Raw genomic sequence first — 50,546 nt, forward strand, 5'->3', positions numbered from 1 at the left:
CGCTGCTCACGTACATCACCGGCATCGGCTACGGCGACGACGAGGCGACGTTCCGCAAGCACTGGCCCGCGGACGTTCACTTCATCGGCAAGGACATCACGCGGTTCCACACGCACATCTGGCCCGCGATGCTGTGGGCCGCGGGCGAGGAGGCGCCGCGCAAGGTGTTCTCGCACGGGTTCGTATATCTCAAGCTCCCTGAGAAGGCCGGGGCCAAAGGCGAAGGCGCCGGTGAATTGGTCAAGATCGGGAAAACCACGCTCAAGGAACTCGGCCTCGAGTATTTGGCCGAACCGATGGAGATCATCAAGAAGTTCTCCGCGGAAGCGTTCCGCTACTTCTTTTTGCGTGAGTGCCCGTATCCAAGCGACGGCGAGTTCAGCCCGGAACGCTTCGTCGAGGTCTACAACTCCGAGCTGGCGAACAACCTCGGGAACATGCTGTCGCGCGAACTCACGATCACCTTCAAGAACTTCGAGGGGGTGTTCACCGGGACCGCGGGCGTGACGCCCAATCCCGTGGTGCCGGGACTCGACCTGATGCTGTTCGTGGGCGAGGTGCGGGAGCACGTGGAGGCGTGCCGGTACAACTTGGCGCTTCAGAAGATCGTTCAGGACTTCCTTACGCCGACGAACCAGTACCTCGAAGCCAACGCTCCCTGGAAGCTCGTGAAGACCGACAAGGACGCGGCCAAGAAGGTGCTGTTCAACGCGGTGCAGTCGCTTCGCATCGCCAGCATCCTGTTGAAGCCGTTCATCCCGAAGAGCGCGGAGGCGATCTACACGAGCTTCAACTTCCCGACGCCGTGGGCGGAGGTGAAATATGCCGATGCTGCCGAATTAAAGGCCCAGCCTGACGACCTGCGCATCACCGCCGAGTTGATCGACGGGAAGGTGAAGCCGCTGTTCCCACGTATCGGCTGAGTCGAGGCGCCGCACACCGCGATTGCTGTGCCAGATCCGCACAGCAATCGCGGTGTGCGGCCCGTGCCAAATCATCATCGGCATTACAGCCCGCACAGCCGATTCACGGCACACCTCCTCGATCTGCTGTGATGCGTTTCTCCCCTCACTTCCCGACAAGCTGCTCCGATATTCCTTACACGGGGCACGGACTCGCCCCGCCGCCGTCGCGCACGGTCGCGCGACGCCCACTTCCCTCGGAACTCACGGATGAACGCCCTCGCACTCAGTGCCCTGCTCACGGCGGGCTCGGTCGGCGCCGACCCGGCCTACCAACAACCGCCCGCACAGGGTTACCAGGCGCTCCCGATCTCGGGGTACGCGGACGCTGGCGCTCTGCCCGCGGCCGGTTACCCCGGAACGACAACGGCAGCCCCAACTACGGGTCCGGGGTACGCCGCCCCCGGCTACACCGCCCCGGCCGGTGCAGTCCCGGCACTGTGCGACGAATGCACCAAACCGGTGCGCCGGCTGTTCCAGAGCGACCACGAGTTCGACGACTTCGTCGGCCCGGTGTCGAACCCCATCCTGAACAAGGACCCGCGGTCCAACTCGCACGCGCGGCTGCTGTTCATCAACAATAACGTCCCAGGCGGCCACCCGCTCGACGGCAACATTCAGGCTTACGCGCTGCAAATGAACCTCGCCGTCACCGAGCGGCTCAGCATCATCGCCGACAAGGACGGGCTGGCGCACATCTCGCCGCGCAACGGCCCCTCGACGACCGGATTCCTGAACTTGGCGGCCGGGCTCAAGTACACCTTCTACCGCGACGTCGAGAACCAGACCTTGGCCGCGTTCGGGTTCCTGTACGAGATCCCCAGCGGCGAGGCGAAGGTGCAGCAAAACCAGGGGTCGGGCTCGTTCGCCCCGTTCGTCACCTACGGCAAAGAGTTCGGCAACAAGTGGCACTACCTGCAAACCACCGGGTACTACTTCCCGCTGAAGAGCTCGCAGGGCTCGAGCTACATCTGGAACAGCTTCCACGTGGACAAGCAACTGTTCGGCTGGTTCTACCCGCTGGCGGAGCTGAACTGGTTCTGGTACACGAGCGGCGGCAACCGTCTGCCCCCGGTGTTCGGCGAGGGCGACGGGCTGCTGAACCTGGGCACCCGCGGGCAGGCCGGGGCGCACCTCGTGACCGCCGCGCTCGGCGCCAAGGCGGTGCTCACCAACAAGTACACGGTCGGCTTCGCGCTCGAGTTCCCGCTGACGAGCCGCAACGACATCATCAACCAGCGGCTCACGGTCGAACTGATCGGCCGCTATTGATCGGAATGTTGTGATGTTAAAGGTGTGTATTCTGAGAGGGTGAATCCCGTCGTTTCACCTTAGCTCGGCACGGTTCTGGCCTTTGAGTGTGGTCCGCTCACTCCGTGAGCGGTCGCCCCGCGCGTCCGATTCGCTCGGCGGGCTTGCCGCTCCGTCGCTGCGCAACGCGAACCGGATGAGCGACGCAACCTGCACCCGCCGAGCCAGATCGTCGCCGTACTGCTGATGGAGTCGTTGCGCAACGCGAACCTGATGAGCAGCGCAACCGCTCACGGAGTGAGCGGAGCACACTCAAAGGCCAATGCACGGGGCGGCCACACCAACTAGTAACGGCTGGAATTGTAATGCGGCGGGCGGACGGCCCGCCGCATCGTTCGTTCAACCAATCGTTGTACCCAGCAGCTTCAGGAACGCCCGCAGCCACGCCGGGTGCGCGGGCCACGCGGGCGCGGTGACGAGGTTCCCGTCGGTGTGCGCACCGTCGATGGGCACCTCGGCGAGCGTTCCGCCGCACAGCCCGATGTCCGGCCCGACGGCCGGGTACGCGCTACAGGTGCGGCCCTTCAGCACGCCGGCCGCGGCGAGCAACTGCGGCCCGTGGCAGATCGCCGCCACCGGCTTACCCGCCGCGAAGAAGTGGCGCACCACGTCCAGAACGGCCCCGTTGAGGCGCAGGTATTCGGGGGCGCGCCCGCCGGGGATCACCAGCGCGTCGTACCGACCGGCATCAACGCCATCGAACGTCGCGTTCAGCTTAAAGTTGTGCCCCGGCTTCTCGGAGTAAGTCTGATCGCCCTCGAAGTCGTGGATCGCGGTGCGAACCGTATCGCCGTCCCTCTTGCCCGGGCACACCGCATGAACGGTGTGCCCGACCATCTGGAGCGCCTGAAACGGAACCATGACCTCGTAGTCTTCCACGAAGTCACCGACCAGCATCAGGATGCGTTTCGCGTTCATGACCGGCTCAGTGTGTTCGGGGGCGGGTGGGACGAGCCCACCCGCCCCCGGGGTGACGAAAGCGGCTGCAGCAAGTCACTTCTTGCGGCGGCGGTTCTTCTTGTCGCGGCGGTTGTCGGGCTGCGGGCCGGAAGCCCCCGGCGGCGGGCTCGGTCCCTCACCGGGGCGGTCGTTACGGATCTGCCGCTTCGCCTGTTCGTCGGCCTGGCGCTGCATCTCTTCCATCTTCGCCTGAAGGGCTTCCCGCAGCCGCGTCAGGAACCCCTTGTTCTTCGCCTTGGCGGCGGCCAGCGCCTCCTCGGTCGTCATCTTGCCCACCGCCGGACCGGTCGGGCTCAGCTTGCTACCCGCCGCCGCTGCCGCCGGTGCCGGGCTCGACGTGTCGATCACCGGCTTGGGAATCAACTGGCGCTCGATGATCGCCCACGCGGTGCTGACGATGAAGTACAGAGCCAGCCCGGCCGCCACCTTGTAGAAGAAGACGGCCATCATAATCATCATCAGCTTCATCATCATCCGCTGCTGCTCGGCCTGCGGATCGGTCGCCGGCGGCATCATCTTGGACTGCTGATACAGCATCAACCCGACCGCCAGCAGCGGCAGCAGGTTGAAATACGGCCCCAGGTAGATGAAGCTGCCGATGTCGTCCGGGGTGCTGACGTAAGGGATCTGCTCCGTCCACCACTTGAGCATGTCCGGGGCGGCCAAGTTGTCGATCCACAGGAACGAGTCGAGCCGGAAGAAGATGCTCTCCTGGAGGCAGAAGTACAGCCCCATCATCACCGGCATCTGCGCGAACAGGAGCAGGCACCCGCCGGCCATCGCGAACGGGTTGGCCCCGTTCGCCATCATCAGCCGCGTCTTCTCGCGGTTGTAAGAGTTGAAGTCGTCCTTGTACTTCTCCTGGAGCTTCTCGAACTCCGGCTGGAGCCGCTTCTGCACCTCCATCATCTTCATGCTCATCGCGGTCTGCTTGCGGCTCGGGTACATCAGCACCAGCCGCACGCACACCGTGAGCATGACGATGGACAGCGCCCAACTCCCGGCCCAGCTCCCCAGTACGGAGTGGATAGCCGCGAGCAGGATGTGCATCAGGTTCGTCATCGCGATGACGAGGTCGGTCCAGAAGATGAAGCTCGCGAACCGCCCGATCGCCGTGTCCGACCGGAAATCGGTGATCGTGGACATCATCATCGTGTCCTTGTACTGATCCACCAACTCCTCGCGGACGGCCGGCACCTTCTGCCCGTCGATCTCCACTTTCGGCAGGAGTTTGAGCAGCCCGACCTTCGCCGGGCCGTTGTAAATGAAGTAGCGGTGGGTGGCCGACTGGCCCGGCTCGAGGTCGATCGTCTCGGAGGCGGCCCGCACCGTGATGTCGTCGAAGTTGGGCATCTGCGGGTCTTGTTTTTTGTCGAGCGGCAGCTCGGTGGTGGCCCGCACGTACGACCACGGGTGCGACTTCTTCGCCTCGTCCGCCGAGTAATCGATGGCGACGGCGGAGGCGAAGAACTGGTTGGCGACCGCCATGTAGTGGAACGTGTTGTCCTCGCGCCGGGCCTTCTCGCCGCCGCGCTTGCTCCCGATCGACGCCGCGTCCTCGTACTGGCGCCGGAGCGTGCCGTTGCGCTCGCGCCAGCCGACGATCGCCACGCGGTACGTGCTAGTGTACCACTCCCCCTCGATCGGCAGCCCGCGCGGGCCGGAGAGCTGGTACTTCAGTTGCCCCTTGCCCTTCGCCGCACCGGGCACCTTCAGCTTCTCGATCCCGACGTGCAGCCCGATGTGGTAGTCCGTGCGCGCGAGCGTGTACGTCTTGCGGATCTTCACGAAGTACGGCTCGCCCAGCTCCTTCTCGAACACAACTTCATGCGGCCCGTCGGCGGGCCGCTTTTCGGACACCACGGTCCAGTTGGTCTCGCCCAGCAACGGGTCCGGGTTGTTGTCGTCCGGGGTCGGGTAGTGGAACACCGTGAAACACGGCTCGGCCAGTGTCACCGGGTTCGCAACAGGGCCGGCGACCAAGTCCGGCGGCTGGTAGTCCTCGCGGAGGTGTTTCGCGCGGGGGTGGTAAATGCCCGGGATCAGGTGGAGTGGTAACAGCTCCGTCGTGGGGTTCCCGTCCTTATCGCGGACCTTGACCTCGCGACCGAGCCGGTCCGCCTGACCGAACTTCGGGAGCACCACCTGCTGCACGCCACCGCCGCGGGTGGTGAGCAGCACGCGGTTGTAGAATGTCCCGTCGCCGAGCGCGATCAGCGTCGGCCGGCTCGCCGCGTCGAAGACGCCCATAACGATCGCGTTGTGAATAACCCGCGGCTCGACGCCCGCGACCGTCAGCACCGGGGCCTTCGGGGGCTCGGGCGGCTTCGGCTTGGGCAACTCGATGCCGACCGCGAGGCCGCCGCCGGTCGCGGCGAGGAGCTTGCGCTTCTCTTCCTCCTCGGCCTGCCGCTTGGCCTGCTCATCGGCCTGTTTTTGCAGCTCCTCGGCCATTTTCTCGGCCGGATCCTTCTGCGGAACCGGCTTGGGCATCCAGTTCTCCTCGGCGTGGCGCCACAGGAAGAACAGGCCCGCCGCGAGGAACAGGAAGACGATGACGTTTAAGACGTTCTTGCGCATGAGTGCCAGATACCGGGGCGGGGGCCGATCAGGAGAATATCTTACGAAACGGAACAGCCCACGGACGGCTGCCGTCCGTGGGCTGCTGTGTGATTCGCCGGTGCGGGCTGGAACTTTCGCCCGCGGGCGGCGTCACTGCCACCCGCGCCAGGGCCGCTACCGCCCTTCCCCGAGCCGGTCGCCGAGGAAGTTGTCGAGGTCCGGGATGTCGTAGATCTTGTCGCGGGTCTTCTGCCAGTCGTACTCGACCCGGCGGAACCGGATCACGTCGCCGTCGAGCACCACGTAGCACGCCCGCCAGTTGCCGTCGCGCGGCTGGCCCACCGACCCGACGTTGCAGAGCGTCTTGCGGCCGTCGAGCTTGTGCGCGAACTCGACCTCTTCCGGGCTGAGGAACTGCATACTCTCGGTGAAAATGCCCGGAACGTGCGTGTGGCCCTGGAAGCAGTACCGATCGACGAGGGCGAAGATGCGTTCCATCTTCCGCTGGTTGTACACGTCTTCCGGGAACACGTACTCGTTGAGCGGGTTGCGCGCCGAGCCGTGAACGAAGAGGTACCCGTTTTCGCGGTGGCTGCGGGGCCGCTCCGACAGGAACTCCCAGCGCTTCTCCCGCAGCGGCCGGGGCTCGGCGGGCGACTCCAGTTGCCCGCGGGTCCAGAAGATGGCGCGCTCGGCCGACTGGTTGAACCCGTCGGGGTCGAACATCGCGCCCTGGTCGTGGTTGCCCAGCAGCACCAGCTTGCAGTCCATCACGAGGTCGATGCACTCACGCGGGTTCGGACCGTAGCCGACCACGTCGCCGAGGCAGTACACCTCGCGAATGCCCTGAGCCTTGATGTCCGCGAGCACGGCCTGGAGGGCTTCCATGTTGCCGTGGATGTCGCTGATGATCGCCTTCACGCCAGACTTCCGTAAGAACGGGCCGGGCTAGTGGCCCGTGTTAAGTGTAAACTATAGCTCACACATTCGCGCCGGTAAACAGCGGAACCCGCGGCGACTGCCCGTTCTGGGGCCGCGCGGCGGCGCCCACGGCCCCGGCCGTTACAGAGCGCTCAGCGATTCGAGGTCGCGGCGCAGGCTCGCGGCCTGTTCCGGCGTCAGCGGGACGTGCGGCAACCGGACCGAGCCGAGGTCGAGGCCGCGCAGGCGGAGCAGTTCCTTCGCGGCGGCCAGATACCCGTAGCGCATGAGCACCGCGACCAGTTCCACGCCCCGGTACTGCTCCGCCCGAGCGGTAGCGAAGTCGTTCGCGCGGGCGGCGGCCAGCAGCCGGTTGTAGAGCGGTGCCGCGAAGTTGTACCCGCTGCCGACCGCGCCCTGCGCGCCCAGCACCACCGCCGTGAGCAACTGCTCGTCCATCCCGAACAGCACGTCGAACCGCCCGCCGCCCGCGCGCAGCAGCCGCTGGAACGTCATCAGATCGGGGTTGGTGAACTTCACCCCGCGGAGCGTCGGCACCCGCTCCGCGGCCTGATCGAGGAAATCGACCATCGGGAGCGCGACCCCGGTGAGCACCGGGATGTCGTAGAAGTAGAACGGTGTGTTCGGCGCCGCCGCCGCCAGCTCCGCGCACCACTGAACCAGCACGTCCACCGACTTCGGTTTGAAGTAGCTGGGCGCGACCGCCGAGATGGCGTCGGCGCCGAGCGCGTCGGCCTGCGCCGCGAGCTGCTTCGCGTCCGCCAAGCTGTTCGCCCCGACGTGAACCACCAGCCGCGTCGGGCTCCCCTTTACGACCGCCGCCCAGCGATCCGCCAGCGCGAGCCGCTCGCCCTGTGTGAGCGAGGAGAACTCCCCGGTGGTGCCGCCGACGAACACCCCCGCGACGCCGTCCCGCGCCAGGCGCTCCGCCTGGGGCTCGACCGCGGACAGGTTGAGGGCGCCGCCCGCGTCGAACGGGGTGAGGACCGCGGGAACCAATCCGACGAACGGTGTGTGTGCGCGCATCGCGTTTCGTGCAGTCGTGAGGTTGGCGGCCCGCGCCGCGCCGGCCGCTCGGATTCGTACTCAACCCGCCCAGCCGTTGTTCTCGAACCAGTTAGCCATGTCTTTCGTCATGGCGCCGCTGTTGTCCATACGCGGCACCTTGTTCTGCCCGCCGTACTTGCCGCGGGCCTTCATCCATTCCGCAAACCCGCCCGGCTTCACCACCCGCACCTCGGGCATCAGCATCGCGAGGTCGCCGACGCGGTGCGGCCCGTAGTCCTCGTTGATGCGGTTCAGTTCGTCGTCGATCTCCTTGGCGAACCGGGCGAGGTCGGGCCGCCCCTCGGCAAACTCGACGAGGTACAGGTGGTGCCCCGCCTTTCCGGGCACCGACGGGAACACCGGCCCCACGTGGAAGTCCACCGCCACCACCCCGCACGCGCTCGCGGCCCGCGCGACGGCCGCCTCGACCTCCTCACTGATCAGGTGCTCGCCGAACGCCGAGAGGAAGTACTTCGTGCGTCCGGTGAAGCGGATGAGCGGCGGGTCGCGGCGCTCGAACGCCACGGTGTCGCCCACGAGGTACGACCACACGCCGGCGCACGAGGTCAGCACCACCGCGTACTGCACGCCGACCTCGACGTTCGCGAGCGTGTGCCGCGTCGGCCGGTCCTGCTCCAGTTCGCCGACGGGGACGAACTCGAAGAAGATGTCGTGATCGGGCACGACGCGGAGGTGCTGGTACTGCGGGTCCTCGGTCGCGACGAACCCCTCGGAGCACGGGTACACCTCGCAGAACTTCACGAAGTCGCTGCCGATCTCCTTCTTGAACAGCTCGCGGTACGGGTCGAACTTCGTACCGCCGTGAACGATCAAGCGCAAGTCGGGCCAGATCTCGGCGATGGTGCTCTTGCCGGTCACCTCTTTGAGGCGCGTGAACAGCACGTGCAGCCACGCCGGGATGCCGCTGAGGGCGGTGACGGGCTCACGCGCGCTCAGCTCCGCGAACCGGCGCACCTTCTCTTCCCAGTTGGTGATGAGCGTGAGGTCGCGGGGCGGGAACGTGTACGGGCGGAGCAGTTCCAGCAGTTCCCTGGAGGCGATGCCGCTGAGGTCGCCCGCAAGGCTGCCGTCGTCCTGCCGGCGGAGGTCCGTGCTGCCCCCCAGGAAGAAGAACTTCCCGGTGAACAGCTTCGCGCCCGGGTTCGCGTGCCGGAACAGCGCGGTGGTGGTGAACCCCGCCTTCTTGTTCGACGCGACCATCTCCCACGAGACGGGCACGTACTTCGTCGCCCCGCTCGTGGTGCCGGACGAGAGCGCGTAGTACGGGATCTTCCCCGGCCAAGTGAGGTTATCGATGCGCGGGAACGCGTTCTTCCAGTACGTGTCCCAAAACCACTCATAGGCGCGCACCGGCACGCGGGCTTGGTAGTCCGCGATCGAGCGGATGCGGGAGAAGTCGTGGTCGCGGCCGAACTGCGTGCGTTTCGCTTTGCGAACGAGCCGCATGAGGGTGTTGCGCTGCACCGCGGCCACGTCCATCCGGTTGAGCTGAGCGGTCCGGTGGTGGGCGTAACGCAATAGGACGGCGTCCGCGGCCCTGCGGACCAGTCGCGAGTCGGTGAGCGGGGCGAGGAACGCGGTGCTGGCCATGTGGGGCAACCCAATACAAAAGAGTGTTCACCGCAGGGGGCATGAGAGGGCGCAGAGAGAAAACCAAGAGAGATTGTTCTTCAAACTCTCAATGTCTTTCTCTCTGCGCCCTCTCGTGCCCTCTGCGGTGAACACTCTTTTTTGGTCTTCTGTGCGAGCTACTTTGCAGGCGACGCCCCGCGGTACCCGCGGCACACGTACACACCGCCCGGGGGCAGGTTGAACGGCACGAACCGGAACCGCACGTCCTCGAAGTACCGGCGGTACAGCTTGTAGTAGATCAGCGGCATCACGGTGAGCTGGCGGAACGTCCCGCCGGCGCTGATCGTCTTGGCCGACGTTTCCAGGATCGCGTCCCGGGCCGCGGCCGGGAACGACGGCAGCGGCAGCCCGGACAGCACGTGATCGACCTTGGGGATGCCGCGGGCGGCGAGGATCTCACCGAACTTCGTCGCGTCCCCGAGCACCACCTCGACGTTCGGCGACTCGCGGAACCGCGCCTGGAGCCGGCCGCACAGCACCGGGTCCAGCTCGATCACCACCAGCCGGGCCTTCGGGTGCGCGAGCCGGACCATCTCGGCGGTGATCGGCCCGGTCCCGGCGCCCAGCTCGACGATGGACCGGGCCTGCGCCCAGTCGATGCCGTCGATGAGCTTGCGGGCCATGAAGCGGGAGCTGGGCGCGAACGACGCGATCCGCTTACCTTGTGTGAGGAACGCCCGCATCATGAGCCACCAGTCCGGCCCCTTCGGCGCGGCGGCCGGCGGAGCCGGGTTCCCCTTCCCCGCCGCCACCAGGTCCGGCGGGGTGTGGGCCGTCGCGGCGGGCGGGAGCGGGACTGAGGTCGCCGGCTGCGGCTGCACGATGGATGGCGTCATTTGCTCGCTCGGGGGGCCTTCGCCAGGATGAGTTTGGTCCACGACGGGTGCGCGGTGGGTCGCGTCGAACTGAGAAAGTCTACGACCAGTCGGTTGATCAACCAGTGCTTCTCGATGTGCGGCGCGTGCCCGCACCGCTCGATCTTGCGGAAGTGGCCGTTGGGCAGTTCGCGGGCGGCGTCCTCGGCCGTCTGAGGGTCGCACACCTTATCGCCCGACGCGGTGACCAGCAGGGTCGGCGCCGTCACCAGCCTCATCTTGTCCCGCACGACGTGGTCGAGCGTCCCGCGCACGGACCGGATGAACCCCTTCTGCCACTTGCGGTTTGCGAACTTCGACCGGTAGTAGCGGAGCAGCCCGCCGTCGGCCCGCCGGGGCTTGTGGAACACGCTCTCCACCATCGCACGGGCGTTGCGGCCGACGACGCCCTCAATGATGGGCAGCTGCTCTTTGTCGCCCATGCCGGACGGGCACAGGAGCACCACCCGGTTCACGAGCTGGGGGTACTTGGCCGCGAACTCGACCGCGACCTTGCCGCCGAGGCTGCTGGCGACGAGGTGGTACGGCGGCGTCTGAACGAACTGCGTCAGGTACGTGTGGAGTTGTTCAACAAGGTATTCGACGGTGACCGGCTGTTTAGCGTTGATGCGTGCGTGAAGCGCGTCGCCCTCGTAGGCGAGGATGTTGGGGGTCAGCACTTCGAAGTACCGCGACCAGAACTTGCGGTTGCGGTACCACGATTCGGCTTGTTCGGCCAGGCCGTTGATGAGCACGAGCGGCTCGCGGCGCCCGTACTGCCGCGGCCGCAGTCGGTCGAACAGCCCCTTGAGCGGGGAACGCATAGCTCTTCACTCCGCGGCGTCGGCCCCGGGGCGGGCGCGCCGTATCGGCGCACGTGAGGAACAGAATAGTGTGGGCGGTGCGGGTGTGAAGAGAAAAAGTACAACCCGCATGAGTTTCCGGGTCCGGCCCCCGCCCGTCCGCTACCGCCGACCGAGATTGCCACGCCGCGCCCCGCTCGGTCGCAGCGGCACGCCCCAACCGGGACACGATCGGGCCGGGCTCTCGCCGGCGTGGGGCGCTGGTGCCGGCCGACGCACCGATTTCGGTATCAAGCGGCGACAAAACCCTTTGCACCGCCCGCTCCCGAGCCACTAATATGAGGGCACGGCACCTCACGCCCTCAACCAATCCTAACCGGCGGCACCGTGGGAGCGCTCCATGCCGAGTTTTAAGGTCCAGTGTCCGAGCTGCGAGGCCCCGGTTCTCATCAAGAATCCGAACCTCGTCGGCACCAAGGTCGAATGCCCGAAATGCAAGTACCGGTTCAAGGTCGAGGAGCCGGCCGCTGAGGCCGCCGCGGCCGGCGCCGATGTCGCCAAAGAGAAAGACAAGGACGCCGCCAAGGAAAAGGACAAGAAGGCCGAAAAGAAGGCCAAGTCCGGCGGGGGCGGGAAGAACAAGAAGCTGGTGCCGATCGTCGCCGGCGTGGTCGCGCTGGTGGTGCTCATCGGCGGGGCGGTCGCGTTCCTCGGCGGCGACGGCAAGAAGCCGAAAAAGGACCCGTTCGCGGTGGGTCCCGGCGCCGGCAGCACCGGTTCGACATCCCCCGACGAGGCGCAACCCGAGGACGGCAACAAGGAAAAAAAGAGCGACCCGGTCGCCCCGCCGGTCCCGTCCAGCACCAAGGTGGCCTCCAACCTGCTCCCCGGGCAGGCGGTGGCGGTGTACCGGATCAACGTGGATCAGTTGCGCGGCGGGCCGGTGTACGCGGCGCTGGTCGATCAGCCGATGATGGCGCTGTTCAAGGGCACGCTCGGGTTCACCCCCGACGACGTGGACACCTACATCCACTGCGTCGCCGGCGACGGCCGCGACCCGTTCGGCGTCGTCAAACTCAAGAGCCCGGCGAAGGCCCCGGACCGGCTCGCGAAGATGCCACTGAAGCCCGCGCCCAAGGCGGTCAAGGGCCGCGACCTGCACGAGTTCCGTTCGGCCCCGCTGCTGCACGCGATTTCGCACGCGGTGGCGATGCGGTCGCTGTTCGGCGACCTGTACTCCGCGCTCCCACCGGCCGCGGCGGCCCCACCGAAAGACAAGCCCCACGGCGTGTGCGTCCTCGACACCCAACACGTCCTCGTCGGCGACTACGGGTTGCTCGAGCGATTCCTCGGCGAACTCGACGCCGACGGCAACCCGCCGTTCAAGAGCGACCTGGACGTGCTGGTGGTCCCGGCCACCCCGCCCAACACCCCGCCGGCGGACGGCACACCCGCACCCGCGCCGGAACCGGCACCCGCGCAGCCGAAACCTCCGGCCAAGCAGCCGGCATCGGGCTCCCAAACGTCATCCACGATCAACGCATACCGCACCATCGACCCGGCGCTCAAGCGGGCTCTCGACGACATGGAAGCGGACCGGGCCGCCCGGCCGGTGCTGGTGTACGCCGAAAAATTCGACGCCCGCCAGTACGACCCGAAGCTTCTGAAGAAAGAGTACCAGATTCTCGCGACCACACTCGACCCGATCGCGTCGCGTCTCCGCTACATCGCGGCGAACGTGGTCACGTTCGGGTACCAGCAGTTCGCGGCGAACGTGCAGCTCACCCTCGCCGAGGTCTCCGACGCGCGTGACTTGGCCAAAGAGAAGGTCGCGCCGGGGCTGACGATGGTCTCCGAGCTGTTCAAGCTGTACCTGACCAGCCCGGTCGAGTTCCGCGACTACACGGTCGCCGGTGCCGGCTTCCCCGGCACCGGGCAACCGGGCACCGGCTTCCCCGGAACGTCCCCGGGTAGTGGGTTCCCGGGCTCCGGGTTCCCGGGTAGCGGGTTCCCCGGCGCCGGGCTGCCGGGCCGCTTCGGCCCCGGAGGTGGTGACGGGGAAGAAGGCCGCCAGCCCCCGGGCAGCATGGGTCCCGGGCGCGGCACTCCGGGCGCGGGTCCTGGAAGCATGGGTCCCGGGCGCATGACGCCGGGCGTGGGTCCCGGAAGTATCGGACCGGGGGGCGGTATGCCCGGCAGCATGGGGCCGGGCGGCATTATGCCCGGGGGGCCGATGCCGGGCGGCATGGGACCGGGCAGCATGGGTCCGGGAGGCGTCACGCCCGGCGCCGAGCCCCCGGCGCTGCCGCCGTCGCACTTCGACCTGTACCACCGCGACGACCAGTTGCTAATTACGGTCGACCTGTCCTGGAACGACACCACGTACCGCACGGTCGTCGCGCCGCGGGTGATCGGCATCGCAAACCAGATCAAAGGTAAGGTGGCAGTGTTCTCGGGCGAGGCGGGCCTCCACGCCCTCGCGACGGTCGCGCCGCGGGTGCTGAGCACGGCCAAAACGACCCCGCGCGGCACCTGGGACCGCGCGAAGTCCGATCCGGCCCGACTCGGGTTGGAGTACCCACCGGTCCAGCGCGTCAGCCTGTTCGCCGAGTTGCTCCCGCACCTCGGGCGCGGCGGTTTGGCGGGCCAGATCGACCGGAACGCTGCGTGGTACGCGCTGGAATACGACCCCGTGGACCCGAACAACCCGACGGTCCCGCCCCGCAAGCGGGTGGACAACGTGACCCCGGGCGGCGAGTGGGTGCCCGAGTTGCTGGTGCCCTCGTACCCGCAGTCCGCGTGGCGGGCGACCAGCCCGTATGCCCCGGACCACACGTTCGGCGCCACCAACTACGTCGCGATCGCCGGCACCGGCCTGAACGCGGCCCGGCTCAACCCGAACTCTTCGGACCCCGAGGTGAAGAAGAAGATGGGCATGACCGGCTATAACTGGGGCTCGCGCGCCGAGGACGTGACCGACGGGCTGGCGAACACGATCTACCTGATGCAGACCCCACCGGGGTTGCAGCAGCCGTGGATCGCGGGCGGCGGGGCGACGGTCCGCGGGTTCAACGAGGACGACCCAATGGCCGGGTTCCAGCACGCCAACGGCGGCAAGCCCGGAACGTACGCGCTCATGGGTGACGGGTCGGTGCGATTCGTGCCTGCGAACGTGAACAAGAAGGTTCTTCTGGCGCTCGGCACCCGCGCCGGCGGCGACATGGCGGATCTCGCGGACGTGAACACGGCCGCCCCGCTGTCCGAACTGCCGAAGCCGACCGGCCCGGTCGCCCCGAAACCCGCACCGCCGGCACCCGACAACAAGGCGACCACTCCCCCGCCGGTCAAAACCGAACCGAAGGGCTCTCCTGACGCGACGCCCGCGCCCCGCGAAAAGAAAGAAGGCGAAAAGTAACCCACCCCAGGCGACTGCCGGCCACAAGGCCAGAGGCGGTCGCAATTGGCTATCGTGAGGGCCGGTGCCGGCGGCGCGTCATATCGCCCGCCGGCACCGGCCCAACTCATTTCGCCTCGCGCCCGCGCGACACCGGATCGCGTCAGCGCCATCCTTTCGGCCACCGGGCCGCCCACGCCCGTAATAAGAACTGAAGCACCGACGACCTACCGAACGGACACGCTTAAGGCACCCAGCCGGGCAACGCTGCCGCCTGTTCCACCCAGGCCGTCATCTGCGCCTCATCGAGCGCGTCGCCTTCGTAGATGTCGATCCAGCGTGCGTCCTTGCTCTTCGGCGTACCGCCAGAGGGAAGAGGTTGCAGCGACAGCCCCCGAAAGAAGGTCACTTTGACGTACTTCGTCAGGCAGTGGACGCTCAGGAACCAGCCTCGCCCTTCGACGCCGTAAAACGGCGAGTTCCACTTCACGGCTTTGCACACTCCGGGCACCGCCCGGACGACGACCGCGTCAAGCCAACGGCCGATGTCACGCTTCCAACCCGGCATGGCGGCGATATATGCCTGTACCGGGGCGTCACCGTCTCCCTTCGCAATCTGCGGGTTGCCGCCCGAAAGGAGTTTCACCGGGCCAACAGCATCCGCACCCGATCGTGCCCTTTTCACCGGCGTGAGGTTCTGAGCGATTGCGGCGGCGACAAGCGCTTTAAACGCCTCCCCATCGACCTGTTCCCCCTCGTGAATATCGATCGCTCTTCGGGTGTTGCCTTCCAGGCTGGAATTGAAGAGCCGCGACGGGTCCGGGACGCCGGCCCCGCGAGCGAACGTGAGCTTCACGACCTTCGAGTACGCCTCGCCGGTGCAAATGATCCCGTGCCGCGACCAAACCGGATTATTCCACTTCCACTCTTCGGTCACCTGGGAATCGGCTTCCAGGATCAGCGCCCGCACACGAGCCAGCGCCTCCCCGCGCCATGCCCCCAAGTCGCGAATCCGCTGATCGATGAGCCGGGAAGCGGACGGCCCGCCGGCGCCGGCTGTCGCTACCGACTTGGCTTTCGCGCCGGTCGCGGCAGCCGGCTTATCAGCCCTGTTTACCCGAGGCGCGCGTTTGGCCTTGGACTTCGCCTTATCCTCAGACATCACTCGCCCCTTCCAGCGTGCTCCCAAACGGGTGGTCGATTCCAGCGGGAGTTGCAACGGCCAAACGATGGCTGACCGGATCGTGACGGACGTGCGACACGCCTCCCGACAAGAGCGTACCACCCCGCCCCTGGCGCCAACCCACTAATGCTCTCGAACTCTACCGCAGGGGGTATCAGAGCAGAAGCTCAGTCAGTGCGCATCGGGTTGGTACGGCGCGACGAGAAGCCAAGTAGATTTTGACAGGATCGACAGGATAAACAGGATGAAGACCGATCGTGTCGGTCCTGTCACAATCTCCTTCGTGAGCACGTGATCCCGAACGAGGGCGCGACCACCACGAACACCGTGTGATGGTCGCGGCGGCCGTGATCAGAAATCGATGCTGAGCGCGCGGCCGTCGGAAATGCTGGCGGTGAACGGGTACACGCTCATGTCAATGCTCGTGCGCACCGCGTGAACGGACCCGTCCGCGAACAGCATGTTGACGCCGTTAATGTGGGGCGACGAGAAGTCCTCGGCGACGCCCGCTTCCGCGCTCGGCGGGTGCTGCCGGCACGCGTGCCCCAGCACCTTCGCCGCCGCGATGTTGGACGGCACGCCGCCGTAGTTCGCGGTGTCGTTCGCGCTGCGCCACTGCGAGCCCGGGATCACCCCCACCCACGTCGCCATCGTGTTCTTCGCGTTCTTCTCGCCGACAGCAAGCGTGTTCGAGAGCCCGTCGGTCACGTCCGCGATCCGCGTCCTGCTGTTGCGGTAAAACATCCCCTTCCCGCTCACCCCGTCAACAACGAGGTGCGTGGTCAGAACGGCCGCGGACTCGCCCAAAAACGGCGTGTTCCCGTAGCACGCGACGTAGTTCGTGCGCCCCAGCGGGGTGGTCAAACCGGCCGCGGCGGTGAACTCCGCTGGCTGGATCGGCTCCTGCCGCGGGTCCGACGGGCACCGGAAAAAGGGCACGTTCACCTGGCGCACCGCGTCGTGGTTCCCCGCTGCCGTGATCGGTTGCGTGAAGTCGATACCCCGATGCAGGTTGTCCTGCTCCAAGTCGGGCAGCAGGTGCGCGGCCCACCCCCACCCCGGACCGGCATCGGAGTTGGCCGCCGTCGAAGTGTACCCCGGTGGGAAGGCGCCGTTGCGGTCGTGGCAGTTGTGGAGCGCCAGGCCGATCTGCTTCAGGTTGTTCTTGCACTTCAGCCGGGCCGCCGCCTCGCGCACCTTTTGGACGGCAGGAAGCAGGAGCCCGATCAGGATCGCAATGATCGCGATCACCACCAGCAACTCGATCAGGGTAAAGGCGCCCCGCACGCCCCAATTCAGTGAGGTCCCATTGCGTCGCCACCGAGAACATCGAGAGCAGAGCATACCGTCCTCCTTCGCCGCTGTAGCCTCAGCAAAACACGATATTAGCTTAACCTAATTTCACAATTCGTCGATAGGAATCACCCTGTTTGCCACGACGAATCCGATACAAGTTTGGAACCAGGGGGTGGGAGCGACGTGCTAAGCTGAGTGGCACGACCACCTGCGGAACCGGGCCGCCATGCAGACCGAGGCCGAAGCCTTCCTTCAGCGCATCCGGGCGTACCCGGACGACGACGCGCAGCGGCTCATCTTCGCCGACTGGCTCGACGAGGAGGGCGACCCACGCGGACGGTTCATTCGCGTGCAACTGGCCCTGGCACACCTTCCCGAGGGCGACCGAGCGCGCCCGGCACTACTGGCCGAGGAGCGTCAGCTACTCGCGGCCCACCGCGACACCTGGGAAGCCCCCCTGCGCGGGCTCACCAGCGGACCAGTGTTCCGCCGCGGGTTCGTGGACGAAGTGAAGGTCGAGGCGAAGCAGTTCCTCCAGCACGCGCACCGGATCTTCGACGCGGCGCCGGTGCGGCGCGTCCACCTGCTCGACGTGGGCGGGAACTTGCCGGCGGTCATGCAGTGCCCGTATTTGAGCCGGCTGTCGGCGCTAACGGTGTACGCGCAGCACGCGAGCGAGCCGCTGGCCCGCGCCGTCGCGCGGTCGCCGCACCTCGCCGGGCTGCGGGTCCTTCACCTCGGCCGGAACCGGCTGGCGGACGACGCGGCGGAGCACCTGGCGAGTTCCCCCAACCTGCCGGCGCTGGAAGACCTCGACCTGAGCGAAAACGAGATCGGCGAGACGGGCGCGCTCGCGCTGGCGGGGTCACCGCACCTCGGGAACCTCCAGCGGCTGGAGTTGCGCGAGAACCGGCTCGGCCCCGGCGGGGCGGAAGCGCTGGCGGGGTCCGAGCGCCTGACCTCGCTCCGGAAGCTGGGGCTGGGCGAGAACGAGATCGGCACCCCGCGGCTGCTCTCACTGGCGCGCCCGCACGCGCTGCTCACCGTGCCGGTTCTGGATCTCACGATGAACGAGCTGACGCACACGGGCCTCCAGGCGATTTTGGGGTGGCGGGCGGCCGACCACACGGCCATCCGGCTGGAGGAGTTGCACCTCGGGTCCAACACGCTCAACGACGCGGGCGCCGTGGTGCTCGCCCACAGCCCCCACCTCGCGGGCCTCACCGCCCTCACCCTGACGAGTTGCGGCATCGGGGACGAAGGGGTCCGGGCGCTGGCCAACAGCCCGCACCTCGAGCGGGTCGACCTGCTCGACCTGAGCAACAATCCGATCGGCGAAACCGGCTTTCGGGCGCTGCTCAACAGCCCATACTGGCGCGCCCTGCGGCGGCTCGTCTATTCACCTCTGAACCTCACCCACGAGATGCGAAAAGCCCTGGACCAGAAGTACAACCGCCCGCCCCGGCGGGTGTAAGGCGGGGCACCGACCGGCGCGTCACCAACGCCGGCCGCGTTCGTGCGTTAGGCGTCTGGCACGTCTCACTTCCCGGAGGTTCCGTATGACCGTCCGCACGCTCACCGTCTGCGCGCTGTTCGCGGCACTGGGCACCGCCCTCGCGCAGCCGCCCAAGGCGACCGAGCCCGCCGGCGCGCCGGTGCCGGCCCAAGTCAAGGCCGAAAAGGTCGATCTGAACAAGCTGCTCGCCGGCCGCGTCGCGCTCGGCCGGTACGAGGGGAAGTTCCGCGACGCCGTCGACGTGATCGCCACCGCTTACGAACTCCCGCTGGTGCTGACCCGCCAGGGCGACCAGGGGCACCTCACCAGCGACGAGACCGTTCGCGGGGAACTGGCGGTGAAACTTCCGCGGCTGACGAGCGTGAAGATCGAAACGATCCTCACGATGCTGTGCGAGCAAGCGGAGGCCAAGTTCCTGGTGTACCCGGACCACATCAAGATCGTACCGGACACGTTCGCCGCGTACGAGTCCGGCGTCCTCTCGACCACGCCCGACCCGACGAACGGCGAGGACGCACCGCTGCTCACCGTCACCGACCTGCTCCGCTCCAAGCCGCTCACCAAGCGCGGGCTGGTGAACGCGAGCTTCAAGAACAAGCCGCTGGCCGAGATCATCGACGAGATCGCCGAGGCGACCGGGGCGAACGTGACCCTCTCGCCGACCGTCCCGGCCGCGGTGCGCCAGGCCCCGGTCACGATCCGGTTCGCGAACGCGCCCGTCGATGCCGCGGTGCGCACCCTCTGCGAGATGACCGACACCGGCGCGATCGAGGACGCGAACGTGCTGCTGGTCACCACCCGCGAGCGCGCGGCCGCTCGCGCGAAGGAAGAGGCCCAGAAGCTGAAGGACCGGAACCCGCAGGCGCCGGCCGCGCTCTTCAACGGCATTCCGGCCCCGCTGACCGCTCAGCCCGACCCGAACGGCGAGCTCGCCAAACTGAAGGAGCGCAACGAGCAACTGGCGAAGCAGCTCGACGCGCTGACCAAGCGGCTCGACGAACTCAAACCGAACAAGCCGTAGAACCGGCCGGCGACTGTCACCGCACCGCGGTTCGGCCGCTCGTCTGAGCGACCGAACCACGGTTTCGGTCTAGCAATCACCAATCAGCAAGACTCTCGGGTCCCTCTCGCCCTTTCGCCTCTTCTTTTCTAATATTGGGTACAGTTCCACTTGCCGTCCGGGGACCGCCGCGCCATGCCGAGCGTGATCGACTGGAACCCGACCGTCGATCCGTCAGGGCTGGTGCAGCGCACACGAGACGCTCTCGCGTCCGGCGGCGCCGTCGTCCTGCCGGGCGACGGCGGCTACGTCGTCCTTTGGCGGCCGGGTACCGCACCGGAACGTTCCTCCCCGGCGCTGCTCGTGTTCGGCCCCGAGGAAGCGGCGGCCCTCGGCGTCACGATCCCGAAGACGGCCCGGCGGCTCATGGCCCGCGCGTGGCCCGCGGCGCTGACGGTCGAGGTGCCTGCGAGCACCGACGTGCCCGGCGCCGCCAACGGCTTCGTGCGGTTCCGGTTCCCCGAACACCCGCTGTTCGACCTCGTCGTTCCGACGCTGGCCGACCTGGGGCCGGTGCTGATCGCGGACACGGGAGCCGAATCGGCGGCCGACGCCGTCACACGCGCGGGCACCGAGGTCACGCTGGCGATCGACGCGGGCCTGCGCGGCGGCCCGAAGCCAACGGTCGTCCGTTGTTCCGACACAGAATACACTGTTACTGAGCCCGGCGCGTTCCCCAAGGAGGAAATCGACCGGCTCGCGGCGCGGATCGTTCTGTTCGTGTGTACCGGCAACACGTGCCGCAGCCCGCTGGCGGAGGGCCTCGCGAAGAAGCTCCTCGCCGACCGGCTCCGGTGCGCCACCGACGAACTCCCGGCCCGCGGTTTCTGGGTGCTGTCGGCCGGCGTCGCGGCCTACGGCGGCGGCCCGGCGTCGGAGGAGTCGCTCGCGGTCGCGGCCGAGTTCGGTGCGGACCTGGGCCGGCACGCGAGCCGCCCACTGAACCCGCAACTGCTGGCCGCCGCCGACGACGTTATCGCGATGACGCACGGCCACCTGCACGCCCTCGCGACGCGATACCCGGGCGCCGGCCCGGGCGCCCGGCTGCTGTGCGGCGACGAAGACTTGGACGATCCGATCGGGGCGAGTCTGGACGTGTACCGGGAGTGTGCCCGGGTCGTCGTCCGGCACCTGGAGCGGATCCTTCCCGAATGGGTAGCGTCATGAAGGTTGCCGTGGGCAACGACCACCGCGGGCTGTGCGTGCGGCCGCGCGTCCTCGGGTTGCTGGCCGAACTGGGGCACGAGGTACACGACCTCGGCGCCAGCGGACCGGCCGGCGTGGACTACCCCGATTACGCGATCCCGGTGGCCGAAGAGGTCGCCGCCGGCAAGGCCGACCGCGGCGTCCTGATCTGCGCGACCGGTCACGGGATGTGCATCGCGGCGAACAAGGTCCACGGCGTCCGGGCCGTCAACAGCCGTGATGTCATCGACGCCGAGCTGAGCCGCCGGCACAACGACTCGAACATCCTGTGTCTGGCGGCGGACTTGCTCGGGGAAGACCAAATCGAGCGCATCATCCGGGCGTGGCTGCTGACCGACTTCGAGGGCGGGCGCCACACCCGCCGCCGCGAGAAAGTGGACGCCTACGAAAAGAGCCACGAGAACCGGAGCTGAGCCACAACACGGTTACGCCCCGGTAACGAATGTTTTGACGAGCCCCTCGCGCGCCCGGCTCGCCCAGATCAGCCCCGCATTTCTACGATACAGCACTCAGACCGACGGCGGCCCCGCGGTCGAAGTGTGCTCACGATCAGCTCTTCGGGTACAATGCGAGGCGCCGAACCAGACCGGTGAATCCGTTCTGCCGCACCTCTTCCACCTGCCCCATCCCCTTGTCCCGTACCCGCCATTTCGCACGCCCATACACCACTCCGACCGCGGCACCGCACAGCACGAGCGCCTGCGTGTTCACCAACAAACCGCGCAAGGGCCACGGGCTGGACACCTTCAGAATGAGGACCGCGAGCGCGAACGCCGCGAGCGCAAAGCCCCGCACGGATCGGCCGCACGTCGGGTCAGCCCCCACAACCAACAGCACCAGTGCCGGCACCACCAGCGGCACGAGGTGGTACGCTTCCAGGTACGGGTTGACCGCGACCGGACCGAGTACCAGCAGCGACACGTGCGTCAGGATGCTGCGTGCGTCCCGTTCACGGTTCCCCCAGCACGCCGCGGCCCCGCAAACGCCCAGGAGCCCCCACACCACACACACCGCGAGCGAAAGCGCCTTCGCTTGTGCCGCGTCGCTCGCACACACGTGCAACGCAGCCTTATCGAGTGAGATCAAAATCGGGTGGTGGCTTTTGGTCTGCGCGTCCGTCGCGCGTGTAATCTCAACCGCCCACCCCTCGTAAACCGGCCCCGCGCCCGTAACGCCGAACGCCGCCACCGGGACCGCGCCCCAAAACACCAGCGAGAACGCAACGGCCCAGGCGAACGCGCGCCACCGCCGGGTCCATGCGAGGTAAGGAAGCACCAGCACCGGAAGCAGTTTCAGCGCAACGGATAGCGCGAACCAGAACCCCGCCGCGCCGTCGCGCGCCCGTGCCAGCGCGGCGCAGCCGAACACGAGTGCGGCCAGAACGATGAGGTTGCTGTTCACCGACCGCATGTCCCACTGGAAGTAGTACGCGGCCACGACGTGCGCGAGCGGCAGGAGGATGAGTTGTCCCGGACGCGCGAGCAACCCGAGCGTGCGGGCGAGGGCAACGTACACGGCGGCGGCGGCCACGCCGGTCAGCGCGAGCCACAGCGCCACCGACACCTTGAACGGGAACACCGCGCTGGCGGCGTGGAGCGCGACCGCGGGCGGCGGGTACGGGTACGGGTTATCGGTCGGGTAGGTGTGCGTTTCGACGACGTGCCGGCTGCCGTCGTAGATGATGCGGTAATCGACGACCGACTGCGGCCAGGGCACCGACCCGAACACCGTGCGCGCGGTCAGATCGAACAGGAGCCAGCCCACAAGACCGATAACGGCGACCCGATCGAGCCGTCGGGCCGTTCGCTCTGAACCGAACCGCATCTGCGCGCCTCGCCCGCCGGGTGTCCCGGTAAGTGGCGCGAGCGGAGCACTCCGCGCCGGCTACGCACATAACGCAAAACGGGTTCCCGCTCAAGGGAACCCGCCGAGCGTTCGCGGAGGCAAAGAACTACTTCGGGAGAGTCAGCCCCTCGATCGCCTTACGGAACGGTTCCCCGCGGAAGGAGTTGAAGATGTCCATCCGCTTTTCGAGCCGGCGCTCGACCGCGTCGTTGGTCGTCGGCTTGTTGATCGGGCTGGGGTTGCCCATGTCGTCGTAGCTCTGTTCGTAGTAGAAATCCGTGTCCGGCCGGAGCCGGGTCACCACCGACGTGGCGGTGGCGCCGCGCATCGTCTTCAGCGCCACCGGCTCCACCTTCTTCTCGGTCAGCTCCTTCGGCTGAAGGTCGAGGTACAGCGTTTCGATCGCCCACAGGTACAGTTGCGCGACCTCGGGGTCGCCGACCGGTTTCTTCGCCTCGCTCGCGGTGGCCGTCAGCTTCGTCAGCAACTTGGTGACCTCGTCCGGCGTGTACCGAACGGGTTCGAGCTTCTTGCCGGCCGCTTCCGACCACGCCGCGATCTTCTGGGTCGCGGCCTTCACCTTCTCCGCGTCGCCGTAGGTTTTGACCGTGAAGGCGTCCGCCAGTTCCAGTTCCAGCCGGTCCAGTTCCTCGGCCGCCCCTTTCAGGGCCGCGCCGTCCTTCATGCCGCCGGCGTGATCGAGGACGAGCCGGGCGAGCGCGAACGCCGCGGGGCGGTAGAGCGGGCGGCCGGGGCGCCCGACGTACCCGCGGTCCTGGCGCTCGCTCGGGTACTTCAGGTTGTGGTGGCACGAGTAGCAGTCGAACGCGGCGAAGTCGAGCCCGTCGCTCTTGGCCTTTGCGTCGTCGGCGAGCTGCGCGCCGAGGGTGGCGGTGGCCCCGAGGGCCGCGAGCGTCGATTCCGCGAACCGGCGGGCCACGAACGACTCGCCCTGGCGGTAGTGGAACCGGACGAACGCCTTATCCGTCTTGTCCTTCTCGTCCTTCTCGGCGAGCCGCGTGATGTACGGCATGTCGCCCGCGAGCCCCCAGTGCCGCGGCTGCTCGCGGGTGTACGCGAGCAGGTCGAGCGGCGGCAGCGGCGGGTGACCGGCCGCGAACATCTCGTGCGTCACGAACCGCCCCGCGGCCTTGTTACCGACGTGGCACGACGCGCAGGTCCGCACGGCCGTGGCCGGGTCGCGCAGGTTGTTCATCCCCCACTCGTGCTTCACTTCGGGCGGGTACTCGCGCCAGTCCACCACCTTCGTCGCGGGGGCGTTCCCCTTGGCGAACCGACTGGTCTTGTGCCGTTCGGAGTACATGCTCCCGTGCCCGTGGCACATCTCGCACCCGACGCCCTCCTGGATCGGCGCGAACGAGTCCGCCTTCCAGGCGGTGTACGGCTCAGCGTCCAGCGGCTTGAGCGTACTCGCGTGGCACGCCAAGCACGCCGTGTCGTTGGCGACGATGTAATCCTTCCCCTTATACTTGCGTAACTTGTCCTCCATCCGCTGTGCCGTCTTGTTCGCCGGGTACTTCGCGTCGTTGTTCGGCGTCCGGTCGGTGACCAGGTTGCGGTACGCCATCGAGTGCAGGTCGTGCGCCTCCCACACCTTGTTCTCCCACAGCCGCACGAACTCGAACCCGTACGTCTGCTTCGCCTCGGGGTCGTTCTTCGGTTGCAGGTTGTTGTGGCACGTCTGACAGCCCGACGCCCCGTACAGGCCGTGCTCTTTCTTCTGATCGGGCGACGGGCGCGGGTAAGTCTTCTTCTCCTCCTGCGCGGCGACGGCGGCCCGCGGCGGGCTGACGGCAGTCATCAGCCCGAGTGTGAGGCCCGCGAACACCGCCGCCAGTCCGGCGGCGCGGGCGGCCCGCCCCGCGTGTCCCGTCGTCATCACTTCCCCTCCGGTGTGCCCGTCGTGTTGCGCAGCAGCTCGAGCTGCTTGTAGATGGTGTCCAGTTCCGGCTTGCCGAACCTGATCGGCCCGTTCGCGCCGGGGGGGAACTTCAGGGCGCCGTACACCCGCGCCAGCGGCTCACCCCAGAGCGCCTCGCGCCCGCCCCGCCCGCCGGTCGCGGTCCACATCGACGCGGCGCCCAGGTACGTTGACGCCAGCGCGTCCCAGTCGTGGTCCGCGAGCTTGTCCCCGTTCAGCGCCCGCGAGGTGAGCAGGTGCGCGATCCGGCGCGGCATCCCTTCGGGCACGGGCACAAGCTCCCGATCCTCGGCGGCCTGGAGCTGCGCCAGCCACCGGTCGAGTTCGTCCCGGGCGGCGAGAGCCAGTTGCGCGACCTCGGCCGGGTTCGGTTCCCGCTTCGCCCCCATCAATTTGCGAAGCTCTTGCACTTTCAACAACTGTGGCGAGCTTACCCCGGGAAACGCCGTGCCGCAAGTTTCGGCCGCGACACCCGCCCCGGCGTTCGCCCACACCTCCCAGGGCGGGTTGCCGACGGGGCGGGCGGTTGCGCTCCGTTCGCCCCGCAGAGCGTCGCCACCGATCGATTGGTGGCACGAGAAGCAACTGTAGCCGCTGAACTCCGGCCACGGGTGCGAGACGTTCGGCTTCTCGGCCTTCCGCGCCCGCTCGTAAAGCAGGTTCACGGCCGCGCGAAGGGTCGCAGCCTGCCCGACCACCCACACGCGGACCTCAAAATCGCGGGCCGGGGCCTTCTCCGTCCAGTGCTTGCGGTAGTCGGGCTGGGCGTGGAAGCGGGCCGGCTCGAACGCCAGCCTGGGGTGCCCGGCCGCAATGAAGTCGTGGTTCATGTCGCGCGTGCCGTCGCCGACGTGACAGCTCGCGCAGTTCAGCGTCCGCGCCACGAGGTTCTTCGTGGGCACGAACCCGAAGTCCTTCCACTTGGACTCGTTAGAACGGGCCTTCCACGACGGGAGCGTGTGCTCGGCGATCCACTTGTCCGCCGGCCCGTGGCACCCGCCGCACCCCACGCCCTCCGCCAGGAACTGCTCGCGGTCGTCTCCGCCGCCCGCGCCCTCGACCACGGAGTGGCACACGAGGCACTTGGTGTTCTCGTGGGGCAGCGGCTCTTTCTTGCCGTCGAACCCGAGCAACTGCCCCATCCGCACCGAGACCGGGTTGAACAGAACGCTGTACGCCTTCGCGTGCGGGTCGCCGGTCGCGGACGGCGCGGCCTCGCGGGTCCAGGTCGAGTGTTCGCTGCCCACTTTGCCGATCGCGCCGCCGCCGTGGCACGCGGACGCGGCGCACGAGGTGCTCGGCCGGTGGGCGAACGGCGCCGCCCCGACCCCGTAAGGCTTGTCGCCCGCCGCCCCCACCGCCGACGCGAGTTCGGGGGGGCGGGTCGGGGTTTGAGAGGAACGAACCGCGTTCAGGCCACCGGCGACGACGCCAGCGGCGAGGGCCATCGCAACAAGGGGAACGGCGCGCACGATCACACTCGCGGTTCGCTTCCGGCGCATCCGTGCGGGGAATCCGTCGCGGGCCGCGCTCCTAGCGCGGCCCGGTGAACACGTCCTTGACCTTCGACCAGTCTCGGGCGCGAAACGCGTCCACGCCGGTCCGGTACTTCTGCACCGTCGCGGCGGCGGGCGCCCCGCTGGCATATTCCCGCGCCGCGAGCCCGAAGAACAGTTGTTCCGCGCTGTCCCACTCGGGCACGAGCGGCGCGCCCGCCGGGAACAGCCCGGGCGGTAGCGGCTTCGTACCCGCTGCGGCCTCGCGCCGCGCCGCGGCCAGCGCGTCGGCGGTGGCGAGGGCCAGCCCCTTCGCGTCCGGGGCCTGCGCGAAGCGGAGCAATTTGGGCCGGCCGTCGGGCCACGTCTGCCCCGTCTCCCCCTCCATCAGCCGCACGAGGGCCGCAACTTCAGAAGTCGCCCGGCGCGGCTGCGGCAGTCCCGGGGCGTTCGTCACCGGCCAGACCGTTTGCCACGGGGTTGAACCGATCGGCCGGCCGTCGAGGTACTCCGCGCTCTTGCGCCAGTGCCCCTCGTCCTCTTCGGGCACGCGCAGGTTGTGGTGGCACGCGGCACAGTTGAACTCCGCGAACTCGGGCCAGACCGTCCGGGCGTCGTTCGCCTCGGTCCGCTGCGCCCGGCTCGCCAGGAGCCGGCACGCGGTTTCCGCGTGGGCCAACCGCCCGACGTACCACACCTGCGACTCGTTCAGGTCGGGAGCGGCGCTCGTCCGCTTCTTCTCGTGCCAGTGCTTGGGGAGCCGGCGCTGGTACTCGGCGAAGTCGAAGTTCAGCCGCGGGTGCCCGGCCGCGATCATGTCGTGGTTCATGTCGCGCACCGGGTTGGAGCCGTCGGCCGGCGCCCCGACGTGGCACCCGGCGCAGGTCACCGCCCGTTCGCCCATGTCGTACAGCGGCCTTAGTCCGGTCTCGCGGTACACCTGCGCCCGGTCCCCGGTCCACCCGGTGTGCGGTTGAATCCACTGCCCCGCGTTCCCGTGGCACGCCTCACAGCTCACCCCCTGCTCGCGCAGCGCAACCACTTCAGTCGTCGCCGGGACATCCGCGAGCGTCGGGTTCGTGTGACACGCCAGGCACCGGGCGTCGTCGGTCGCCTTCACCCCCGGTCGGTACTTCGCCATGATCCGGGCCGCGGTCACCGTCACGCTGCGGCGCGGGCGGTCGGTCAACAGGCTGTAGGCCGCCGTGTGCGGGTCGGCCGCGGCCCAGCAACTCCCCGAAGCGGCCCATGTGTCGGGGCCGCTCCGACCGTTGAGCAGTTCGCCGGCAGGCGCGCCGTGACACGCGGCGGCCATGCACCCGACCGCGCCGACCGGCCGGCGCTCGGCCGGCGCGGCGGAAGTCGGGTGGACCGGCTCGTACTTCGGAACCGTCACCGTGTCGGGTTTGACGGCCCGGGTCGCGCCGACCGCGACCGCGAGGCCGAACGCAGCCGCCACCAGTGTGACGAGAACTGTACGCGCGCTGAGATTCATTGTCAGCCGATAATAGTTGAGCGGGTGTTCAAAACGCGGGCCACGGGACGCGCCCGCCGGCGCGTCCCCCATGTTCAACATTTCCGGGCCGGACGGCAAGCGCCGTCCATCACGAATGCGCCTCACAAGATCGCGCGCCGGCCCCGGGTGACGCCCCGGTGTCACCGGGGCCGAAGTTCCTGTTCGAAATAGTTGACCGCCCCGCGCGCGGGGGGTACTATCCTCACCGTAACACGAAATACGGCGTCATGATCGGAGCCGCGAGTGCTTCTCGGTAAGACCAAGACCGTTCCGCGCCGGGTGTTCACCATCATCGGTGCCACCGTCGGGATCACGGTTGCCGTCACGGCCGTCGCCTGGGTCGGTGGGCTCCTCGGGCTGTGGGACTGGCCCCCGCAGCCCAGCAGCGGGTTCGGGGTGCTGTGCGGGATCGCGGGCGGGGTCATCATCGCGTTCGAAATGGCGCTGGTGTTCCGCAAAATGCTGCGCGGGCACCGGCTCGGCCGCACCCGCACCTGGATGCGCCTTCACATCTGGCTCGGGCTCCTGTGCCTGCCGGTGATTCTCATCCACGGCGGGTTCGGGTTCGGCGGCCCGCTCCCGGCGGCCACGATGGCGCTCTTCCTTGCGGTCATCGCGAGCGGCGTTTGGGGCCTGGTGATGCAGCAGTGGCTCCCACAAAAGATGCTCGCGGACATCCCGGGCGAGTCGATCGCGTCGCAAATCGACCGGCTCGGCGAGTACCAAGCCGACGAGGCCCGGCAGCTCATCACCGCGCTCACCACGGTGCCCCCGGAGTCCGAGTCCGACGAGCCCGTCATCAGCGGACCGCTGGCCGGCGAGCTCGAGGCGTTCCGCGACGAGGTGCTGCTCCCTTATCTAGAACAAGGGCGGCAGTCGCGGTCGCCCCTGACCGCCCGCGCCGAGGCCGAGCGGCGGTTCGCCCGGCTCCGGGAGGCGGTCCCGCCGGACGCCCGCGGCGCGCTCGACAAACTCCAAGGGCTCGCCGACCTGCGCCGCCGCTGGGACGACCAGCGGACCCTGCACGCGTGGCTGCACGGCTGGCTCCTGGTTCACATCCCGCTGTCGTGGGCCATGTTCTCGCTTATGGTCCTCCACGCGGTCCGGGCGCTGAAGTACTGGTAAGTTGTGTTGCATACTGGATTCGGCGGCCACACGTTCGGCCCCGGTGCGTGGTCACCCGCGTCGGACGTATGGCAGGCACCAGGTACGAGACACCGAGCACCAACCGTCGGGTAAGAGATGCCCCGCTCCCCTAGTCGCGACCTGTCGGACCGGTACATCGGGCGGCGCGGGTACTTCCGCAGCCCCGACGTGTTCCGCCGCGCCCGCCGCGCCCTCACCGCCATCGCCCTCATCGGGGCCGGCGTCTGGGCGGCGGTCGATGTGGCCAAACCGGCCCAGCGGGTCCAGTACGCCCACTCGCACGGCCAGCTCGCCGACGTCCACGCGGCGTTCGACAACAACTGCGAGGCGTGCCACAAGGCGCACAAGGTGAGCCTCAACCCGCTCGACGCCTTCCGGGCGCGGGACCGGTGGCACGATCTCACCTGCGAGAAGTGCCACGCGGGGCCGCCGCACCACACCTCCTCCAATAAGGAGGCGCAGGCGTTCCACGACCGGTGCTCGAACTGCCACCACGACCATAACGGGCGGCTCAACTCGCTGGTCCGGCTCGCCGACAAGGACTGCAACTGGTGCCACGCCGAGCTCAACCGGTACCACGACGCCGACCGGTCGCTCACCGCGGCCCGCGGCGAGGCGCCTTACGCGAACAAGGTGACCAACTTCGTGACCGACCACCCGGAGTTTCGGTCGCTTGACATCACCAAAAGCCCGCGGACGCTCACGTTCAGCCACGCGGTCCACATGAGCCCGGGGCAGGCGTACAGCGCGGACGGGAAGGAAGCGATGACCGTGGCCCGGCTCCGTGAGCTGGGCGGGGCCGCGGCCGTCGCCCGCTTCGCCCCAGGCCAGCCCGACAACGCGAAGGTTCAGCTCGCCTGCGCGTCCTGTCACGCGCTCGACGCCGGCGCCGGGTCCCCGGAACTGGACAAGGTGAAGGCGACGCTGACGAAGGGCGCCCCGGCGGACGCGCTGTTCCCGCCGCGCGCGGAAGGCGCGTACTTCCTGCCGGTCAACTTCGAGGCGCACTGCCGGTCGTGTCACCCGCTGTCGGCCCCCGAGGCCGTCGCCGAGTCCGGGGGCAAGAAGTACGCGGTGCCGCGGTTCGAGGTGGCGCACCGCAAGCAGCCCGCGGACCTCGCGGCCGAACTCAAGGCGGGCTATCTGAAGGGGCTGAGTGACGGCGGGCACCCCGCGCTCGCCCGCCCGCCGGAACTGGGCGGGAAGCTGGACCCGCAACAACCGCTCGCACCGCCGACGCTGGGCCAAACCGCCGAACGCCTCACCGCGGACGCGGAGGCCAACCTGTTCGGCAGCGCCGGGAGCTGCGCGAAGTGTCACACGGTGACCGCAGGCGCGGGCGGCGCAAGGCCGAAAATCGCCGCGGTACCGGACCGCACCGTCTGGCTCCGGCACGCGACGTTCAACCACGCATCACACCGGGGTGCCACGTGTGCGACGTGCCACCCCGGCACCGCCGCCGCATTCGTGTCGCCGGTCGAGGCGAACAAGCCGGAGCCGGTCCAGATCCTCGGGCTGAACACGTGCCGGGCCTGTCACGCGCCGGTCGGCACCGTCGTCAAGCTGCCCGACGGCGCCGAGGTGGCGGGCGGCGGCGCCCGACACAACTGCACCGACTGCCACCGGTACCACAACGGCGACAACCCGCTCCAGGGGCGCGGGGCCGCCGCCCGCGAGAGCGGGGCGCCGCTGTCGCTCAAGCAGTGGCTCACGGGCAGCACGCAGAAAGAGTAACGCCGCGGGCGCCCCCGCCGCGTGCGGATCGAACGGGGGCGCGCTACCCGCCGGCCCACCGCCGGCCCCGACCCAGGCAGGTTATTCGATGATCGTTCAGCGGCTCCGCGACATCCAGAACCGGTTCGGCTTCCTCCCCGACAAGGAGCTGCGGGCGCTCGCGCACGAGATCAACGTGCCGCTGTACCGTATCGAAGAGGTCAGCAGCTTCTTCCCCGCGTTCAAGCTCGAGCGCACCAACCCGCCCGAGATCGAGATGCGGGTGTGCCGCGACCTGACGTGCCACCACCGCGGGGCCGCGGCGCTGCTGGACGAGCGCACCGGGCTGCCGGTGCTCGCGGCCGAGCTGTCCGAGGCGACCGGCAAGAGCGTGTGCGTCGAGGGCGTCTCGTGCCTGGGGCGGTGCGACCGCGCCCCGGCGGTGTGGGTCGAGAAGCGGCCCATGCCCGAACACGTTCACGCCTGGGTGTACGCCGGGCGCGACGGCGAGTTCCTCGAAGGGGTGCTGCGCGACCTCGCCGAGGACCGCGACCCGCCCGAGCCGGACACCGACGCGGCCTACGAGCCGCACACCAACACCAACCGCGGGTACTCGATCCCCAAGGGTACGCGCGTCGACCCGGAGCACCCGGCGCCGCGCACGGCGGGCTGGTCGCTGGACATCTACGGGCGCCAGGGCTGGCCCCGCGACTACCGCGCCGTCAAGCGGTTCACGGACTACCTGGCTCGGCTCATCCGGCCGCTCGTGCCGCCCCCGCGCGAGCTGGGCGGCAAAGACCTGGAGACCTACGTCCAGCGGTTCCACCCGCTGCTGTGGGAGCTCAAGACGGCGAACCTGCTCGGGATGGGCGGGGCCGGCGCGCCGGCGTACCAGAAGTGGCTCGACGTGTGGCAGCAGCCGGGCAACGAGAAGTACATCGTCTGCAACGGCGACGAGAGCGAGCCCGGCACGTTCAAGGACCGCGAGATCCTCCTGCGGATGCCGCACCTCGTGGTGGAGGGCGTCATCCTCGCCGGGCTCATGACCGGCGCCACCAGCGGGCACATCTACGTCCGGCACGAGTACTTCGAGCAGATCCACGCCCTCAAAGAAGAGATCAAGCGCGCGCAAGAGCTGGGCGCGTGCGGCCCGAACATCTTCGGGTCGGGGCGCAACTTCCCGGTCGAGGTGTTCGAGAGCCCCGGCGGGTACATTTGCGGCGAGCAGTCGGCCCTGATCGAGGCGATGGAGGACCGCCGCGGGCAGCCGCGGAACCGGCCGCCGGAGCTGTCGGCCAACGGGTTCCGCGACAAGCCGACGGTGGTGAACAACGTCGAGACGCTGGCCTGGGCGCCGGGGATCGTGCTGTTCGGCGGCGACAAGTACGAGATGGGCGGGTGGCGGCTGGCGACCGACCCGAAGATCAAGTTCGGCGGGCGGCGGCTGTTCTCGGTCAGCGGCGACGTGGCCCGGCCCGGGGTGTACGAGGTCGCGATCGGCCTCACCCTCGGCGAGCTGTTCAACGGGGACAAGTACTGCGGCGGGATCACCGGCCCGCTGCGGGCGGTGGCCGCGTCCGGCCCGTCCGGCGGGCTGGTCCCGGCGAAGCTGCCGGTCGATCCCAAGTTCGACGCCAAGAAGCGGGCGGACGCGGTCGCCCGCATCCGCGACCGCTCGGCCCAAGACGCGGACTTCATGGAGTGGTTCCTCAGCACGCACCTGCCGCTCGGCGCGACCGAACTCGACGTGCTCAAGATCCCCCTGGACCTGAACTTCTTCCGGCACCTGAACGGCGCGCTGCGGCTCCCCGTGGAAGCGATGCTCGGCGCCGCCATCACGGTGTACGCGGGCGACGTCGACGTGCTCGATCAGGCGGTGAACTACACGCAGTTCTACCGGAACGAGTCGTGCGGGAAGTGCGTGCCGTGCCGGCTCGGGTCGCAGAAGCTGGTGCAGATCGGCGAGGGGCTGCTGAAGAGCCGCCGCGCGGGCCGGCTGCCGGCCGACGACCTGGCCGCGATCAAGAAGGACGTGAAAGAGATCACGAAGACGCTCCAGCTCACCTCGATCTGCGGCCTGGGGTACGTGGCCCCGATCCCGCTGGCGACGGCGCTCGAGTACTTCGTCGATGACGCACCCAAAGCGAACGGGCGGAAGCCCGCCGAATAGCGGGCCGGCACCGCTCCCCCCACGCAGCGCACGCATCGCCTCGTCGCCACAGGTCACGCCAGGGCTCGCGCCCTCGCTCGCCAGGACACGGGTTCCACCATGCCTGACATCGCCGATCCCGACATCTTCCTGGGCCGCGAAGAGGAGTCCCTCTTCGCCCGCGACGACAACGACGTGCTCGTGCGGCGCGAGAAGGAGACCCGCGACCGGTTCCGGGACCTCGTCACCGTTGTCATCGACGGGTTCCCGGTCGAGGTGCCCCGCGCGGTGCCCAAGACCGACGCGCAGGGGAACGTCGTCCGCGACGCCGACGGCAAGGAGATCCCGCGCACCACGACCATCTACGACGCCGCCGCGGCCCTCGTCGCCGCCGGTGCGTGGACGGAAGAGGAGCTGAAGGAGCGCATCCCGGTGCTGTGCCACCAGCGGCACGTCGCACCGGTCGCGGTGTGCCGGATGTGCTCGGTCCACATCTCGAGCATGAAGCGCGGGAAGCTGACCCCCGGGCGCAAGCTGGTGCCCGCCTGCCAGCACCGCGTCGAAACCAACATGGTGGTCACCACCCGCGCCGGGCTCGACGGGTACAACCCGCAGAAGCGCGAGGAAACCAAGAGCGACGAAAAAACTGCCAAGACCATCCGGGACGCGGCGGACAGCGTCAACCAGTCGGTCAAGCTGCTCGCCGAGTTCCTCGTCGCCGACTGCCTCCACGAGCCGCTCACCGAGACCAAGCGGTACGAGGACGAGCTGTCCACGGTGTCCCGGTCGCTGGACGTGCTGGAGGCGCGGCCGAGCCTGCGCAAGCCCGCCGCCCTGCCGAGCCGCAACGCGGCCGAAGAGGCGATCCCCAAGTCCCGGCGCGTCAACCTGCCGCTGCTCCCGACCCTCCGCGAGAACGAGCTGGCGGAAGAGGCGCCCGAGCTGCGCGGCGCCTGGGAGGAGTGGAACGCGCAGATCGACAAGGACTACCCCTACTCGTCGCGCACGGTGGTGGTGGACCACGACCGGTGCATCGTGTGCGACCGGTGCGTGCGGGCGTGCTCCGAGGTGAAGCCGTTCAAGGTGATCGGCCACACCGGCAAGGGGTACGGCACCCGCATCAGCTTCGACCTCGACAGCGTCATGCGGGACAGCACCTGCGTGCAGTGCGGCGAGTGCATGAACAGTTGCCCCACGGGCGCGCTGTCGCTGCGCCGCCGCGTGCGGCCCCGGGCATGGGGCGACGACTCGCCCGAGCAGGTGCCGGTGAACCCGAACACCCCGTTCCCGGAGGGGTCCGACTTCCTGACCGCCGACCAGATGCGGGACGTGTGGCTGCTGTACGAGAGCCCCACCCGCGGGGCGCGGGTCGTGTTCCCGTTCCGCTCCATCCCGTACTCGTACCTCAAGTGGAACGAGGGGGCCGTGCGCCGGTGGGAGATCCGCCCCGGCGACCGCAAGGTGCTGTGCGACGAGGGCGAGTACGGCAGCACCGCGTTCCTCCTGCAAGGGACCGGCACGTTCGAGATCTACGTCCGCGGGCCGGAGCCTGAGGTGCGGCTCGGGCTGCTCGGCAGCCTGTTCGGCGGGGCGAAGAAGAAAAAGAAGCGCGCGGCGGGCGACTACGGGGCGCTGGTGAAGGTGTCGTCCGGGGACGAGCTGGTGCTCGGCGAGATGACCTGTTTCACCCAGCGCCCGCGCACCGCGACCGTGGTCGCGGTGGCCGAGGACGACAGCCCCGAACTCACCCTGGGGTACGACGAGAACGGGTGGCCCACCGTCACGCGGAACCCGAAGAAGCGCGGGCCGGTGGTGGTGTACGAGATCACCCGCAACATGCTCGACATGATGCAGCGGTCGGCCTCGGCCCGCGAGGACATCCAGGAGATGTACACCCTGCGCGCGATCCAGACCGGCGTGCAGAACAGTCGCGTGTTCGAGGCGCTCGACAAGATGGAGCGCGAGCAGGCGGCGACGTTCCTCCTGAGCGAGGGGGTCACGTTCGCCCGGGTCGAGGCGGGCGAGGCGATCGTTTCCGAAGGGGACGTCGCGGCCGCTTTCTACATCATCCGGCTGGGCACCGTGCGGGTGTTCACCACGGCCGGCGGGGCCGAGCAGGTGCTGCGGCTGCTGTCCGCCGGCGACAGCTTCGGCGAGCGCGGGCTGCTGTCGGACCGCCCCGGGGTGCGCACCGCCACGGTCGCCGCCCTGGACCCGGTCGAGGTGGTGCGCGTGCCCGGCCCGGTGTTCCGCCGGCTGTGCGAGAAGTTCCCGAAGCTCAAGGAGCACATGGAAGAGGGGCCGCGGCGCGCGGTCCCGGGCGTCGCCAAGGACCCGCCCCCGGCGGTCCTCCGCGACTACGTCCGCCAGGGGCTGTACCAGGGGCAGCGGCTGCTGGTGCTCGACCTGAAGAGCTGCACCCGGTGCGACGAGTGTACCAAGGCGTGCGCCGACTCGCACGACGGCAACGCCCGGCTGCTCCGCGAGGGGCTGCGGTTCGGCGACTTCCTGGTCGCCACCTCGTGCCGCTCGTGCCAGAAGCCGTACTGCATGGAGGGGTGCCCGGTGGACGCGATCCACCGCCGCGGCGCGCACCTGGAGGTGGTGATCGAGAACCACTGCATCGGGTGCGGGCTGTGCGAGCGCAACTGCCCCTACGGTGCGATCCACATGACCGCCCGCGGCACCCCGAACCCGGCCGCGACCCAGCACCCCAGCGGCGACCCGCTCAAGATCGCCGCCCGGCGCGCCGTCAACTGCGACCTGTGCGGCGGCAACGAACCGTTCTGCGTCCAGGCGTGCCCGCACGAGGCCGCGTACCGGATGAGCGGCCCCGGACTGCTCACCGAAGTGCTGCACCGGCTCGAAACGCACGACTGATACAAGAACCCATCTGCGGTGTCGCTTCTGTTGACGAGGCGGGCCCGCTCGGGAGCGGGGCACATGGCACCACCCACGGGCGGTCGCGGCGTCGTTGCGACCCGTGCGGACCGCACGCCTTTGAAAGCATTTTTTGACAGGATCGACAGGATGAAGACAGAGTGATTTTAAGTCCTGTCTATCCTGTTAATCCTGTCAAAAAATGCCTTCAATAGCGGACGCGTGTTCGCGCCCAGCTCTCGGGCGGTTGCGGCTCGTCAAGAAAGTGGCACCGCATGTGAACTCATGTATAATAGCTTCCGGTCACATGTCCGCTTGTCGCAAGTCGCAAAGTCACAAATTTAGTAAGGGAAGAGACTTGTGACTTTACGACTTGTGGACCTGCCAACTGCTGACCGGTAGCCCGAAACGAACGAACGGCGTGCGGGAAGCGTGAGCGGCGGTGGGGGGCGGGCGCGACATCATTTGTGTCGCGCCCAACCCGCGCCGCCGCTCACGCTTCTGGCGTATCAGCAGCCCCCCTGCCCCGTTCGGTGCTAAGCTACGCGAGTGCTTCTTTCTGGGCGCCACATGAATGATGAAACACGAACCGCATCGCCTTCCCCCCCCGATTTGACAACCGAAGGGGACACGCACCCGAGCGAAGAGTCTCTCGCGCACAGCGAAACGCTCGCACAGACGGCGGAACAGGCGCAGCGGGTCGCGCTCACGCTCGCGGCGTCCGGGCCTCCCGGGTACGAGATCGTCGGTGAACTCGGGCGCGGCGGTATGGGGGTCGTGTACAAGGCCCGGCAGGTGAAGCTGAACCGGGTGGTGGCGCTCAAGATGGTGTTGGCCGGCGCACACGCGGACGCGCGCGAGGTCGCGCGGTTCCTCGGGGAAGCGCAAGCGGTGGCCGCGATCCGCCACCCCAACGTGATCCAGGTGTTCGACAGCGGTGAGGCCGACGGGCGGCCGTACCTCGCGATGGAGTGCCTGGAGGGCGGGAGCCTCGCGCAGCGGCTCCGCGCGTCCGGAAAAATGCCCTCCGGTGCCGCGGCCGAGCTGGTCGCGAAGGTCGCGCTCGGTGTACAGGCCGCCCACGACCGCGGCATCGTCCACCGCGACCTGAAGCCGCACAACGTCCTGCTCGACGCACCGGGTCCCACCGCCGAGCCGTGGGGCGAACCGAAGGTGATGGACTTCGGGCTCGCGAAGCGCGACGGCGCCGAACTCACCCGAACCGGGTCGGTGATGGGCACCCCCGCGTACATGTCGCCGGAGCAGGCGCGGGGCGAGACGAAGAGCATCGGCCCGGCGGCGGACGTCTACGCGCTCGGCGTCATCCTGTACGAGTGCCTCACCGGTTCGGTGCCGTTCACCGGTTCGGACCCGTGGTCCGTGATCCGTCAGGTGGTCAGCGACGAACCGGTCCCGGCGGCGCGGCGCGCCCCGGGCGTACCCCGCGAACTCGACCTCATCTGCCGAAAGTGCCTCGCGAAGGAACCGGCGGAGCGGTACGCGAGCGCCGCGGACCTCGCCGCCGACCTGCGCCGGTACCTCGGCGGTGAACCGCTCCTCGGCCCGCGCACCGGGCTGTGGTACGCGGCGCGCAAGCAGTTCCGCCGCCGCTGGCGCCCCGCCCTGGCGGCGGGCACGCTCCTCGGGCTGCTCGCCGTCGCGTGGCTCGCACCGTCGCCGGTGTGGCTGTTGCGCAAGAAGGACGACGCAGCGGCCGCGCTCGTGCGTGAGGAAGTCCTCAAACAGGTCGATGCCCTCCGACTCGTCGAGCCGCTCCCGGACCGGACCTCGCCGCACCCGGTTACCGCACTCCCGCAACTGCCCGACGTGGACGCCTCGCACTTCGAGGTGCGCCGGGACGAACGGATCGTGGACATGCGCGGGTGGCGGCCGATCTCTCCGGGTTCCGCGGGTGCGGAATCCTCGATCGTTTATTTCACCCGGCGCGAAGTGAAGAAAGTCGCTCCCACAAATGAGTTGCGCGTCGAAACCCGCACCACCGGGCGGGATGTCGTCAACCGAGCCGGGCGGCCGAACGCCGACAAGGCCCGCGCGTTCAGTGCGGAGCGCCCCGGGTTCGTAGGGCAGCAGGCGATGAAAGTGCGGCAACTGGCGTTCGACGTGTCCGACATCCCGGTGGGGCACGAGTTCACGCTCCGCTATTCGAGCACCTACTGGAACTCGCTCCAAACGCCCGACGAGCAGTGGTTCGGAGCGATCGGCTACGAGGGCTCGGTCAAGACCTCCATGTTGATCCTGTTCCCCGAGGAGCGGCCCTTCAAGACGCACCAGTTCCGGTACGCCCCGACTCGCGCCGACGACCCCAAAACGCGAGAGGACCCGCGCCCGTACACCGGGCCGCTGCTCACGTTCGCGGCCGACGACGGGAGCTGGATTTACTGGGAGATTCCGAGCCCGGAAGCGAACCACGTGTACCGCGTCGATTGGACGTGGTGATTCGCCGCCCTGGTTTCAAACGCGCAACCGTGGCGCAAAATCACGATCACACGTGTTCGCCGCGGTGGAGTCAGTGCCGGAACTGTGTGAGTGTCGTCAAGCGGCGCATTTGCAACAACCGGAGTCGGAATGAAATCCGGCCCGCGCCGCGGGTGAGCTTTCCGCGCTGCCGATTTGCTTTCCGGTGCAACAAAGCCATACTTGGCGATACTCGACTGGCTTGCCGCTCGCGCACGCCCAAATCCTTTGGAACTCTGTTGTTGCCGCAACATATTTTGGATGCGACAATAATTCTGATTTGGTTGACTGTTCCCGGCGCACCGAATTTTCCGCCCCGCGTTCCTGTTTTTCTCGCCTGAACGGAAACACTGTTCTAGAGTCGAAACGCCCGTTCCGCGCGCCCACCGCGCGAACACCGAGACCGCACGACGAAGGGCTTTCATGTCCACACCCGTGACCACTCCACGCGAAGACGCAACACCCATCTATCCGTTGCCACTTGTAACCCGGGTGTTCGGCGAACCGAGGTTCCACACCGACGGCGACATCGCGGGGCTCACCTTCGACGCCGAGGGGCGCCTGTTTTCGATCGACGAGTCGGGCGTGCTGCGGCACTGGGCACCCGACGGGCGGCTGTTGGCCCGGCACTTCCTGAGCGACCTCGAGACGCTGTGGTGCTTCGGCCCCGGGGGGAAGCGGCTCGCCAGCGGTAACGACGACCTGCTCATCTGGGACACCGGCACCGGACAGCTCCTGAGCCGGATCGAGCAGCCGGCCGGTTCGGCGTGGCTCACCGCGCTGGCGTTCAGCGCCGACGGGGCGGTCGTGGCCAGCGGTCACGACGACGGGAAGGTGCGGTTCTGGGACGCTACTCGCTTCACCCTGGTAGGCGAGGTGCAGGCGCACCCGCGCAAGGCGGTTTCCGCGATCGCGTTCTCGCCGAACGGGAAGTTCGTCGCGACCGCCGGCGAGGACCTCACCGTCCGGGTGTGGGACGCGGCCACGCGCCACCCGGTGACCGAACTCAAGAGCCACACGGACCGCATCCCGGCGCTGGTGTGGTCGCCGGACTCGGCCCTGCTGGTCTCGGCCGGCTGGGACACGTCCGCGCGGGTGTGGCGACCGCCGCACCCGGACCCGCTCATGCTGCTCAACAGCCACGCCGACCAGGTGGCGACGGCCGCGTTCAGCCCGGACGGCCGGTACCTCGCCTGCGCCGACTCGGACTTCGACATCCACCTGTGGCTGGACGCCGAGGGCGCCACCCGCGGGCCGGTGCTGCGGGGCCACAACGAAGAGGTCCGGTGCCTGTGCTTCAGCCCGGACGGGACGAAGCTCGCCAGCGCCGGGGCGGACCGCGTGGTCCACGTGTGGGACGTGCGGGCCGGGAAGCTGATCGCCGGCCCGAACCCGCGCGGCCGGCACTCGATCGCGGTGCTCCCCGGCGCCCCGCTCCGGCTCGCCAGCTCCGGCGCGCAGAACGTGCGCGTGTGGGACGTGGAGAGCGGCGACGAGGTGGCGCCCACCAACCTGTGCCCGGCGTTCTCCGTGGCCGCCTCGCCGGACGGGAAGTGGCTCGGGATCGGCGGCACCGACTACTTCTCGCAGCTCTGGAACGCGGCCGACGGGAGCCTCGCACACTCGCTCGAAGCGACCAAGCCGCCGGTGGGGTTCGTGACCTTCAGCCCCGACTCGAAGACGCTCGTTCACACCAGCCCGGCGGACGGTTTGGTGTGGCTGTGGACGTGCGAGACCGGCCAGCCCGACATGATCATCGTGGAGGCCGCGGACGCCTGCACCCTGGAGACCATCGCGTTCCACCCGGACGGGAAGCGGATCGCGTGCGGGGGCGCCGACTACATGCGCACCGGCGAGCGCGACGGCGCGGTGTGCGTGTGGGACGCGACCACGAAGGAAAAGCTGTACACGATCGACATCGGGGTAACGGCGCTGGCGTTCGACCCGCAAGGCAAGTACCTCGCCGGCGCCGGGCTCGAGGACGCCGTGTACGTGTGGGACGCCGAAACCCAGGCGACGGTGTTCGTGTTCGGCGGGCACCAGGGCACCATCAGCGCCGTGTGTTTCGACCCGAGCGGCAGCTACCTGCTGAGCGGCGGGGACGACGGAATCGTGCGGTGCTGGGACGTGCTCAGCGGCCGGCTGCTCGTGGCCCGCGGTTTCGACGGGCCGGTCCAGTCGCTCGCGTTCAGCCCGGACGGCAAGTCGCTGTTCTGCGGTAACAGCAACACCACCTGCTACCAAGTCGAGTTCAAGAAGTTCCTGGAAGAGTAGACAAAATGCAGTCCGAATCCGGCGCAAGACCGAACACGGATGCTTGCGCCGGATTTACTATTCTAACCGCGGCACAACACTATTCCACGGTACCGCTCGTTCCGGATCGGCGCGGGTGTGAAATCTGGGCAATACGGTTGGAAGGTGTTGGCACCACGGCTGGTTCGCCTGTGTAACCCCCGTTACAGCCGCGCAAGGCAGGTAATCTCGTAGCGAACCTTCCGTATCGCCACTCCACGCACGAAGCCGCCCAGGTTGCCCACGCGCGAGCGGAAGCGTGAGAAGCCGTGTTCCACGCGGTCACGATAACTTCCCACGTCACGCTCCGGGAAAACGGACCTGCTACTACTGAAGCACGTCCGCTCGGGTTGCTCGGCGGTCACCACACGTCAATGTCCGCACGGTCCGCGAATCCATCCAAACCGCGTTGAGTATCGGCGGACCGAGCCCGAAGCGACCGCCGGAAGCCACGTCCCGGTATCGGGCCATTGTGCCGCGGTGCCATCGGTTTAATGGGCGGACCATTTTGCCGACCGATGGCAGCACCGAATGAGCGCGACTCAAACACCCAACGAGTCCACCGCTTGTCGCTCAAGCAGCGTGACACATGAAGAAGTCGCACCGCACGAGGCACAACAGATAGGTCACGAGCTGGACGTTCGCTGCCGTTGGGCTGGTCGCGGGCTGGCGGTTCGCTGGGTGGTCGCTACCACCGAATCTCACGCTCAGGCCCCCGGTGCGAAGGATTGGAACGGACAGAGAGCAGGTTGGGTGCTTCCAATGGCCATGCTGCAAAACATTGCAATTACGGAGTTTGCAAAAAATGGCCCGCTCATGGACGCTAATAACATTCGGGTTCGCAGTGTCGCGTCCACAATCCGCCGCCGCGCGATTACTCGGACTGTTGGTAGCGGTTGCGGAAAACTGCGGCACAACGACACCCGGTGCGAAGCCACTCGGCCGCCACTCCTTGAGCGGAAGGACGTGCTCCCGATCCGAATGCGTGAGCTCCCGCCGTTGATCGCTGAAGTGGGCGATTCCGCAGAACCGGCACAATCGGGAGCTCGGGCATTTCTCACCCGCACACAAAACCCGCGGGTGCAGCGGGGTGTGAAAACAGCGTGCTTAAAAGGCCGAAGGACTCGACCAACGCGATTATGTGTAATAACTTGCACCTCAGCTTGCGCAACTTGCCGATTTCCCTCAATCGCACGGCGTGAGCGGCCCGACAAACACACCGAAACGCAGCACCACGAGACGGCACCATGTTGCATCGCATTTTCGGACGCCGTTACAAGGATGTTCTCATGGACCTCGACCGTCTGCCCTCACGCCAGCCGCGCACCGCGCGGCTCGGGTGCGAGGTGCTCGAACAGCGAGACAACCCGGCCGCGTTCTACGTCGTGCCGGGCGTTGAGGGCTCGACCACCGCGCTCGACTTCAGTTGGGTCGGACGGGACTCGGCGTTCTCCAGCGAAATCGGTGTGTACACGGTCGATGACGCGAACGGCACGGTCAACGGGGTGTCGCCGCTCGACCCGAACTACGCGGCGACGGTGCTGGCGAACGTCACTTCCGTGTTCACCCGCGGACAAACCAAAGGTGCGCGGAACTCCGAGAGCTTTGCCGCCGGGACCATACTCGGCTTTTACATGGTGCAGAACAGCACCCTCGCCACGGCGCGGTCGTTCAACCCGGCCAACCTCGCGATCAACGGCCCGGTCGTGTTCTTCTCGTTCTTCGGCGGCCCCGACCTGACGGACCACACCCAAGCCTCGTACCAGGGGAACCAGGTCGTCGTGCGGTTCGAGGACGGGCTGCGCGGCGGGGACCGTGACTTCAACGACGCCGTAATCAAGGTGCAACCGCTGACCCCGAACCTGGTTCCGGGCGGCACCGGGCAGGTGACCCCGACCGCGTTCCGGCTGAACCGCCGCGACCCCGGCCCCGGGGAGATCGGGGTGTACCAGTTCGACGACGCGCTCGGTACGGTGGACGGGGTGCGCCCGGGCGACGCCGGGTACGCCGCGGCGGTCGCGCGGAGCGCGAAGCGCACGGTGCTGTTCTCGCCGCTCTCTGGCGTGGGCACGGTGGCGGGCGCCAACCTGCCGGCCAGCGGCAACTACGGGTTCTACATGATCCGTGGGATCACCGCCGAGCAGTTCCTCCAGGTGAACCCGACCAACCACACCGGGTTCGACCTGCCGGTGATGTTCTTCTCGCAGTCGAACGCCAACCCGGACAGCACGGTTCACGTGCGGCAGAGCCCGAACACCCTGCACTTCGAGATCGGGCTCAAGGGCGGCGACCAGGACTTCAACGACGCGGTCGTGTCGTTCGTGTACGGCACACCGTTCAGCCTCCCTGTCCCGCCGATCAGCCAGCCGACCCCTCTGCCGCCCCCGCCGCCCCCGCCGCCCCCGCCGCCCCCCCCGGGCGTCCCAGAGGTCACCGCGGCGCTGACAACCGACACCGCCGACCCGACCCGCCCGGCTACGGCAACCGACGGCGTGACCGCCACGCTGGGTGTGACCGGCAGCGCCACCGATACCGACGGGATCGCGACCCTGGAGGCCCGGCTCGGCACCACCGGGGCGTTTACCAACATCACGTCGGCCCTCGCTAACGGCACGTACACGATCAGCGCGGCGCTGTTCCAGACGCTCAACGGCGGCGTCGCCCTGCCGGACGGGACCTACTCGGTGCAAGTGCGGGCGACCGACACGCTGGGCAACACGTCGGCCCCGACGACGCTCACGTTCACGCTGGCCCGGTCGGTGACCGCGAACCTGCTGTTGGACGCGGCGTCCGACACCGGCTTCCAGGGCGATTACCGCACGGAAACGCAGAGCATCACGCTCCGCGGCACGACCCGGGCCGGGGCGACCGTGGTGCTCGAGCGGCAGACCGCGGCGTCGAGCCCGGCGGGCGCCCCGGTGCGCACGCAGATCACCTCGACCACCGCCGGCGCCAACGGGACGTACACGTTCAGCCTTACCGCGGCCGACGCGCTCAATGTGGGGCCGAACGGGTACCGCGTGCGCGTCACCGACGGGGCGGGTAACACCGCCAGCGCGGCGGCCACAATCACCCTCAACCAGGCGCCGCTGGCCCTCAACCCGACCCCGACCCCGGTCGCCGGCACGGTCGGTGGCAACCAAACATTCAACCTGAACACGTTCTTCACCGACGCGGACACCAACCAGTACGCCCGGATCACCACCAACCTGCCCGGTAACCCGGTCATTACGGTCCAGTTGTTCAACGGTGCCACCCCGACCCACGTGGCGAACTTCCTCGCCTACGCGAACGCGAACGCTTACGACAACTCGTTCATTCACCGCACAGATTCGTCGCCGGCAGTGGTCCAGGGCGGCGGGTTCGAGTTCCGCCCCCCGGTGACGGCCACCATCACCAACGCGACGTGGGCCGCCGGTGTCGCGACCGTCACCACCGCGACACCGCACGGCCTGAAGGACGGACAGACGGTAACCATCGCAGGGGTGAACACCACCGGCTACAACGGCACATATACGGTGGACGTGGTAAACGCGACCACGTTCCGCTACACGCTTGCCACCGACCCGGGCGGCACCGGCAACACCGGGACCAGCACCGGCGCGAACTTCGCAGTCGTCGGCGGGCTGCTCGACATCACCAACGCGACCTGGGCCGCCGGGGTCGCCACCATCACCACCGGCACCGCGCACAACCTGACCGTGGGGCAGGTGGTCTCGATCAACGGGGCACTGAGCACCGGCACCGGCACCGGGTTCAACGACGGGGGCACGATCTACACCGTCACCAGCGTGATCAACCCGACGACCTTCACGTACGCGCTCGCCACGAACCCTGGGACCTACGTCGGCGGTGGGAGCGTCGCGGCGGGTGTGACCAACGAGCCGTGGCTGCCCAACAGCACGGGCACGCTCGCACTGGCCAAGCGCGGCGGCAACGTCAGCAGCGGCACCAATCAGTTCTACTTCAACACGGGGGACAACTCGAACGGCGGCGCGGCCCTGGACGATCAAGGGTTCACGGTGTTCGGCCAGGTGGTCGGCAACGGGCAGGCGACGCTCAACGCCATCGCGGCGCTGACGCAGAAGGACTTCTCGGCCGCCAACGGCGCGTTCGGGAGCGTGCCGGTGCAGAACGGGGCGGTCAACTCGCTCCCGAACGCCACCGCCAACGATCTGGTGCAGTTCACCGACATCTCTGTGGTGACGGCCCCGCTCACGTACAGCGCGGTCAGCTCGAACACGGGCGTGGTCACGGCGACGGTGACCAACAACAACATGACTCTCAACTTCGTCGGCTCGGGCACAGCCACGGTCACCGCGACCGCGACGGACCCGGACGGCGCAACGGTGACGTACCAGTTCACCGTGACCGTCCCGTAATGGTGTTCGGGTGAGCGCACGAGCGTGTGCGGGCCGGGAGACAGCTATCTCCCGGCCCGCACACCTCGCCGAACTGTAACCGAGCCCGGCGTGCCGCTCAGCGCTTCGGGAGGTCGGGGATCGAGCAGCCGACGGCCTCGGTGCGGGCGTTCGGCACAGGCTTGCCGTCGAGAATCGCGGTCAGCGCGTCACGCAGGTCGTGCGTTTTCGGAGCCGGGCGCTTCTTACCAAGGCCGGCATAGAGATCGTTGATGCGCCCGCGGTACGCGACCGTCCCGTCGGGCAGCAGCACCACCGCTTCGGGCGTGCGGGTCGCCCCCGTCGCGGCCACCAGTTCGTGCTTCGTGTCGATGAGCACCGGCACCGTGAGGCCGAACTCCTTTGCGTGTTTGCGGGCGTCCTCGGGGGTTAGACCGGCATCAACCTGGACCGCATAAAACTGCACACCGCGAGTGGCAAAGTCCTTTGCGATAGCAGCGATCTCGGGTGAGTAGCCGTTGGCGATCGGGCAATCCGTCGTGGTAAAGAGGAGCACATTAGCCTTCGCGTCACCGACAGTAAGGGGCGTGCGAGATTTGCCGTCGATGTCACGGAGGCTCAGCGGCGGCTTCACGGGCGCGGCCTCCTTCTTGGGCGTGCCGAGTCCGCGTCCGAGGACCGCGGGGTCGATGCCGACGCGCTTCATTTCCGCCTCGATGTCCATCCCGCGGAGCCGGGCCTTGAGCACCGTCTGAACGGTGTGCGAGCGGAGGGCGTCGCGGAGCTTGCCTGTATCGTCCTCGTTGGCCGCGAGCGTGCGGAACGTGATCGCCCCCATCTCGTCGTAGGACGCCTCGCCCCACCGCACCCGCACCGGCGGGGTGCTCGGGTTCCGCGGGTTGTTGGCCGAGTTGTCCCAGGTGAGTTCCGCGGTAACCACGGTGCCCTTCGGCAACCGCACGTAGTCCTTGTAGAAGTAGGTGCCCTGCCAGTTGAAGTCCCAATCGCGGATGGAGTACAGGCTCTTCGTCTCGCCGTTCGGGAGCTTGGCGGTGGCCTTCATCGTCTTGCCGATGTAATGGGCGTGGCTCCCGACCCCGACCAGATCAACGTCCACCGGCAACGTGAACGAGTCCGTGATCTTGAAGTCTGCCTTACCAGCAGGAATGTCGATCCCCGAGAACAACCCAAACACCGGCGGCAGTTGGAGCCCCACGAGGGTCCGTTGGGGCGCCTTGGAGGCGAAGTACAGCCCGACCTCGATCACCTCCTCCTCTTTCTTGCCGGAGAGGTGGAAGTGCGTTTGCAGCACGAGGTCCGAGCCCTTCTTGAGCGGCAGCGCGAGCCCGTCCGGCAGGTGCGTCGGGATGCCGCCAACGGCCCACCCGCCGAGCGAGCCGGTGGGACGGAACGTCATTCCCGGGAACCCGGGCTGACCGGTCTTCGGGGCGAGTTGCCGCGCCCGCCCGCTGTCATCAGTGAAGTAGAGGATGTGGTGCAGTACGACCGGCGCGGTGGCCCGAAACTCGACCGCCGTGACCCACTTGTCTTCCGAGAGGTCGAGTGGCAGCACGAAGTTCTGGTAGATGTCGGCCCCCTCGGCAGGGAGGACGAACGGCCGGTCCATCTTCACCACGAGGTCGGGCTTGCCGAGCTGCCAGCCCTCGGGGAACTTGGGCAGCGCGGGGGTCTTACTCGGATCGCCCTCGGGCGCGCCTTCATTGACCCAGTTCGCGAACAATTTGATCTGGTCTTCGGACAGCCGGCGCGAGTCGCGGAACTCGCCGTGCCCCTTTTCGGGTTGCCACGGCGGCATGTACCGGTCTTCCATTGTCCGGAGCATGGTCTTCGCGTGCTTCTGCGTGTCCTTGTAGTTGAGCAGCGAGAAAGGCGCGACCTGTCCGGGGCGGTGGCAACCCGTGCAGTTCTGGAACATGAGCGGGGCGATGTGTTCGCTGAACGTGGGCTTCGCGGGCACGTCGGCCGCGGGTGCCACGAGCGGCGCAAGCACGAGCACGACCGGAACGAGGAACCACTTCCGCATCGGAATCTCCGAGAAGGTCGGGCGCAGCAGCGCCGCACGCTATTCTAACCCGCCGGGAGAGGGGCCGTTACATTACGCGGCGCAGCAGACAGAAAGGTCACTTAAACTTGATTTTTTCTTTTGCTTCCGTAATCAGCAGCTCGATGATTTTGAGGGGCACATCCCCACTGAACGTCTGCAAGAAATATTGCCCGGCTGCGTCCCCAAAGACAATTTCGGCCGCAAGAGCGGCACTCCCACTCTCCTCACGATGCAAAAGCAGACTGGTGGAACCAGCCGACGTGTCGTCAACGAGCGTTGTCCAGAAACGATCCCGACCGTGCCATTGATCCACAGTGGTTCTCGCGAATCGGCCGCGAACGCGAGGCGCACCCGAGTTTCTTCGGCATCGGATCCGGGAAATCACTCAGGATGTCGTTGATCGACATCCTGGCCGCAAGGCACTCGAACACGTCACGAACTGCTACTCGTAGGCCCCCAATGCCGCAAGTTGCGAGGTTTACGCGACTCAGGTCACGGCCCAAACCGGAAGTGCAATACGTCGCCGTCCTGCACGACGTACTCCTTGCCTTCCAGACGGAACCGGCCCGCTTTCTTCGCCCCGGCCTCACCTTCGTACTGGATGTAGTCGTCGTAGCCCACGGTCTCGGCGCGGATGAATCCGGCTTCGAAGTCGGTGTGAATGACGCCCGCCGCGGCCGGGGCTAGCGTCCCGTTCGCGATCGTCCAGGCGCGGGCCTCTTTCGGGCCGACCGTGAAGTAGGTGACGAGGTCGAGCAGCTTGTAACCGGCCTTGATGACCTTCGCCAAACCCGTTTCTTCCAGTCCCAACCCTCCGAGGAACTCCTTCTTCTCTTCTTCGCTCGGCAGGACCGAGATTTCGGCCTCGATCTTGGCCGACACGACCACGCACGACGCCCCACGGGCCGCGGCCATTTCCGCCACCTTCGCGGACAGCGCGTTGCCGTTCGCCGCGTGCTGCTCTTCCACGTTGCACACGTACATTACGGGCTTCGAGGTGAGTAGTTGCAGCGAGTCGAGCAGTTTGCGTTCGGCCTTATCCTTCGGGTTGACGGCGGTGGCAGGCTTGCCGTCTTGGAGCACCTTGATCGCGCGCTCCATCATCCCGACCTGCTCGGCCAGCGCCTTGTCGCCGCTCTTGGCCTTCTTCTGCGCCGACGAGATCCGCTTTTCGAGGCTGTCGAGGTCGGCGAGCATGAGTTCGGTCTCGATCACCTCCGCGTCGCGCAGCGGGTCGATGCTGCCCTCAACGTGAACGATGTCGGCGTCCTCGAAGCACCGCAGCACGTAGATGATGGCGTTCACGGTGCGGATGTGGGACAGGAACTCGTTGCCCTTCCCTTCGCCCTTGCTCGCGCCGCGCACGAGGCCGGCGATGTCCACGAACTCGAGCTGGGTCGGGATGAGCTTGGCCGAGTTCGCGATCTTCGCGAGTTTGGCGAGCCGCTCGTCCGGCACCGCAACCCGCCCGACGTTCGGCTCGATGGTGCAGAACGGGTAGTTCGCGGCCTCGGCCTGCATGGTCGAGAGCAGCGCGTTGAACAGGGTCGATTTGCCGACGTTCGGCAGCCCGACGATACCGCACTCGAAGCCCATCTTGGTTCATCCCGCGTGGCGAAGCTGATGCGAAACATTTTATTTATCGCAAACCGCTCCGTCGGGGAAGCCGGTGAACCGATCCTTCACGGACGCACCCGGCGAAGGCAATCACAGTCGGCCCGCCCGGCACACACCTACACCAGTTCCTTCAAAACCGCGTCCGCGATGCTGCGTCCGATCGCGAGCGACGCCGTCGCGGCGGGCGACGGTGCGTTCAGCACGTGAATCATCCGTGGCGCTTGGCAGACGAAGAAATCGTCCACCAATTTCCCGTCGGGGGCCACAGCTTGGGCGCGCACGCCCGCTCCGGCAGGAACGAGGTCGTGAAATGACACTTCGGGAATCAGCTTCCGCAGCGCGTGCCAGAACGCCCGCCGGCTCAGCGACCGATACATTTCGTGCAGCCCCACGCGCCAGAACTTCCGTGCCATCTTCCAGAAGCCCGGGTTAACCGCCAGTTCGGCCAGATCCGAGAGGTCCACGTCGCGGAACCGGTACCCTTCCCGCTTGAACGCGAGCACCGCGTTGGGGCCGCACTCCACCCCGCCGCCGATCATGCGCGTGAAGTGAACGCCCAGGAACGGCAGCCGGGCGTCCGGAACGGGGTAGATCAGGTGCCGGCACAGGCGCTCCGCGCGCGGCTTCAGCTCGTAATACTCGCCGCGAAACGGTACGATCCGTACTCCCGGCTCGATGCCACACAGCCGCGCGACCCGGTCCGAGTGGAGGCCCGCGCAGTTCACGAGTAATTTCGCACGAACGGGGCCGGCGTTGGTCTCGGCGGTGAGCGCGTCCTGTTCCGTACGACAGCCCAGGAACTGCGTGCCCGTGTGTACGCTCCCGCCAGCGTCGGTGATTTTCCGGGCGTACACTTCGGACACGGCCTTGTAGTTCACGATGCCGGTTTCGGGCACGCGGAGCGCCGCGACGCCGTTCACATGCGGCTCGATCTCACGCATCTCGGCGGCGCTCAAGCGTTGGATGCCGGTGAGCCCGTTTGCAGCTCCGCGCCGTTCCAGTTCCGCCAGCGCAGGCAGTTCGCTCTCGTCGGTGGCAACCACAAGTTTGCCGCACCGGTCGTGCGGGACGCCGTTCTCAGCGCAGAACTGGTACATGAGTTCCCGGCCGGCGGCGCAGTTGAGCGCCTTCGCGGACCCCGGCTTGTAGTACAGCCCGGAGTGAATGACCCCGCTATTGTGACCGGTCTGGTGCTGGGCGAGGTGGCCTTCCGCCTCGATCACCGTGACCGTGGCGCGACCCGCGAGGGCCAGCCCCGTTCCGAGCCCTACGATCCCGCCGCCGACGATGAGTACGTCCGTCGTGTGCATGGGGACAGATTATCGTGAACCGCGGCGAAATTCGTAGTGCGGAGGTCACGCCGCAGTTTGCGTGGGTTGAGGTTCTGGACACCCGTTCCCGGCGGATCGTTTTCGGAAGGGGCAACCGAGTCGGTTGGCGAAGAACCGACCACTACAGCGCTATTTTTCCCTAACTGTATATTTGCACATCATATTCGACTTTGGATTTCTCGGTATTTTGCGTGTGCGTAGCTTAACGACGCGTCGCTGTTTGGACGCGGTGGCGGCCCGATTGCAGCGCTGGTGGTACGCGGGGCCTCCAGCACCCAGACCCGTGGCTCGGTCTCCCGCGCCTGCTCGAGCCACTCGCAGCTCAGCACGGCCAGGCCCCGGCACACCTGCTCGGCCGTCACCTAGGGATCCCCCCCCGCAGCTGCTGGATATGCTCGGCCACGAACGCCAACATGGCCACGCGCAGCCCCATGCGCCGCCGTAGGGCCATGTAGCAGCGGCCCTCGAAGTTGGTGAACCCGAGCTCCGATTTGCACACCCGGAACACGTGCTCCACGGCCGCCCGGCGGAACCCGACCCGCACCGTCGCCTCGACCGGGGCGTTGGACACCAGGAACTTCTCCTCGCCCGTCTGGTCGCGGCACGCCCACACCAGCCAGTACGTGCCGGCCGACCAACCGTCCGCACCCGAGCCCGACACCCAGGTCCGCTTGACGCGCCACAATTGGTCCGCGGCGGTGGCCCGGGACAACCGCCCGAGCTGCCACTCCTGGACCCGGAACGCGCCCGCGTCGCGGACCACGTCCCGGGCGAGTTGGCCCGTCACCCCGGGGCCTGGGCACCCGAGCGGCCCCCACGCGGCACGCGAACGTGGACGGCACCTCGCCCACGAACGACTGCGGGCGGTCACCCAGGCCCCGCAGGAACGCGGGGTTCTTGCCGTTCGCGCTGTCGAACGTGAGCTCGTCCAGGTGTACACCGTTTTGCCGGACCCGGTCCACCTGCTCT

At 67.9% G+C, this 50,546-nt stretch carries 33 protein-coding genes and 1 pseudogene (1 of these 34 only partly in view); 14 read left to right on the forward strand and 20 right to left on the reverse strand.

The features are described 5' to 3' along the window. Both metG and R5W23_RS11610 read left to right on the forward strand, forming a co-directional pair. Window positions 1-923, forward strand: the 3' portion of a protein-coding gene (gene metG, locus R5W23_RS11605; protein WP_320686462.1) for a methionine--tRNA ligase. Its footprint begins 697 nt before the window's first position; only the last 923 of its 1,620 coding nucleotides appear in the window; its start codon lies beyond the left edge, outside the window; its stop codon occupies window positions 921-923. Window positions 924-1,172: 249 nt separating this feature from the next. Continuing rightward, window positions 1,173-2,234, forward strand: coding sequence for a hypothetical protein (locus R5W23_RS11610; protein WP_320686463.1), 1,062 nt, complete (start codon window positions 1,173-1,175; stop codon window positions 2,232-2,234). Between the two features lie 378 nt (window positions 2,235-2,612). Here the strand turns inward: R5W23_RS11610 and R5W23_RS11615 are convergent, their stop codons facing one another. The 7 genes from R5W23_RS11615 to R5W23_RS11645 all read right to left on the reverse strand — a co-directional run bounded on the left by R5W23_RS11615 (window position 2,613) and on the right by R5W23_RS11645 (window position 11,115). Then, window positions 2,613-3,191, reverse strand: coding sequence for a DJ-1/PfpI family protein (locus R5W23_RS11615; protein ID WP_320686464.1), 579 nt, complete (start codon window positions 3,189-3,191; stop codon window positions 2,613-2,615). 75 nt (window positions 3,192-3,266) lie between these two features. Then, window positions 3,267-5,813, reverse strand: coding sequence for a YidC/Oxa1 family insertase periplasmic-domain containing protein (locus tag R5W23_RS11620; RefSeq protein WP_320686465.1), 2,547 nt, complete (start codon window positions 5,811-5,813; stop codon window positions 3,267-3,269). A 156-nt stretch (window positions 5,814-5,969) separates the two neighbouring features. Next, a complete protein-coding gene (locus R5W23_RS11625) occupies window positions 5,970-6,716 on the reverse strand; it encodes a metallophosphoesterase family protein (RefSeq protein WP_010043347.1) in 747 nt (248 codons plus the stop codon). Window positions 6,717-6,857: 141 nt separating this feature from the next. Continuing rightward, the gene (locus R5W23_RS11630; RefSeq protein WP_320686466.1) at window positions 6,858-7,763 is read right to left on the reverse strand and encodes a dihydrodipicolinate synthase family protein; all 906 of its coding nucleotides are present in this window, start codon (window positions 7,761-7,763) and stop codon (window positions 6,858-6,860) included. A 60-nt stretch (window positions 7,764-7,823) separates the two neighbouring features. Further along, a complete protein-coding gene (locus R5W23_RS11635) occupies window positions 7,824-9,395 on the reverse strand; it encodes a GH3 family domain-containing protein (protein WP_320686467.1) in 1,572 nt (523 codons plus the stop codon). A gap of 158 nt (window positions 9,396-9,553) precedes the next feature. Next, a complete protein-coding gene (locus tag R5W23_RS11640) occupies window positions 9,554-10,273 on the reverse strand; it encodes a class I SAM-dependent methyltransferase (RefSeq protein WP_261185156.1) in 720 nt (239 codons plus the stop codon). After that, window positions 10,270-11,115, reverse strand: coding sequence for an alpha/beta fold hydrolase (locus R5W23_RS11645; protein WP_010050644.1), 846 nt, complete (start codon window positions 11,113-11,115; stop codon window positions 10,270-10,272). The genes R5W23_RS11640 and R5W23_RS11645 overlap by 4 nt, the downstream gene beginning before the upstream one ends. Window positions 11,116-11,494: 379 nt before the next feature. Here R5W23_RS11645 and R5W23_RS11650 point away from each other — a divergent pair, with 379 nt between their 5' ends. After that, window positions 11,495-14,509 carry a DUF1559 family PulG-like putative transporter gene (locus tag R5W23_RS11650; RefSeq protein WP_320686468.1) on the forward strand — a complete coding sequence of 1,005 codons (3,015 nt, stop codon included), beginning with the start codon at window positions 11,495-11,497 and terminating at the stop codon, window positions 14,507-14,509. Between the two features lie 223 nt (window positions 14,510-14,732). Here the strand turns inward: R5W23_RS11650 and R5W23_RS11655 are convergent, their stop codons facing one another. Both R5W23_RS11655 and R5W23_RS11660 read right to left on the reverse strand, forming a co-directional pair. Further along, window positions 14,733-15,650 (reverse strand): DUF1801 domain-containing protein, encoded by a 918-nt coding sequence (locus R5W23_RS11655; RefSeq protein WP_320686469.1) that lies wholly within the window; start codon window positions 15,648-15,650, stop codon window positions 14,733-14,735. Window positions 15,651-16,022: 372 nt separating this feature from the next. After that, the gene (locus R5W23_RS11660) at window positions 16,023-16,958 is read right to left on the reverse strand and encodes a DUF1559 domain-containing protein (RefSeq protein WP_320686470.1); all 936 of its coding nucleotides are present in this window, start codon (window positions 16,956-16,958) and stop codon (window positions 16,023-16,025) included. Between the two features lie 235 nt (window positions 16,959-17,193). Here R5W23_RS11660 and R5W23_RS11665 point away from each other — a divergent pair, with 235 nt between their 5' ends. The 4 genes from R5W23_RS11665 to rpiB all read left to right on the forward strand — a co-directional run bounded on the left by R5W23_RS11665 (window position 17,194) and on the right by rpiB (window position 21,162). Beyond that, entirely contained in the window at window positions 17,194-18,441 is a 1,248-nt protein-coding gene (locus tag R5W23_RS11665; RefSeq protein WP_320686471.1) for a TIGR02996 domain-containing protein, read from the forward strand. A gap of 85 nt (window positions 18,442-18,526) precedes the next feature. Then, window positions 18,527-19,504, forward strand: coding sequence for a DUF5320 domain-containing protein (locus R5W23_RS11670; protein ID WP_261185166.1), 978 nt, complete (start codon window positions 18,527-18,529; stop codon window positions 19,502-19,504). Window positions 19,505-19,678: 174 nt separating this feature from the next. Next, window positions 19,679-20,710, forward strand: a complete 1,032-nt coding sequence (locus R5W23_RS11675) for an arsenate reductase/protein-tyrosine-phosphatase family protein (RefSeq protein ID WP_320686472.1) — start codon at window positions 19,679-19,681, stop codon at window positions 20,708-20,710. After that, window positions 20,695-21,162 carry a ribose 5-phosphate isomerase B gene (gene rpiB, locus R5W23_RS11680; RefSeq protein WP_320686473.1) on the forward strand — a complete coding sequence of 156 codons (468 nt, stop codon included), beginning with the start codon at window positions 20,695-20,697 and terminating at the stop codon, window positions 21,160-21,162. The genes R5W23_RS11675 and rpiB overlap by 16 nt, the downstream gene beginning before the upstream one ends. Before the next feature lie 136 nt (window positions 21,163-21,298). On the opposite strand, the gene R5W23_RS11685 is transcribed toward rpiB, so the two are convergent. The 4 genes from R5W23_RS11685 to R5W23_RS11700 all read right to left on the reverse strand — a co-directional run bounded on the left by R5W23_RS11685 (window position 21,299) and on the right by R5W23_RS11700 (window position 27,527). Next, window positions 21,299-22,573: a glycosyltransferase 87 family protein gene (locus R5W23_RS11685; RefSeq protein ID WP_320686474.1), complete on the reverse strand. Its 1,275-nt coding sequence runs from the start codon at window positions 22,571-22,573 to the stop codon at window positions 21,299-21,301. 127 nt (window positions 22,574-22,700) lie between these two features. Beyond that, window positions 22,701-24,494: a multiheme c-type cytochrome gene (locus tag R5W23_RS11690; protein WP_320686475.1), complete on the reverse strand. Its 1,794-nt coding sequence runs from the start codon at window positions 24,492-24,494 to the stop codon at window positions 22,701-22,703. Beyond that, window positions 24,494-26,008, reverse strand: coding sequence for a multiheme c-type cytochrome (locus tag R5W23_RS11695; protein WP_320686476.1), 1,515 nt, complete (start codon window positions 26,006-26,008; stop codon window positions 24,494-24,496). The genes R5W23_RS11690 and R5W23_RS11695 overlap by 1 nt, the downstream gene beginning before the upstream one ends. Window positions 26,009-26,069: 61 nt before the next feature. Further along, the gene (locus R5W23_RS11700; protein ID WP_320686477.1) at window positions 26,070-27,527 is read right to left on the reverse strand and encodes a multiheme c-type cytochrome; all 1,458 of its coding nucleotides are present in this window, start codon (window positions 27,525-27,527) and stop codon (window positions 26,070-26,072) included. A gap of 264 nt (window positions 27,528-27,791) precedes the next feature. Between R5W23_RS11700 and R5W23_RS11705 the strand changes: the two genes are divergently transcribed. The 7 genes from R5W23_RS11705 (at window position 27,792) to R5W23_RS11735 (ending at window position 44,585) form a co-directional block, all read left to right on the forward strand. Next, a complete protein-coding gene (locus R5W23_RS11705) occupies window positions 27,792-28,673 on the forward strand; it encodes a hypothetical protein (RefSeq protein WP_320686478.1) in 882 nt (293 codons plus the stop codon). Between the two features lie 117 nt (window positions 28,674-28,790). After that, entirely contained in the window at window positions 28,791-30,428 is a 1,638-nt protein-coding gene (locus tag R5W23_RS11710) for a hypothetical protein (protein ID WP_320686479.1), read from the forward strand. Window positions 30,429-30,516: 88 nt separating this feature from the next. After that, window positions 30,517-32,577, forward strand: coding sequence for an NAD(P)H-dependent oxidoreductase subunit E (locus R5W23_RS11715; protein ID WP_320686480.1), 2,061 nt, complete (start codon window positions 30,517-30,519; stop codon window positions 32,575-32,577). Window positions 32,578-32,676: 99 nt separating this feature from the next. Then, a complete protein-coding gene (locus R5W23_RS11720) occupies window positions 32,677-35,436 on the forward strand; it encodes a cyclic nucleotide-binding domain-containing protein (RefSeq protein WP_320686481.1) in 2,760 nt (919 codons plus the stop codon). 570 nt (window positions 35,437-36,006) lie between these two features. Continuing rightward, a complete protein-coding gene (locus R5W23_RS11725) occupies window positions 36,007-37,893 on the forward strand; it encodes a serine/threonine-protein kinase (RefSeq protein WP_320686482.1) in 1,887 nt (628 codons plus the stop codon). 441 nt (window positions 37,894-38,334) lie between these two features. Further along, entirely contained in the window at window positions 38,335-40,185 is a 1,851-nt protein-coding gene (locus R5W23_RS11730; protein WP_261185184.1) for a WD40 domain-containing protein, read from the forward strand. A gap of 1,307 nt (window positions 40,186-41,492) precedes the next feature. Next, a complete protein-coding gene (locus R5W23_RS11735) occupies window positions 41,493-44,585 on the forward strand; it encodes a DUF4114 domain-containing protein (protein ID WP_320686483.1) in 3,093 nt (1,030 codons plus the stop codon). A gap of 97 nt (window positions 44,586-44,682) precedes the next feature. On the opposite strand, the gene R5W23_RS11740 is transcribed toward R5W23_RS11735, so the two are convergent. The 7 genes and pseudogenes from R5W23_RS11740 to R5W23_RS32625 all read right to left on the reverse strand — a co-directional run. Then, complete coding sequence (locus R5W23_RS11740) at window positions 44,683-46,608, reverse strand: redoxin domain-containing protein (protein ID WP_320686484.1); 1,926 nt, start codon at window positions 46,606-46,608, stop codon at window positions 44,683-44,685. 97 nt (window positions 46,609-46,705) lie between these two features. Next, window positions 46,706-46,942 (reverse strand): hypothetical protein, encoded by a 237-nt coding sequence (locus tag R5W23_RS11745; RefSeq protein ID WP_320686485.1) that lies wholly within the window; start codon window positions 46,940-46,942, stop codon window positions 46,706-46,708. Continuing rightward, complete coding sequence (locus tag R5W23_RS32620) at window positions 46,896-47,219, reverse strand: DUF433 domain-containing protein (protein WP_407936118.1); 324 nt, start codon at window positions 47,217-47,219, stop codon at window positions 46,896-46,898. Before R5W23_RS32620 ends, R5W23_RS11745 begins: the two co-directional genes overlap by 47 nt. Then, a complete protein-coding gene (ychF, locus tag R5W23_RS11750; protein ID WP_261190564.1) occupies window positions 47,122-48,225 on the reverse strand; it encodes a redox-regulated ATPase YchF in 1,104 nt (367 codons plus the stop codon). Before ychF ends, R5W23_RS32620 begins: the two co-directional genes overlap by 98 nt. 137 nt (window positions 48,226-48,362) lie before the next feature. After that, complete coding sequence (lhgO, locus tag R5W23_RS11755) at window positions 48,363-49,556, reverse strand: L-2-hydroxyglutarate oxidase (RefSeq protein WP_320686486.1); 1,194 nt, start codon at window positions 49,554-49,556, stop codon at window positions 48,363-48,365. A 379-nt stretch (window positions 49,557-49,935) separates the two neighbouring features. After that, window positions 49,936-50,364, reverse strand: coding sequence for a hypothetical protein (locus tag R5W23_RS11760; protein WP_320686487.1), 429 nt, complete (start codon window positions 50,362-50,364; stop codon window positions 49,936-49,938). A gap of 13 nt (window positions 50,365-50,377) precedes the next feature. Next, window positions 50,378-50,539 (reverse strand): annotated as a pseudogene (locus tag R5W23_RS32625) (IS701 family transposase); the annotation flags it as partial. Window positions 50,540-50,546 lie beyond the last annotated feature (7 nt).

Source organism: Gemmata algarum (assembly GCF_034097035.1).
Lineage (GTDB): Bacteria > Planctomycetota > Planctomycetia > Gemmatales > Gemmataceae > Gemmata > Gemmata algarum.

Bases quoted from the DNA above. Each gene is read 5' to 3' on its own strand.
- R5W23_RS11610 (WP_320686463.1), top strand. From the start codon at position 1,173: ATGAACGCCCTCGCACTCAGTGCCCTGCTCACGGCGGGCTCGGTCGGC.
- R5W23_RS11615 (WP_320686464.1), bottom strand. From the start codon at position 3,191: ATGAACGCGAAACGCATCCTGATGCTGGTCGGTGACTTCGTGGAAGAC.
- R5W23_RS11620 (WP_320686465.1), bottom strand. From the start codon at position 5,813: ATGCGCAAGAACGTCTTAAACGTCATCGTCTTCCTGTTCCTCGCGGCG.
- R5W23_RS11630 (WP_320686466.1), bottom strand. From the start codon at position 7,763: ATGCGCGCACACACACCGTTCGTCGGATTGGTTCCCGCGGTCCTCACC.
- R5W23_RS11635 (WP_320686467.1), bottom strand. From the start codon at position 9,395: ATGGCCAGCACCGCGTTCCTCGCCCCGCTCACCGACTCGCGACTGGTC.
- R5W23_RS11640 (WP_261185156.1), bottom strand. From the start codon at position 10,273: ATGACGCCATCCATCGTGCAGCCGCAGCCGGCGACCTCAGTCCCGCTC.
- R5W23_RS11645 (WP_010050644.1), bottom strand. From the start codon at position 11,115: ATGCGTTCCCCGCTCAAGGGGCTGTTCGACCGACTGCGGCCGCGGCAG.
- R5W23_RS11650 (WP_320686468.1), top strand. From the start codon at position 11,495: ATGCCGAGTTTTAAGGTCCAGTGTCCGAGCTGCGAGGCCCCGGTTCTC.
- R5W23_RS11655 (WP_320686469.1), bottom strand. From the start codon at position 15,650: ATGTCTGAGGATAAGGCGAAGTCCAAGGCCAAACGCGCGCCTCGGGTA.
- R5W23_RS11665 (WP_320686471.1), top strand. From the start codon at position 17,194: ATGCAGACCGAGGCCGAAGCCTTCCTTCAGCGCATCCGGGCGTACCCG.
- R5W23_RS11670 (WP_261185166.1), top strand. From the start codon at position 18,527: ATGACCGTCCGCACGCTCACCGTCTGCGCGCTGTTCGCGGCACTGGGC.
- R5W23_RS11675 (WP_320686472.1), top strand. From the start codon at position 19,679: ATGCCGAGCGTGATCGACTGGAACCCGACCGTCGATCCGTCAGGGCTG.
- rpiB (WP_320686473.1), top strand. From the start codon at position 20,695: ATGGGTAGCGTCATGAAGGTTGCCGTGGGCAACGACCACCGCGGGCTG.
- R5W23_RS11685 (WP_320686474.1), bottom strand. From the start codon at position 22,573: ATGCGGTTCGGTTCAGAGCGAACGGCCCGACGGCTCGATCGGGTCGCC.
- R5W23_RS11690 (WP_320686475.1), bottom strand. From the start codon at position 24,494: ATGACGACGGGACACGCGGGGCGGGCCGCCCGCGCCGCCGGACTGGCG.
- R5W23_RS11700 (WP_320686477.1), bottom strand. From the start codon at position 27,527: ATGAATCTCAGCGCGCGTACAGTTCTCGTCACACTGGTGGCGGCTGCG.
- R5W23_RS11710 (WP_320686479.1), top strand. From the start codon at position 28,791: ATGCCCCGCTCCCCTAGTCGCGACCTGTCGGACCGGTACATCGGGCGG.
- R5W23_RS11715 (WP_320686480.1), top strand. From the start codon at position 30,517: ATGATCGTTCAGCGGCTCCGCGACATCCAGAACCGGTTCGGCTTCCTC.
- R5W23_RS11720 (WP_320686481.1), top strand. From the start codon at position 32,677: ATGCCTGACATCGCCGATCCCGACATCTTCCTGGGCCGCGAAGAGGAG.
- R5W23_RS11725 (WP_320686482.1), top strand. From the start codon at position 36,007: ATGAATGATGAAACACGAACCGCATCGCCTTCCCCCCCCGATTTGACA.
- R5W23_RS11730 (WP_261185184.1), top strand. From the start codon at position 38,335: ATGTCCACACCCGTGACCACTCCACGCGAAGACGCAACACCCATCTAT.
- R5W23_RS11735 (WP_320686483.1), top strand. From the start codon at position 41,493: ATGGACCTCGACCGTCTGCCCTCACGCCAGCCGCGCACCGCGCGGCTC.
- R5W23_RS11740 (WP_320686484.1), bottom strand. From the start codon at position 46,608: ATGCGGAAGTGGTTCCTCGTTCCGGTCGTGCTCGTGCTTGCGCCGCTC.
- ychF (WP_261190564.1), bottom strand. From the start codon at position 48,225: ATGGGCTTCGAGTGCGGTATCGTCGGGCTGCCGAACGTCGGCAAATCG.
- lhgO (WP_320686486.1), bottom strand. From the start codon at position 49,556: ATGCACACGACGGACGTACTCATCGTCGGCGGCGGGATCGTAGGGCTC.